The 57,671-nt window shown below is 66.7% G+C and carries 49 protein-coding genes (1 of these 49 running past the window's edge); 29 read left to right on the plus strand and 20 right to left on the minus strand.

Annotated elements, in window-relative coordinates:
• Positions 1-132 precede the first annotated feature (132 nt).
• Complete coding sequence (locus tag CA234_RS14020; protein WP_241213507.1) at positions 133-1,419, plus strand: alpha-L-fucosidase; 1,287 nt, start codon at positions 133-135, stop codon at positions 1,417-1,419.
• 120 nt (positions 1,420-1,539) lie between these two features.
• Here the strand turns inward: CA234_RS14020 and CA234_RS14025 are convergent, their stop codons facing one another.
• Positions 1,540-7,197: a putative Ig domain-containing protein gene (locus tag CA234_RS14025; RefSeq protein WP_164521812.1), complete on the minus strand. Its 5,658-nt coding sequence runs from the start codon at positions 7,195-7,197 to the stop codon at positions 1,540-1,542.
• A 531-nt stretch (positions 7,198-7,728) separates the two neighbouring features.
• On the opposite strand from CA234_RS14025, the gene CA234_RS14030 reads away from it, so the two are divergent.
• Complete coding sequence (locus CA234_RS14030; RefSeq protein WP_125972439.1) at positions 7,729-8,340, plus strand: tail fiber protein; 612 nt, start codon at positions 7,729-7,731, stop codon at positions 8,338-8,340.
• 62 nt (positions 8,341-8,402) lie between these two features.
• On the opposite strand, the gene CA234_RS14035 is transcribed toward CA234_RS14030, so the two are convergent.
• Positions 8,403-8,690, minus strand: coding sequence for a hypothetical protein (locus CA234_RS14035; protein ID WP_125972437.1), 288 nt, complete (start codon positions 8,688-8,690; stop codon positions 8,403-8,405).
• A 119-nt stretch (positions 8,691-8,809) separates the two neighbouring features.
• Between CA234_RS14035 and CA234_RS14040 the strand changes: the two genes are divergently transcribed.
• Entirely contained in the window at positions 8,810-9,370 is a 561-nt protein-coding gene (locus CA234_RS14040; protein WP_241213514.1) for a GNAT family N-acetyltransferase, read from the plus strand.
• On the opposite strand, the gene CA234_RS14045 is transcribed toward CA234_RS14040, so the two are convergent.
• Positions 9,353-9,943: an aspartyl/asparaginyl beta-hydroxylase domain-containing protein gene (locus CA234_RS14045; RefSeq protein ID WP_126001982.1), complete on the minus strand. Its 591-nt coding sequence runs from the start codon at positions 9,941-9,943 to the stop codon at positions 9,353-9,355. The two genes, CA234_RS14040 and CA234_RS14045, sit on opposite strands and share 18 nt — an antisense overlap.
• 78 nt (positions 9,944-10,021) lie before the next feature.
• Between CA234_RS14045 and CA234_RS14050 the strand changes: the two genes are divergently transcribed.
• From CA234_RS14050 to CA234_RS14065, 4 genes are all read left to right on the plus strand, one after another.
• Positions 10,022-11,164, plus strand: coding sequence for an aspartyl beta-hydroxylase (locus tag CA234_RS14050; RefSeq protein WP_125972431.1), 1,143 nt, complete (start codon positions 10,022-10,024; stop codon positions 11,162-11,164).
• Between the two features lie 280 nt (positions 11,165-11,444).
• Positions 11,445-11,741, plus strand: coding sequence for a hypothetical protein (locus CA234_RS14055; protein ID WP_125972429.1), 297 nt, complete (start codon positions 11,445-11,447; stop codon positions 11,739-11,741).
• Between the two features lie 27 nt (positions 11,742-11,768).
• Complete coding sequence (locus CA234_RS14060) at positions 11,769-12,314, plus strand: hypothetical protein (RefSeq protein ID WP_125972427.1); 546 nt, start codon at positions 11,769-11,771, stop codon at positions 12,312-12,314.
• Positions 12,242-13,108 (plus strand): hypothetical protein, encoded by an 867-nt coding sequence (locus tag CA234_RS14065; protein WP_125972425.1) that lies wholly within the window; start codon positions 12,242-12,244, stop codon positions 13,106-13,108. Before CA234_RS14060 ends, CA234_RS14065 begins: the two co-directional genes overlap by 73 nt.
• A 5-nt stretch (positions 13,109-13,113) precedes the next feature.
• On the opposite strand, the gene CA234_RS14070 is transcribed toward CA234_RS14065, so the two are convergent.
• From CA234_RS14070 to CA234_RS14080, 3 genes are all read right to left on the minus strand, one after another.
• A complete protein-coding gene (locus CA234_RS14070) occupies positions 13,114-14,100 on the minus strand; it encodes a hypothetical protein (protein WP_125972423.1) in 987 nt (328 codons plus the stop codon).
• A 332-nt stretch (positions 14,101-14,432) separates the two neighbouring features.
• Positions 14,433-16,529 (minus strand): class I SAM-dependent methyltransferase, encoded by a 2,097-nt coding sequence (locus CA234_RS14075; protein ID WP_164521813.1) that lies wholly within the window; start codon positions 16,527-16,529, stop codon positions 14,433-14,435.
• Between the two features lie 172 nt (positions 16,530-16,701).
• Positions 16,702-16,992, minus strand: a complete 291-nt coding sequence (locus tag CA234_RS14080; RefSeq protein ID WP_125972419.1) for a hypothetical protein — start codon at positions 16,990-16,992, stop codon at positions 16,702-16,704.
• 367 nt (positions 16,993-17,359) lie between these two features.
• Between CA234_RS14080 and CA234_RS14085 the strand changes: the two genes are divergently transcribed.
• Positions 17,360-18,382, plus strand: a complete 1,023-nt coding sequence (locus CA234_RS14085; RefSeq protein ID WP_125972417.1) for a phytanoyl-CoA dioxygenase family protein — start codon at positions 17,360-17,362, stop codon at positions 18,380-18,382.
• 11 nt (positions 18,383-18,393) lie between these two features.
• Here the strand turns inward: CA234_RS14085 and CA234_RS14090 are convergent, their stop codons facing one another.
• Entirely contained in the window at positions 18,394-19,218 is an 825-nt protein-coding gene (locus CA234_RS14090; protein WP_125972415.1) for a class I SAM-dependent methyltransferase, read from the minus strand.
• A 134-nt stretch (positions 19,219-19,352) separates the two neighbouring features.
• On the opposite strand from CA234_RS14090, the gene CA234_RS14095 reads away from it, so the two are divergent.
• Both CA234_RS14095 and CA234_RS14100 read left to right on the plus strand, forming a co-directional pair.
• Positions 19,353-21,350, plus strand: coding sequence for a RiPP maturation radical SAM C-methyltransferase (locus CA234_RS14095; RefSeq protein WP_126001984.1), 1,998 nt, complete (start codon positions 19,353-19,355; stop codon positions 21,348-21,350).
• A gap of 93 nt (positions 21,351-21,443) precedes the next feature.
• Positions 21,444-21,824, plus strand: a complete 381-nt coding sequence (locus CA234_RS14100) for a DCC1-like thiol-disulfide oxidoreductase family protein (protein ID WP_126001985.1) — start codon at positions 21,444-21,446, stop codon at positions 21,822-21,824.
• Positions 21,825-21,996: 172 nt separating this feature from the next.
• On the opposite strand, the gene CA234_RS14105 is transcribed toward CA234_RS14100, so the two are convergent.
• The 4 genes from CA234_RS14105 to CA234_RS14120 are packed head-to-tail and all read right to left on the minus strand — an operon-like array spanning position 21,997 to position 26,871.
• On the minus strand, positions 21,997-22,317 hold the full coding sequence (locus CA234_RS14105) for a metalloregulator ArsR/SmtB family transcription factor (protein WP_125972409.1): 321 nt from the start codon (positions 22,315-22,317) through the stop codon (positions 21,997-21,999).
• The gene (locus tag CA234_RS14110; RefSeq protein WP_125972407.1) at positions 22,314-25,541 is read right to left on the minus strand and encodes an efflux RND transporter permease subunit; all 3,228 of its coding nucleotides are present in this window, start codon (positions 25,539-25,541) and stop codon (positions 22,314-22,316) included. Before CA234_RS14110 ends, CA234_RS14105 begins: the two co-directional genes overlap by 4 nt.
• Entirely contained in the window at positions 25,538-26,554 is a 1,017-nt protein-coding gene (locus CA234_RS14115) for an efflux RND transporter periplasmic adaptor subunit (RefSeq protein ID WP_346962892.1), read from the minus strand. Before CA234_RS14115 ends, CA234_RS14110 begins: the two co-directional genes overlap by 4 nt.
• Before the next feature lie 2 nt (positions 26,555-26,556).
• The gene (locus tag CA234_RS14120; RefSeq protein WP_346962893.1) at positions 26,557-26,871 is read right to left on the minus strand and encodes a rhodanese-like domain-containing protein; all 315 of its coding nucleotides are present in this window, start codon (positions 26,869-26,871) and stop codon (positions 26,557-26,559) included.
• A gap of 100 nt (positions 26,872-26,971) precedes the next feature.
• Between CA234_RS14120 and CA234_RS14125 the strand changes: the two genes are divergently transcribed.
• The 3 genes from CA234_RS14125 to CA234_RS14135 are packed head-to-tail and all read left to right on the plus strand — an operon-like array spanning position 26,972 to position 29,717.
• The gene (locus tag CA234_RS14125) at positions 26,972-28,267 is read left to right on the plus strand and encodes an FAD/NAD(P)-binding oxidoreductase (protein WP_125972403.1); all 1,296 of its coding nucleotides are present in this window, start codon (positions 26,972-26,974) and stop codon (positions 28,265-28,267) included.
• Complete coding sequence (locus CA234_RS14130) at positions 28,264-28,467, plus strand: DUF2892 domain-containing protein (RefSeq protein WP_125972401.1); 204 nt, start codon at positions 28,264-28,266, stop codon at positions 28,465-28,467. Before CA234_RS14125 ends, CA234_RS14130 begins: the two co-directional genes overlap by 4 nt.
• A complete protein-coding gene (locus CA234_RS14135; protein ID WP_126001987.1) occupies positions 28,464-29,717 on the plus strand; it encodes a TolC family protein in 1,254 nt (417 codons plus the stop codon). Before CA234_RS14130 ends, CA234_RS14135 begins: the two co-directional genes overlap by 4 nt.
• A gap of 262 nt (positions 29,718-29,979) precedes the next feature.
• Here the strand turns inward: CA234_RS14135 and CA234_RS14140 are convergent, their stop codons facing one another.
• The 3 genes from CA234_RS14140 to CA234_RS14150 form a co-directional block, all read right to left on the minus strand.
• Positions 29,980-30,372 carry an HdeA/HdeB family chaperone gene (locus CA234_RS14140; protein ID WP_126001988.1) on the minus strand — a complete coding sequence of 131 codons (393 nt, stop codon included), beginning with the start codon at positions 30,370-30,372 and terminating at the stop codon, positions 29,980-29,982.
• Positions 30,372-30,674, minus strand: coding sequence for a hypothetical protein (locus CA234_RS14145; RefSeq protein ID WP_126001989.1), 303 nt, complete (start codon positions 30,672-30,674; stop codon positions 30,372-30,374). Before CA234_RS14145 ends, CA234_RS14140 begins: the two co-directional genes overlap by 1 nt.
• A gap of 91 nt (positions 30,675-30,765) precedes the next feature.
• On the minus strand, positions 30,766-31,248 hold the full coding sequence (locus CA234_RS14150) for a porin family protein (RefSeq protein WP_164521815.1): 483 nt from the start codon (positions 31,246-31,248) through the stop codon (positions 30,766-30,768).
• A 176-nt stretch (positions 31,249-31,424) separates the two neighbouring features.
• Between CA234_RS14150 and CA234_RS14155 the strand changes: the two genes are divergently transcribed.
• From CA234_RS14155 to cydB, 3 genes are all read left to right on the plus strand, one after another.
• Entirely contained in the window at positions 31,425-31,997 is a 573-nt protein-coding gene (locus CA234_RS14155; RefSeq protein ID WP_126001991.1) for a DUF308 domain-containing protein, read from the plus strand.
• A 293-nt stretch (positions 31,998-32,290) separates the two neighbouring features.
• Positions 32,291-33,709: a cytochrome ubiquinol oxidase subunit I gene (locus CA234_RS14160; protein WP_126001992.1), complete on the plus strand. Its 1,419-nt coding sequence runs from the start codon at positions 32,291-32,293 to the stop codon at positions 33,707-33,709.
• Entirely contained in the window at positions 33,709-34,710 is a 1,002-nt protein-coding gene (gene cydB / locus CA234_RS14165; RefSeq protein WP_126001993.1) for a cytochrome d ubiquinol oxidase subunit II, read from the plus strand. Before CA234_RS14160 ends, cydB begins: the two co-directional genes overlap by 1 nt.
• Before the next feature lie 457 nt (positions 34,711-35,167).
• Here cydB and CA234_RS24620 read toward each other — a convergent pair whose 3' ends face one another.
• Positions 35,168-35,521: a hypothetical protein gene (locus tag CA234_RS24620; protein ID WP_206431201.1), complete on the minus strand. Its 354-nt coding sequence runs from the start codon at positions 35,519-35,521 to the stop codon at positions 35,168-35,170.
• 21 nt (positions 35,522-35,542) lie between these two features.
• Between CA234_RS24620 and CA234_RS14175 the strand changes: the two genes are divergently transcribed.
• A complete protein-coding gene (locus CA234_RS14175) occupies positions 35,543-36,385 on the plus strand; it encodes an alpha/beta hydrolase (RefSeq protein ID WP_126002020.1) in 843 nt (280 codons plus the stop codon).
• Positions 36,386-36,449: 64 nt separating this feature from the next.
• On the opposite strand, the gene CA234_RS14180 is transcribed toward CA234_RS14175, so the two are convergent.
• Positions 36,450-37,073, minus strand: a complete 624-nt coding sequence (locus CA234_RS14180; RefSeq protein WP_241213508.1) for a response regulator — start codon at positions 37,071-37,073, stop codon at positions 36,450-36,452.
• Positions 37,074-37,427: 354 nt separating this feature from the next.
• On the opposite strand from CA234_RS14180, the gene CA234_RS14185 reads away from it, so the two are divergent.
• On the plus strand, positions 37,428-38,117 hold the full coding sequence (locus CA234_RS14185) for a response regulator (RefSeq protein WP_241213509.1): 690 nt from the start codon (positions 37,428-37,430) through the stop codon (positions 38,115-38,117).
• Positions 38,118-38,180: 63 nt separating this feature from the next.
• A complete protein-coding gene (locus tag CA234_RS14190; protein ID WP_125972381.1) occupies positions 38,181-38,546 on the plus strand; it encodes a response regulator in 366 nt (121 codons plus the stop codon).
• A 21-nt stretch (positions 38,547-38,567) separates the two neighbouring features.
• Here CA234_RS14190 and CA234_RS14195 read toward each other — a convergent pair whose 3' ends face one another.
• On the minus strand, positions 38,568-42,650 hold the full coding sequence (locus tag CA234_RS14195) for an ATP-binding protein (protein ID WP_126001995.1): 4,083 nt from the start codon (positions 42,648-42,650) through the stop codon (positions 38,568-38,570).
• A 104-nt stretch (positions 42,651-42,754) separates the two neighbouring features.
• On the opposite strand from CA234_RS14195, the gene CA234_RS14200 reads away from it, so the two are divergent.
• Together CA234_RS14200 and CA234_RS14205 are read left to right on the plus strand one after the other, a co-directional pair.
• Entirely contained in the window at positions 42,755-43,795 is a 1,041-nt protein-coding gene (locus CA234_RS14200; protein WP_241213510.1) for an AraC family transcriptional regulator, read from the plus strand.
• A gap of 74 nt (positions 43,796-43,869) precedes the next feature.
• Positions 43,870-44,772 carry an AraC family transcriptional regulator gene (locus CA234_RS14205; RefSeq protein ID WP_126001997.1) on the plus strand — a complete coding sequence of 301 codons (903 nt, stop codon included), beginning with the start codon at positions 43,870-43,872 and terminating at the stop codon, positions 44,770-44,772.
• A 23-nt stretch (positions 44,773-44,795) separates the two neighbouring features.
• Here CA234_RS14205 and CA234_RS14210 read toward each other — a convergent pair whose 3' ends face one another.
• A complete protein-coding gene (locus CA234_RS14210; protein WP_126001998.1) occupies positions 44,796-45,080 on the minus strand; it encodes a hypothetical protein in 285 nt (94 codons plus the stop codon).
• A gap of 232 nt (positions 45,081-45,312) precedes the next feature.
• Between CA234_RS14210 and poxB the strand changes: the two genes are divergently transcribed.
• The 6 genes from poxB to CA234_RS14240 all read left to right on the plus strand — a co-directional run bounded on the left by poxB (position 45,313) and on the right by CA234_RS14240 (position 53,138).
• A complete protein-coding gene (poxB, locus tag CA234_RS14215; protein ID WP_126001999.1) occupies positions 45,313-47,037 on the plus strand; it encodes a ubiquinone-dependent pyruvate dehydrogenase in 1,725 nt (574 codons plus the stop codon).
• Between the two features lie 142 nt (positions 47,038-47,179).
• The gene (locus CA234_RS14220) at positions 47,180-48,484 is read left to right on the plus strand and encodes a cytochrome c (protein WP_126002000.1); all 1,305 of its coding nucleotides are present in this window, start codon (positions 47,180-47,182) and stop codon (positions 48,482-48,484) included.
• Positions 48,481-48,957 (plus strand): (2Fe-2S)-binding protein, encoded by a 477-nt coding sequence (locus CA234_RS14225; protein WP_126002001.1) that lies wholly within the window; start codon positions 48,481-48,483, stop codon positions 48,955-48,957. The genes CA234_RS14220 and CA234_RS14225 overlap by 4 nt, the downstream gene beginning before the upstream one ends.
• Positions 48,954-51,191: a molybdopterin cofactor-binding domain-containing protein gene (locus CA234_RS14230; RefSeq protein WP_126002002.1), complete on the plus strand. Its 2,238-nt coding sequence runs from the start codon at positions 48,954-48,956 to the stop codon at positions 51,189-51,191. The genes CA234_RS14225 and CA234_RS14230 overlap by 4 nt, the downstream gene beginning before the upstream one ends.
• 115 nt (positions 51,192-51,306) lie before the next feature.
• A complete protein-coding gene (locus CA234_RS14235; protein ID WP_126002003.1) occupies positions 51,307-51,987 on the plus strand; it encodes a DsbA family oxidoreductase in 681 nt (226 codons plus the stop codon).
• Complete coding sequence (locus CA234_RS14240; protein ID WP_126002004.1) at positions 51,984-53,138, plus strand: FAD-dependent monooxygenase; 1,155 nt, start codon at positions 51,984-51,986, stop codon at positions 53,136-53,138. Before CA234_RS14235 ends, CA234_RS14240 begins: the two co-directional genes overlap by 4 nt.
• A 66-nt stretch (positions 53,139-53,204) precedes the next feature.
• Here the strand turns inward: CA234_RS14240 and CA234_RS14245 are convergent, their stop codons facing one another.
• On the minus strand, positions 53,205-53,891 hold the full coding sequence (locus CA234_RS14245) for a heme-binding beta-barrel domain-containing protein (protein WP_241213511.1): 687 nt from the start codon (positions 53,889-53,891) through the stop codon (positions 53,205-53,207).
• 207 nt (positions 53,892-54,098) lie between these two features.
• Here CA234_RS14245 and CA234_RS14250 point away from each other — a divergent pair, with 207 nt between their 5' ends.
• Positions 54,099-54,755 (plus strand): sensor histidine kinase, encoded by a 657-nt coding sequence (locus tag CA234_RS14250; RefSeq protein ID WP_126002005.1) that lies wholly within the window; start codon positions 54,099-54,101, stop codon positions 54,753-54,755.
• Between the two features lie 649 nt (positions 54,756-55,404).
• Here the strand turns inward: CA234_RS14250 and CA234_RS14255 are convergent.
• A complete protein-coding gene (locus CA234_RS14255; RefSeq protein WP_125972357.1) occupies positions 55,405-55,761 on the minus strand; it encodes a hypothetical protein in 357 nt (118 codons plus the stop codon).
• Positions 55,762-55,958: 197 nt separating this feature from the next.
• On the opposite strand from CA234_RS14255, the gene CA234_RS14260 reads away from it, so the two are divergent.
• On the plus strand, positions 55,959-57,671 hold the 5' portion of the coding sequence (locus tag CA234_RS14260; RefSeq protein ID WP_164521819.1) for a sensor histidine kinase. The gene runs 1,317 nt beyond the window's last position; 1,713 of the gene's 3,030 nt are visible here — the first part of the coding sequence; it begins with the start codon at positions 55,959-55,961; the stop codon falls past the right edge of the window.

Below are 57,671 nucleotides of genomic sequence, written 5' to 3' on the forward strand. Positions count from 1 at the left end.
GCATGATCAATCGTCGTCGATCGGCTCGCGGCACACCCATCAGGTGCATCATCAGTTTCAATTACACCGGACCTCAGTTTTGGTGTAGGTTCTGTGCGGCTCCGCTTCCAAAATGACGGTCATGAGATGTACGTGCCCGGCCACCCCCATTACGAACACCACCTCAAAACCTACGGCCATCCTTCGGAAAAAGGCTACAAGGACCTCCTTCCCCTCTGGACCGCGGACAAGTTCGATCCGGAGGCGCTGGTGACGCGATACGAAGCTGCGGGCGCAAAGTATATAGTATCCATGGGCGTCCACCACGACAATTTCGACTTGTGGAACTCGCGCCATCACCGCTGGAATGCGGTGCAGATGGGCCCCAAGCGCGACATCGTCGGGAGCCTGCGCGCCGCCGCCAGGCGCCGCGGCCTGCGCTTCGGCGTGTCCGAACATCTCGGCGCCAGCTATAACTGGTGGTACCCGAACCAGCTCTACGACCAGTTCTGGCCCAAGATGGGCGTGCCCTATGACGGCGCCGACCCGCGCTTCGTCGACCTCTATCACGGCAACCGTGACGAGCCGTTCCTCAACCGGCCCGAGACCTGGTACACCAAGAACCCCGAATACCAGCGCCACTGGTTCGCGCGCATCCGCGACCTGGTCGACAACTACCAGCCCGACCTGCTCTACACCGATGGCGGGGTGCCGTTCGGGGAGATCGGCCGGTCGATGGTCGCGCATCTCTACAACAGCAGCATCGCGCGCAGCGGCAAGCTGGAGGCGGTGTACAACCACAAGTCGCTCGGCTCGGGCGAGTTCAACAAGGCCTGGGGCGTGCAGGATGTCGAGCGCGGCGTGCTCGACGGCATCGATCCGCTCCCCTGGCAGACCGACACCTCGAACGGCGACTGGTTCTACAACGAGGGCGATCGCTACAAGTCGACCGACGAGGTGCTCACCATGTTCGCCGACATCGTGAGCAAGAACGGCAACATGCTGCTCAACGTGGTGCTCCGCGCCGACGGCAGCCTGCCACCGCAATCGGACCAGTTGCTGACCGAGCTTGCCGCCTGGATGGCGGTGAACGCCCCCGCGATCCACGGCACCCGCCCCTGGCATATCTACGGCGAGGGGCCCACCAAGCCCAAGCAGGGCGCCTTCCAGGAGCGCGCCGCCTATACCCCGCAGGACATCCGCTTCACGACGAAGGGCGAGACGCTCCACGCGATCACGCTCGGCGAGCCCAAGGGGCCGGTGGCGATCACGTCGCTCGCCCGCGGCAACCCGCACGAGCGGCGCAAGGTGCGCACGGTCAAACTGCTCGGCCATCGCGGCAGGATCAACTTCCAGCAGACCGATCAGGCGCTGGTGATCACGCCCCCGGCCAGCCTGCCGACACGCCACGCCAGCGTGTTCGAGATCCACTTCGCCTGAAGTGCCGACATCGCATGGGCCGGCACGCCCAGACCGACGGCGCGAAACGTTCGTCGATCGTCGCCGTCATGGGCGTGCCCTGGTCTCCCACGCGCAGTCCGGTGCGGCCGACGCGCCGCGTTAGAATTCCTTCCCGACCAGAATGCGTAACGTCCCCGCCGTTTCCTGCCCGCCGCCGCGGAAGCCGCCTTCCAAATCGACCGTCCAGTTGCGCGGCAGCACCATGCGCGTGCCAAGGCTGAGCTGATATTGATTGCGCGACCAGCCGAAGGTGCTGATGCTGTAGAGCGCCTGGCCGGGGATGTCGGCATAATCGAGCCGCTGCGCGGCCGCATCCTGGAGTTCGTGGTTCCACTCGAAGCGCAGCCGCGGCGTCATTGTCACCCCGCCATAGCGCCGCTCCGTTTCGAGCCGCGCGCCGAGCGTGCCCGTCAGCGAACGGACGTTGCGACTGTCGAACCGCAGGTCCATGCGGCCGGCGCCGCTCTCCGTATAACCGTCGAGAGTAGCCCGGAGGAATTCCCCGCGCGCATAGAGCGACCAACGCAGCGGCCCGCCCTCCCGATCTATGCCGAGCGCCAGTGCGCCAAGGGTGAAGTTGCCGTCGCGATTGCCGAGCGCGATGGCGCTCGTCGTACTTTCCAGCCGGCGGGTGGTGAAGCGCAGATCGCCAAAGCCCACCATGCCGTCGACGAAGGCGCCCTCCACAGGCATCAAGCTGGCATAGGCAACAGCCAATGTGCTTTCGCTGCGGACTCGTGCCTTGCTGCCGCCAATAAGGCTGACATCGTTGCTGTAGCCGCCGCCGATGCCCACCAGAATGCCTTCGGCCAACTTTAGGTCAGCGCCGGTGCTGAGGCCGGACGTGGTGGCGGTAATCTTCGCACGATCGCTGGTTGCATCCTGGGTGCCGATGTCGATGGCGCCGCCGCTCCACAGGGCCACGGAGCCCTTGCGGCGTGTGCCGTCACCACCATCGCCATCGTCGTTCCCCTGGGCCGTCGAGGGCGCGGCAGGCGCGGTGTAGGTCGCCGAACCGGCCATGGTCGCCCGCCGCGGGTTCCCAGGAACCGTATCGAGCGGACCACCGCGATTCAGGGCGGATGGTCTGCCCCGGACGAAGGCGCCCAGCGCAGGATCCTCCCCCGAGATGCGCATGCGCTCGGTGATCGTCGCGGCGTACGCATCGAACGCGGGGTTGTCGCGCATCACCGGACGCTGGTCCCGCGACGCCAGGCTGACTCCCATTTGCGGCTTGCTCGAGCCACCGCCGTTATGCAGTTGCTCGGTACGGCGCATGAAGTTCGCCACTTGCGCCCGCCCGAAGCGGCGCGCCGCTTCGGCCTGTGCGTCGCTGAGGCCGCGCACGTTGGGATCGAGGGTCGGATCGGGCCGCGCCGTCACTGTCACGGTGATCGTCGCCGGTGCCGACGTGCCGAACGCGTTGCTCAACGTATATTGGATGACGATCTTGCCGCCGAAGCGCGCCGCAGGGACGATGTCGAGCCGATAGGCCTGGGTTGCGCCGGAGCCGACGGCGACAACCTGGGTCACCGCCGCGTCCGCGGGCGTCATGCCGACCACCGCGGCGCCGGTGAATGGGCCATTGATGGCACCAGCGGTCAGGTCGACCGACACGCGCTGGCCGTCGCCGGTGTCCGCGGTCTTCGGCAGTGCCTGCGGCACGCTGCCGACGACCTGGATGGTCACGGCGGCAGGTGCCGACCGACCGCCGGGCCCGACCGCGACGAAGCTGAAGCTGTCCGGGCCGACATAGTTCAGCGCGGGCGTGTAGACCGCCATGACGGTCGTCACCGCAAGCGGGCGCACCCCGCCGCCGGCGGGAGAGGCGGTGATGGTTCGCAGCACGAGCGTGCCGTGCGACGGCGGTGTCTGGATCTCGATCGAGGTGAAATTGCCGTTCACCAGCGCGGACAGATCGATCTCGGACGCGCTGCCCGGTTGCGCCGTCGTGGCCGCAGGAACCGCGCTGTTGCCGGGCTCGGCCGCCGGCGGGGGCGGCGTCGCCACGGTGAGGTTCACGGCGGCGGGCGCCGAGGTTCCGCCCGGCCCGGTGGCGGCGTACGTGAAGCTGTCCGGCCCGAAGAAGCCGCTGTTCGGGATGTAGGTGACCACATTGCCGGAGACGCTGGTGCTGCCATGGGCCGGCGCGGTCGCCACGGCGATGCTGCCGTAGACGCCGGAGATCGACGCGGTGAGATCGATCGGCGTGCCCGGGCTGTTATAGTCCACCGTCACGCCACTGCGGTCCGCCACGGTCGGTGCCGCCGGGGTCGTCACGTTGACGGTCACCGTTCCCGGCGCCGAGGTACCGCCCGGGCCAGTCGCCGTATAGGTGAAGCTGTCCGTGCCCGAGTAGCCGGCCGCCGGGGTGTAGGTGACCACGTCGCCCGCCACGCTCGTCGTTCCGTGTGCCGGCGCGGTCACCACCGCGATGCTGGTGTGCACGCCGGTGATCGCGCTGCTGAGATCGATCGCCGTGCCGGTGCCGTCGATCGGTACCGCAATGCCGCTTCGATCGGCGACCGTGGGCGCGGCAGGCACTGCCACGATGAGGTCTACCGTTCCCGGCGCCGACGTGCCGCCCGGACCTGTCGCCGTGTAGGTGAAGCTGTCCGCGCCCGTGTAGCCAGCGGTCGGCGTATAGGTGACCACGTCGCCCGCGACGCTGGTCGTGCCATGCGCCGGCGCGGCTGCCACGGCGATGCTCGTGTGGACGCCGGAGATCGACGCGGCGAGATCGATCGCGGTCCCGCCGCTGTTATAGGGGATCGCCACGCCGCTGCGGTTCGCGGCCGTCGGCGCTGTCGGCGGGCTCACCGTGATGGTCACCGTCGCCGCGCCCGAGGTTCCCGCCGAATTGGTCGCGGTATAGGTGAAGCTGTCCGCGCCGTGATAGCCTGCCGTCGGCGTATAGCTGATGGTGGTGCCGCTGGCCGCTGCCGTGCCGTGCGCCGGCGGCGATGCCACGCTCACGCTGGTCGCTGGCGATCCCGAAAGGGCAAGCGGGATCGCGTTCGCCGACGAGTTGTAGGCGACGGTGGCGTTGACCGCCCCCACCGTCGGCGCAGAGGCCGGGCTGACGGTGAAGTCGAAATTGTCCACGATGCCATAGGGCGAGCCTGTACCCGCGGTGGTGTCCCGGGCAACGACCGAGAAGTTGAACGTGCCCGTCGATGTCAGCGTGCCCGACAAGGTGCCGTCGGTGCCGAGGCTCAATCCTGGCGGCAGCGTGCCGCCATACACGGTGTAGGTATAGGGTGCCGTGCCGCCGCCCGCGACGAAGTTCCCGGTATAGGCCTGACCCACCAGGCCCGACAGGGTCGGCGAGGTGAGCGTGAAGGACGGAATCGTGACGGTCGCCGAATAGGCGCGGCTACCGCTATAGGGGGCGCCCGTGCCGGTCGACTGGTCGGTCGCGGTGACCGTGAAGTTGTAGATGTTGCTCGCCGTGGCCGTGCCGGAAAGCACGCCGCTGGACGACAGGCTCCAGCCCGGCGGCAATGTGCCGGCGGTGACGGCGAAGGTGTAGGTGCCGTTGCCGCCCGAAGCGGTCAGCGTCTGGCTGTACGGCGTTCCCGCAGGCCAGTTCGAAAGACTGGCGGGCGTGATCGTGATCGTCGCCGCGGCGACCGTGAGGGAATAGGCGCGACTGCCGGTGAAGGGCGCCCCCGTTCCGGTCGTGCTGTCGGTGGCGGTGACCGTGAAGGTGAAGGTGCCCCCCGCGCTCGGCGTACCGGACAGTGTTCCGCTGCTGGAGAGCGTGAGGCCCGCAGGCAATGCCCCGGCGGTGATCGAATAGTTATAGGGCGTGACACCGCCGCTCGCGGTGATCGCCTGGCTGTACGCGACTCCGGCGGTCGCGCCGGTCAGCGTCGTGGGGGTCAAGGCGATGGTCGGCGCGCCGACGCTGATCGAGTAGCTCGTCGACACCGAATAGGGGCCACCGCTGCCCGCCGAGGCGCTGTCGGTCGCGGTGATCGTGAAGTTGAACGTACCCGTCTGGCTCGGCGTGCCGGAAACCGTGCTTCCCGAAAGCACCAGCCCTGCAGGCAGGGTACCGGCAGTGACGGCGTAGCTGTAGGGCACGGTGCCGCCACCGGCAGTGAAGCTTTGCGAATAGCTCGTGCCGGCAGTCGCGGCCGGAAGCGACCCGCCCGACGGCGACAGCGTCAGCGTTGGCGAGGCGATGGCCAGCGACAGGCTGCCGGTCGTCTGGGTGAAGCCCGAGGGCAGCGAGCTGTCCGTCACGTTCGCGGTGAAGCTGAACGTGCCGCTCGCCGTCGGCGTGCCGGTGATCGTGCAATTGGCGTTGAGCTGGGTGCCGGCGGGAAGCGCGCCGGAGGCGAGCGTGGTGCTGCAGCTATAGGGCGCGGTGCCGCCGGTAGTGACGACCTGCACGCCGCTCAGCGGCGCGCCGAGCGTGCCGCTGCCGGTCAGGCTGGCGGAAAGCGTGGGATTGCTGACCGGCACCGTCACCGTAGCCGGCGCCGAAGTGCCGGCGCCGTTGGTGGCGGTGTAGGTGAAGCTGTCGTTCCCGCGATATCCGGCCGGCGCCGAATAGGTGACGAGGCCCGCATTGTTGATCGAGACGCTGCCGCCATTGGCGGTGGTCGCCGATCCGACCGCGAAGCTGGTGGGGCTGTTCGATACCTGCCCGGCAAGACTGAAGGTCGCGCCCGTCGCGCCATAGGCTACCGCCGGGGCGGTGTAGGCAGATGCGACGGGTGCCGAGACATAGGTGAATTGGTCGGCTGCGCTGGTCGCGCTCGTACCGGCGGCGGTGGTGACGCGAACGTCCACCGTGCCGGTGCCCGCCGGCGACGTGGCGGTGATCTGCGTGGCGCTGTTGACGGTATAGCCGGCCGCGGCGGTCGCCCCGAACACGACGCTGGTCGCACCGGTGAGATTGGTGCCGGTGATCACGACGCTGGTGCCGCCCGCCGTCGATCCCGACGTCGGTGCGATCGAGGTTACCGTCGGGGTGGCCACCACCACAGTGGAATCGGATGCGCTCGCGGTGTTCGATGCGCCGCCCCCCGAAAGCTGGACCGAGGGGGTGAGCGGACTCGACGCATTGCTGGCGAAATTGACGGCCAACGTGATCGACGGCCCGGAGCCCGCGCTGAAGGCGGTCGTCCGCGAGCACGATCCCGACTGGCCCGACCCGCTGCAGCTCCAGCCCGAGCCGGACGCGCTGGAATAGGTCATGCCGCTCGGCAGCGTGAAGCTGGCGGTAAGCGGTGCGGTGGTGGTCGCGCCACCCGAGACGCTGGGCGTGATCGTATAGGCAAGCGACCCGCCCTGCACGGCGTTGCCGCTGTGGCTCATCGAGACGCCGAGCGTGGTGCCCGACGAGCAGCTTACCGTGATCTGGACGCTCCGGTCACTTCCGAAGGGCACGGGATTGGTATCGTTCCCCGTGATGTCGTAGCTCGATAGCCCCAGCTGAAAATTATCAACGGCGCTGGTCCCGGTGAAGGTGAAAGACCCGCTCCCGCTCGATGCGGTAGAGTCTTTTAGCGAGTCCGTCGCATAGGTGGTGTTGTTATTCTGCGTATAGGTTACGAAGACATGCGCACCCTGCGTGTTGCCGGACCAGGAATAGGTAACCGTCTCCCCGTTCGTGAGCGGCTGCGTCGTGAAGTTATAGTCGGGATCGCCATTGGTGTTGACCGTGTAGGTACGGCTGAAAGTGTTGATCTCATTGCAGCCACCCGATGCGGCAAATGCCTGAGCCGGCGCGAAAAGGAACATGCCGCCTGCGACTGCTGCGCGAAGTTGCCGATGCGCCAGCCAGGAAGGCCACGCGGTCGTGCGCTGCAATTTCACTGCGCCACTGTGGCGGGTCTCGCCAAAAACAGCATCGACAACCCGACCACAGGCGGACTGCACCCTCCCCATACCCCAAACCATGTACAATGCCCCCAGCTGCCCCGTAGGGCGCCCACACTCTCACAGAAGATTCGCTTTATCAGAGAATGGATACGCAGAAAATGTGAATTCTATATTATCATGATTCCACACAACCTTCTATAATCGTGCATCCTCCGCCCCTATTTCGCACTGCAGCGAACTGCCTGCACTCGACGCTGACGGGGCGTTGCCTCCGGACCCGTACACCAAGCCAATACTTCTCTACCGCGCAACGGACTTTCTAGAATGCGCTTGCGAATCGCCGTGATCGCGTATCTAACTCGCAAATCGACGAGATCATATTTTGATACGGCGTCGTTATGATAAAGATTGGGGGATGATGCCTTGTCGGATCCATTTATTGGCCAAATCATGCACACCGGCTTCAGTTTTGCACCGGCGGGCTGGGCTTCGTGTAACGGCCAGATCATTGCCATTAGCCAGAACAACGCCTTGTTCGCGCTGCTGGGTACCACCTTCGGCGGCAACGGCGTGAGCACCTTCGCCCTGCCTAATGCAGCAGGTCGATCGTTTCTGGGGCTCGGACTGAGCACGGCCAGCGGCCAGACCTATGATCCAGGCGAAGTCGGCGGCGCCGAAACCGAGACGCTGACGACCGCCAACATGCCCCAGCACAACCATAGCGCGACCTTCGTCGGCACAGCGGGGCAGACAACGGCTAGCGGTTCGCTTCAGGCGTTCACCGGTCAAACCACCACGCAAGTCAATACGCCTGCGGATGGCTCCTTCCTGTCGAACTGTGCGAATGCCGGTCCTGCCCAGGTAAAAATCTACGTTCCGGCGGGCACTGCCGGCACGCCGGTGAACCTGGGCGGCGTTAACATCACGGGTGGCAGCTTCACGCCGCAAGGGTCGGTTCAGGTCGGGGTCGCGGGGAGCAGCATTCCCTTTTCGATCATGAGCCCGTTTCTGGCCATGCAAACCAATATCGCGCTGAGGGGGATCTATCCCGCACGCAATTGATCCGATGGATCAATTGCCCGCTACGCAGTGTATGCGCATGGCGCAATTCGTGCCCTCCGCCGTCAGGAAAAAACGGCCTCGTAAAAGCGACGATCGGAGGGTTGCAACTGCGTCAGCAGGATAGCGTGCGGGCCGCCCTTCCCGCAGTCGAGCTCATAGGTGCCGTCGATCAGAAAGACTTGGAGCGGCGATTCGAAGAACAGCGAAAAGGGCTCGCGAACATCGAAGCCGCGCAGCGGGCTGCGCCGATCAATGCGCTCCAAGGTGATTTCCACGGGATCGGGGAGCGTGGCCACCCGCACCTTGCGGCCGATCCAGGGCTCGAAGTCTTCGGGTTTAAGCAAATGCATCTGTCATCCCCCTCCACATCATGCACGATGTTGTTCGCGACGTATCCTGCCGTGAACTGTGCAACGTGTGAAGCGCGCGAATACCGGAATTTTGCATCAGAGAACTATAATTGAACTCGATGGCACCCGGGCTTCGACCTTTTCCTCGCAGTCGGCGCCCGGCGATCGACACCAGCGCGCTGCAAGCCTTTGGGATCACGCTGCGCGCTGCTTCCCTGGAAGATCTTCCGGACCTGGTTGCCTTGTATGCGCAACTTCGCATGCCCGAGCTGTTGTTCCACCCGTGGTCACAGGCGGAGAAGCGGGCCTTTGCCGAGGAGCAATTCCGGCTCCAGCACCATCATTTCGTTCGGCACTGTCCTCGTGCGGACTTCTGGCTCGTGCTGCGGGACGATGCGCCGGTAGGCCGCCTGTATCTCGATCGAAGCACGTCCGAATGGCGCATCGTCGACATCCTGCTCGCGACCGCTTGGCGCGCGCAGGGACTTGGGTCGCGGCTGATCGTCTGGATCCAGCAGAGCGCAGCCGCCGCCGGCGCTAGCGGCGTTGCGCTGACGGTCGCGGTTGATAATCGACGCGCGCACGCGCTCTATGCACGGCTTGGCTTCAACGACGTGGGTGCGGGCGACGGCCTCCACCAGCCCATGCGGTGGCCCGCGCCCTCAGGCTCCTTCACGTAGTTGCGCGTCCAGCCAGGGACTCATGGCCGCGTCGATCACCAGATGGACCCGCGCGTCCGCGCCGGCATTGTCGACCCGGTGCGGATCGCTCAGCCGGAGATACCAGACTTCGCCGGGCGCCATCACCACGGGGCGGCGATTGACCTCGAACCGCACCCGGGAATTGGTGAGGATGGGTAGGTGCAGCCGCACCAAGCCCTCCTCCGCGGACAGCCCCGGGTCGCAATGCTCGCGGATGCACGATCTCGGCCCCAGCCGCATCAGCCGTACGGAGCGCAAGGTGCAGTCGAAGTGGCTGAGCACCTCGCGCAGATAGGGCGCACGCCGCAAGGCTGGCGCATCGACGAAGTCGCGCGCGTCCGGATGCGCCGCGATCATTAGAATGGGATGGTCGGCGCCGGCGGGCGCGCGGAGCGGCATCACGCCCCAGTCTCCGCTGTAATTTTGCGGCACGAAATGCGGCGTCCAACTGCTCGCGGCAAGCGCCGCGAGATCGGCGCGGAGGCGCGCGGCATCGAAGATCAGCCGCAAGCGAACCCGATCAGGATAGACGTAGCGCTTTTCCGCTTCCACGCGAGAATTCCCTCCGGGTACTGGACTGCACTGCTTGCAAATGCGCCGGCGCGTGCGATCATGCGATCGAGGAGAAGAATGCGCAACGCATTGCACGCCTTTCAGACGGCAGTGATGGCGGCTCCCGAACTGCAGCGACAGCTCGCGGCATGTGAGCGCCACGAAATCTTCTCGGCAATGGCGATGGCCGCGGCCGATCGGTTGGGACTGAAGCTGAGCCCGGAGGAATTGGCCCCCCGCGCCCGCGCCGCGACCGTCGAACCGACCCCGGCATGGCCTCCGCTCGAATGGCTCCCGGTGCGGATCGTCGACTCCGATGACGGACCCTTGGTGGACTGGGCCTATTTCGGCGACGACCCGCTCAAGGACAGCTTTTTCGGAGATTCGGTGCAGCGCGCGCTGTCGCTGCCGTTCAATCGCGTCTTTCGCCAGACCACCAGACTCGACGACTTCATCGACAATGCGCAAGCCGGCCAAGCTGCCCCGGTGCGCGGGCTCGTCTATCACATGTCACGCTGCGGCTCGACGCTCGTCGCGCAGATGCTGGGCGCGCTGCCCGCGACGCTGTCCCTGTCGGAGCCAGGACCCTTCGACGCAGCAATCCGTCTTGTCCTGCGCAGAGCCGACCTCGCCGGGGCCCGCGGTGGCGCGCTGCTGCGCGCGATGGTCGCGGCGCTCGGCCGGGCGCGAAGCAGCGAACGACAATGTTTCGTCAAACTGGACAGCTGGCACATCCTGGCCTTCCCGTTCATCCAAGCCGCCTTGCCGCACGTACCATGGGTTTATCTGTTTCGAGACCCGGTGGAGGTGCTCGTCTCGCAGATGCGGCTGCGCGGGTACCAGACGATTCCCGAACTCGTGCCCAGCCGGCTATACGGCATCGAAGGCGACATGCCTGAGCCTGCGGAGCTGTGCGCCCGCATTCTTGCGAAGCATCACGAGGCGGCGATTTGGGCGCTTGCCAGGCCGCTGGGCTTGGCAATCGATTATGCCGGCTTGCCGGACGCCCTTACGGAGCGGATTGCGCCGCATTTCGGTCTTTCGTTGACCCGCGAAGAACGGGCGGCGGTGGGACGTACCAGCCGCAGGGATGCGAAGGCACCAGCAAAGCTTTTTTCCCCCGATGGCGAACGAAAGCATGTTGATGCCAGCCCGACGATTCTGGAAGCCGCCCGGCGCCATGTTGGCGAGCTCCACGGCAAACTGAGAAGCGCAGCGTAATACTCGGGCCAACCCTAAGAATACTCGCCCCTGATCCCGTGGCCACCCTCTCACCGCGCCGGTCCATGCGGCGGAGAAAAATACCGCCCCCCGTGAACCGCGGTTACGTCCGTTCGGGCAGAAGCCTGCCGTTTGCCTATGTCTGAGAAGCAGTGTTCAACGGCAGCGGCAGTTAATCTGCCCGGTCGGGACGATCAGGATGAGAAGACGTCGGATTAGACCAACGTCAACATCACCGCGTGCTTGTTCGATAGGGCGGCTGGTTGTAGTATCTGCAGCCATGCTCTTGTCGCCTAGCGAACTGGCCCGGATCGAGGCGATGGTGGAAGAGGGCAGAATCTGCGACGAGCCCGGCGCCCTTTCCTGCACCGAGGCCGCACTGCGCAAACTCGGCTATGCAGACGGCGAGGGTACATCTGCCGGAACGCGGGTGCGTCGCCCGAAGTCGAGCCAGTCGCCAGGACGCGACCTTTCGCGCGCGGGACAGTCCAGCGAGGTCAACTGGCTCGACCTTCCGGATCTGGACAGTCTGATCGCATTGCGCCGCAGGATCGTGCTGGGCGCAGATGGCAGCTGAATCCTGCATCGCGCAAGCCGTCGGCCAATGAGCCTCGCTGGAGCGACCGCCTGCGTTCTGGTTGGGCTCTGGCTGCTGCTGACGCTGCTGTATCAGTATATCCCCTTTCAGACGGTCGTCGCGCAGGCCGACAAATGGCAGCTGCTGCCGAGTTGGGCCTTCTTCGCGCCGAGACCGGCCTATCGCGATGTCTACCTGCTCGTGCGTCAGCTTCGCGAGGACGGTTCGGCTAGCGCCTTCAGCCTCGTTGGCGGCCCGGCCGAGCGGGCATGGCTCCATGCCCTATGGAATCCGGCGAAGCGTCCGCAACGCGTCGTCCAGGATGCCGCGCAGGCGATCCGGCGGCTGCGCCGCTGGGCCGGCAACGAAACGGTGGTACTGACCTCGCTGCCCTATCTGATGCTGCTGCATCATGTAACGATGCACGGTCCGTACGGCGAAGGCCCGCGCGCCTTGCAGTTCATTCTCGTCGAAACCTCCGGTAGAGAGGAAAAGCGGCTATGGATTTCCTTCATATCGGGGTTCCACCGGCGATCGCAGCAGTTGGGCAAGAGCGATTTCAGCTCGCCCTGAATGCCACCTCCCTGCTTCTGGCGCTGTGGTGCCTTCTCAGCACCCTTGAATGGCTAGCCTTGCGGCGGCTGTTTGCCGACGAGGGTCTGCTGTGCTGGCGCGTGCTCCGCTTGCGCCATCGCAGCGCTGCCCGCAGCACCCTCTTGGAGGCCGTCTGCGGTCAGCGCGGCGTTACCGCCATGCTGATGCTGCGCCTGTTCGCCGCCGCGATGCTCGTGCTGCCGATAGGCAATGGCATGCGGCTGGCTGCACTGGTCGTTATCGTGCTGACCGGATCGATGTTCAAATATCGCCGATGGTTGAGCGATGACGGGTCCGACCAAATGGGGCAAACGGTGGCGATCGGCTCGGCGCTGACCAGCCTTGGCTTGATCGTGAGCGATCCCGTCCTTGCTTTTGCCGGAACGCTGCTGATCGCCGGCCAACTCTGCATCGCATATTTCATCGGCGGCGCGGCAAAACTCGCATCGCCCGAATGGCGCAGCGGCCGCGCGCTGATCGGCGTCATGGGTACCTGCGCGTTCGGGCACAAGACCGGCGCGCGGCTGGCAAGTTGGAGCACGGCGTCGTCGCTGATCTTCTGCTGGGCCCTGATGATCCTGGAGGTCGGCTTCCCGCTTGCGCTCCTTGCCGGTGGCAACTTCCTTATCGCGGTGCTGCTGGTGTTTGCGCTGTTTCACCTGGCGACCGCCGTATTCATGGGCCTGAACACCTATGTTTGGGCTTTTGCCGCGGCCTTCCCCTGCATCCTCATCATGGACACCGTCATCGCTTCCGCCCTGGGGAAGAGCTGAGGCGCCTAGTCGCCGCGTCGCGCCTCCAGCAGCGCGGAAAGGACCTGGGCGACGTCTTCCGGATAAGGATCCGCGGCAATGGCCCCATGCATCTCGAGCCGCCTTGCGGCAATTGCATCGAGAGCTTCGCCATAGTCGGGATCGGCGTCGGCCTTGCCGCAAGCTGGTGCGCGCGAAGGATCGTACCTGCAGAAGAGCAGACGATCCGACACGATCGCCCAAGCCTTCCAGAATGCGTCGAAGACGCTGCTTTTGGCGGGATCCGCACCCTCGCCGGCCAGATGCGCCGACATGGCCACGCATGGCGCGACATAATGATAGCCGCTCCGTTCGGCGGCGCGGCGCGCGGCGTGCAGAAGGGCTTCGAGCGGTGTCGCTGTGGTCAACCCGCCCGCTTCGTCCAGCCGCAATCTCGCGGGATCGAGCGAGCGGACGCCGCGCGTTTCCCCGGACGCTGCCGCGCGGCTGAGATAGCAGCGCAGGAGCACCTGCATCACCGTATTCCCAAACGCCAATTGTCTGACGAACGGCAGAGACGCGGCAAGGATGGCCCCCCAGCGATCGCGCGGGATCGCCGCACGATGAGCGAGCGCCGGAACCACGCTGACGATCTCCGCCATCGCGACTAGGCCGGGCGCGTGCCTTGCCGCAGGCAGCAAGATGGAGCGCACCACGGGATCTTGCATGCCATAGGGAACACGATATCGCTCGAACGCCTCTCGCCAGGCCAGTTGCGGATTGACGTCATCGGCGACGCGCACCGTCTCCATCAGCATCCACGCGGCCAGCGAGAACGCGGCCAATTCGACCTCTCCGTCCTCCACGAATGGCACGATCGCCGTATCGGGGATCAGCGACGGATCCGACAGCCATGGAAGCCGGGCGGCGGCGCGTTCAAGCTGTTCACGCAGCAGCGCTCTCCGCGCCTGAATGGCGCGCCATGCCTCCGAATCCGTCGCGATTGCGTGGGACGGCTCGGGCAGCATCGACATTCACCGCGCGAACCAGCGTTCGCATGCCGGATCCGGGCTGGCCCGAACCGCGCGGGACGAAGGAGAAACCAGGATCCCCTGCGCTAGCCTCAGAGACCGTTTGGAAATTCGCGAAAGAGCGAATTTCGAGGCGGCTGGGCGCATTTTCAAACAGGCTCTCAGCCCATACAGCTTCGGGCGCCGCGTAGACTGGACCGCATCAAACGCGGCCATTTCCGTCTCGCTCCCGGCTAGATGCGCAAGCATGTCGGGCTCATTTGTTCCTCGAACGAGCGTTTTTCGGCCGCCCGCCACCGTCATGTGCCGATCCGGCCTGTCCGTGGCAGCCTTGCTCAAAGCGCCGCATCGGCAAGGACCTTCGCCGGAGCGGCCCTCTCCTCGATCGCTGCCGCCTTGCCCGGGTGGATCTTCGTGGCCATCACCACGCGAGTCGACCAGTCGAGGTCGACGGCCTGCAACGCTGGGTGATACATGAGCTCGGTGCGCAGCCGGTTGCGCTCCTCGACGTCGACGCTGTCCGAACCGGGCGGCGTACACAGATCGTCCACCACCAGAATCCCGCCGGGCCGCAACGTGGCGAGGAGCGGCTCGATATCCCCATATTTGACGGGGGCAGCATCGACAAAGACCAGATCGAAATCGTGCAGCTTCGTCATCCATTCGCAGGCGTCGGCGATCTCGAAACGGACATTGGCCGGCCAGTCCAGTTCAGCGACCGATGCCGCCAACCGGCGGTCTCCCTCGATGCTGACGACGTCTACCGCGCATCGACCGTGCAGGCCGGTGACGATCCAGGCCAGCCCGACCCCCGCCCCCGTGCCGATTTCGAGGATGCGGCCGCCATCGCCCACTCCTGCCGCGAGGACCGAAAGCAGCCTGCCGACATCGTCCTGGCAGGAACTGGTAAACCGCAAGTCCACCGCCCGGCGTTTGGCGCCGGCGACCAGCCGCGGTACGTTGGTCTGCATCAGGTACAGGCTGTCGCTGCCGTGCTCGACCATCGACCGCACCATGCGATCGGCATCGACAGTGTCGGGCGCCCGCGTGTTCAGGGTGAAGCCATCGATCGAAGCGCTGCGCAAAGCCTGCGCGATCAGGCGGCGTACATGGGCGAAGCGGCCGGACAGGTCGTCCCCCACGCGATCTGCCACATCGCGTTCGAGCTGCCGCAAGGTCGGCTCGGCACCGATCGCGGAGAGAATGTTTCGGGCCGCAGCGAGTTCTTGCTTTGCGGCCGGTACCAGATTGCGCGCGAAGATCCGCGCTGCGTCTTTGTCGCTGTCCAGGACGGAACCGATGCGGTTGGCTTCCCGCTCGTACAGGTCGAGCATCAGGTGAACATAGGCTCCGTCGGGCGGCGGCTGGTCCCCCAGGCAACCGAGTACCTCCATAAGCCATTCGCGCATGCGCACTCCGGCAAGCCCGAGATGGGCGGAACAGCCGGCCAACAATTCCTTGCCCAGATACCATGCCCGGTCGAACGCCTTGCGGCTTTCCACCATGCCGCAGAAACGCCCGAAACGCGCTTCGAGTTCGGGCGCGCGCTGCTCCGCCAGCTTGGCGAGGAGAGCAAGTTGAACATAGACATGGAATGCGGCGAAGGCGCGGTGCGTGTCCCAATGGTTCGCGCGGCTGAACTCCTGTGCATTCCAGAGCGACACGACGCGCGGCGCATCTTCTTGCGGCGCATCGACGTCGAGCAGGGAATGGCCGTGCCGAAAGTCGTAAAGCTTCTGGTGCAACGCCTCGTGCAGCAGATGTTCGGCGGTGCACCATGGATTCTGCAACAGCGCCTGGTTGAGGAAGATCGTTCCACCCACGCGGATCTGAGAACTCGAAACCTTGCCTTTCCAGAAGCCGCGATCCGGAAAGCACCCGATCAGGTGCACGTGGCTGAGCGCACTGGCCGAGAGCCGCGGCAGCAACGCGCTCAGCAGCGCTTCGCCCTGCCGTAGCATTGCCAGCTGGGCGGCCGAGATGGAGCACAGGCCATCGCCATATTCGAGCGCCATGATCTTGCGAAAGGCGGCCCCCAGCGCGTTGTCCGGATAGTCCTCGTGCCACACCCAGCCGTGGCGGGGATCGTCGCTCAACCGCTCCAGCGGGAAGGCGCCGTTCTCGAACGGCGTACCGGTCTTGCCGCCGGCAAGATGCAGCGCCACAGAATCCAGCACCGCCCCGCATTCGGCCAGCGAAAGACCCACCGTGTTTCCGGTCTCGAGCTGGTTGTAGGCATGTTCCACGGCGCACCGAATCACGGTGTTTCCGGTGATGCGGTAGCGCGTTTCGGCATCCGCAGCCATGAAGGCCGGCAACAGGCCTGCCGCCGGCTGGACGTCTTCCGCCACACGTTCAAGACGCTTGGTGAAAACCGACTGCAATTGCCGAAGGATATAGGCGCTGTCGCCAAAAGCCGCGTGCGCGGCCAAGGCTTCCTCTATGACCGGCGCAGAACTCGTTATCGGTATTTCCATACCAAACCTATCGCTGCAATCCCGATGACTGCGCGGCAGCAAAACGGTTTCTCTGCAGCCCCCTCGTCCGAACGCGGGTTCGCGACCGTGGCGTCGACGGGCTGCAGAAGCCGTGGGGTGCTGCGTGCTACTTCTGGCCCTTGATCTGGCCAACGGCGTCCAACACCGATGGGCGTTCCAGGCGCCAGGACAGGTCGGCGAGCGACGAGTGATCGTGATGGCCTACCCCACCGGTGGAGTCGTGATGATGCTCACCAGCAAGCGCGGCGAGCTTTACGAGGGTATCGACCTTCAATTGCATCTGCAGGAGGTCGCCCACGTTCATCTCGCGCATCAATTGCTCGCGCATCGAGGAAATTCGATCGCTGTACTCGCTGTCGTGCACGGAAACGATCGTTTCCTTCACTCTGTCAGCCATAACATCCTCCGATTTTTGAGCCCAAACGCCCGCTCAGACGTTCAACAGACGTGCAAAAGAAAGCTGATCCGAGACAGCCCCAAGCAAACCGGACAAGTGCTTTTGAAGACTAGACGGCTTGCTTTTATTCAGCGCCCGCGGATGATTTACCATAGCAGCCGATAAAGGCCAATATCGAATCGGAAGGATCCAAGGAGAATCTCCTTGCAATGTCGGAGCGCGGACATTTTGCCCTGCATTTCAGATCTTGGCTATTGTTGTTGACGAAGAATAGCCGATCGGCCCGCCGTGATTTTGTACTTCATGGACATACGAGACCGGTCTATCCTCTCCGCCTGACGCAGAAATCCATCAAAAGGCAAAAGCGTTGCCTCGTTCCGGAACCGCAAGCACGGCGCACGATCGACATTGCGCCGACCGAGAGACCGAGTACGCGGCCCGAACCGAATTCATCGACCGGGCACTCGCGGATGCCGGCATCGCGGCGGATCCCGCCGCCGGGCCGATGCTGGCATGCGCGGCCGAAGTCGCCCGTGCCGTGCACCGCAGGGGCTATTGCGTCGTCCCGCACCTGTTCCCACAGGACCGCGTCGACCGGCTGCGCACCGGCCTCGCGCCGCTATTGTCGCGATCGCAGTCCGAATTTACCCGATTGGCCAGCGGGGGGCGGCGTTCGGCAGTCCATATCCACAATGTCATCGCCAAGTCGCGTGCGGCAGATGAAGCGGCGCTCGACCCGATGCTGCGCATGATCATGACAGCGTTGCTCGGGGCGGACTTCGTATTTCATGCCGGCGCGATTGTCACGGTCCACAGCCCTGGCTGCTCGGCGCAGCAAGCCCACCGGGACGATGCTTCCTTCTATTCCCTGCCTCGACCGCGAATGCCGCTCGTCATCACGGCCGCAGTCGCGCTCGACGCATTCACCGCCGAGAACGGCGCGACCCGGATCGCCCCGGAAAGCTGCTGGTGGGAGCGTTCGCGCGACGCGCGCGACGACGAGTATGTCGCCGCCACGATGCCGGCAGGATCGGTCTTGTTCTGGGACGGAGCGGTGTTCCACGGAGCCGGCGCCAATGTGACGCCGGACCAGACCCGCAGGACGTTGTTCCTCAATTACACGCGAGGCTGGCTGCGCCCGCAATTGAATCACTTTCTTGCCGTACCGCGCGCGCAGGTTTTGACCATGCCTGCGGCGTTGCAGAAGGATCTCGGCTATACCGCCAGCCTTCGTTCGCTTGGCGAATGCGACGGCCTCTCCCCGATCGAATATCTTCGGGAAATTGCGCGCTGCGGGGACGGGGTACAGGAGCAACTGGGGCAAGCGGAAGCGCGGGTCGGATCGGGAAGCGCGGACGGCAGAGCTGAGACGCCTCCCAGGCAGCGCTAGCTTTCGGCAGGTCAGTCCAGCGCCCATGGGCTGGTTATCGAGGAGAAAGTCAGCACGTCGTTCTTCGGGAGATAGTCTATCGGCTGGATCTTGATCCAGGCACGGCTGTTCTGCATGCGCGTCGGCTTGTTGTGCCGTGTCTCGGTCAGATTCACGAGCTGAAACTCGCAAGACTTTACGAGCCGTTCCATCGCCTGAACGTCAGCATCCGAGCACCCCGATACGAGGCTGTGCGGCAATTTCCCGACACGAAAGCAATCGACGACGAAACGCAGCACCATCCAGGCATGGTTGATGGTTCCGGCGCGGTCGATGAATATCGAGCTGTAGGGGCTCATCCGCGGAAGATAATATTTGAGGATCGCCAAACAGCCTTCCGCGTGCGAGGGCGTGGCATCGGCGAAGAGCATGTCGATCGGCTGGCCGGGATCGTAGAAATCGGTACCGTCGAGATCCATCTCGATCAGCGAAAAGCGCTCCGCCAGATCGAATTGTCCGATCATCGTCTCGATGAAGCCGGCATAGGTAAGATCCTTATCGCCGAGCCCCGCGGCACCGAGACAGGTCGCGCGAACGAATTCGTCGTTCCAGTCCGAGCCATTGTCGACGGTCCAGAGATGACCGTGCCCGTTCGCGCACAGTGCCCGCGCCGCCATGAATGCGCTCGCCGCGCCGCCGCAACCCAGCTCGAGGACCACGGTCGGACGGTCCATCCGGATCAGGGCATGAAGCAAATGGCAGAAATTTTCCGTCCCGTAGACCTCAGCCACGGTTCGAGTATCCGGCGTCTCGCGGCTAGCGAGATATTGATCGAGGCTCGTGGCGATGTCCGTCATGAACCGATGCGCTCCATCCCTTGCCGGGCCGGCGATGGCGCTCGGTCAAATCATCGCTCGACAGCCGATTGCCCAGTCAGATACTATACCGCCGAAAATAAATCCGGTCGCTTCGTGAAATAGTCAAGCTGGCAATGCCCGTTCGGGCGCGCCGCAAGAAGGACGACGCTGTGGCGGAAGCTTCCAGAAGTCGGACGGACGTACTTCTCGTCAGCATGCCTTTCGGCATGCTCCACAGTCCGTCGCTGGCGCTCGGCATCCTCCAGGCCCGGCTTGAGGATGCCGGGATCATGACGCAATGCCGCCATTTCACCGTCGATTACGCAGCTCGGATCGGCAAAGTGGCATATGAGCGCATTGCCGGCGGGTTCCCCAGCACGACATCCTTGCTCGGCGAGTGGATCTTCAGTCACGCGCTGAATCCCCGTTCCGCCGAGGAGCAGGCCGCCTACCTGCAGCAGGTCTTTGATTCGCCTGGCGGGGATACGCAAGAGGCCGGGCCTTCTGCATCGCGCGTCCTGGAGCGCGAGTTGCGGCTGAAGATGATCGAGCAGATCTTGCGGCTGGCCTCCGAGGCGGGCGAGTTCATCGAATTTGCGGCGCGCGACATTCTCGCAGCGAAGCCGCGCCTGGTGGGGCTGACCTCCATATTCGAGCAGAACCTGGCGTCGATCGCCCTGGCCCGGCGCCTGCGCGCCTTGGCGCCCGACCTCATCATTCTGCTGGGCGGCGCAAATTGCGAAGGCGAGATGGGCGCCGAACTTTCCCGCCAGTTTCCATTCATCGACCTGGTGGTATCGGGCGAAGCCGATCTGATCGTGACTCCGCTCGTGGCCGGCCTGCTCGAAGGGATTGCCTGGCCCGACAATCCCGCGCTCGTCGGGCTGGTCGAGCGGTCGGAGAGCGCCCCCAGGTTCATTCAGGCCCGGCTCGTTCGCGACATGAGCGGACAGCAGAGGCCTGATTTCAAGCCTTATTTCTCCGACCTTGCTCGGTACCCCGCGCTCGCGAAGCAACTGAAAGTAGAAATCCCGATGGAGGCCTCGCGCGGGTGTTGGTGGGGCGTGAAACACCATTGCACGTTTTGCGGCCTTAACGGTGCTTCGATGTCCTTCCGCAGCAAGTCGCCCGCGAACGTCTTGAACGACATTCGCTTTTACGTCGGAGCCTATCCCGATTGCGACATCTGCTTCGTCGACAACATCATGGATCGCGAATATTATCGCACGCTGTTGCCCGAACTGGCCCGGGCCGACAGCGGCACCAGCTTCTTTTTCGAGATCAAGAGCAATGTGAGCAAGGACGAGGTCCGAGCCCTGCGCGATGCAGGCGTCCGCCACATCCAGCCCGGTATCGAAAGCCTGAGCGATCCGGTGCTACGTCTGATGCGAAAGGGCGTCTCGGCCATCCAGAATCTGCAGTTGTTGAAGTGGTGCATGGAATTTGGCGTGCGGGTCGACTGGAATGTGCTGTGGGGCTTCCCCGGCGAGTCTCCCGAAGATTACGAAAAAATGGCGGAACTGATGCCTCTGTTGTGGCACCTCGAACCACCTGCGCGCGGGTCGCGCGTGCGCCTCGACCGGCACAGTCCCCACTTCACTGCCGCCGAGGCGTTCGGTTTTCGGCACCTTCGCCCATTTCCCAGCTATTTCCAGGTCTATGCGGGCTTGCCCAGACAGGCCGTGACGAACCTGGCCTTCTTCTTCGCGGCCGAGCACGACCTCGACCGGCACGTCGACACCTACACCAGCACGTTGCAACGGCAGATCGATCGATGGCGCAGCGCCCATCGGGAAAGCACGCTATTCTATCTCAAGGATGAAAGCAGCTTCGTGGTTCTCGATTCCCGCCGGGGGCGCTCGCATGCGCCAGGTCAAACGATCCGGGGGCTGGCTGCCAAAATCCTCGCGGAATGCGACAAGGGGCGCTCCCAGCACATGCTCGAGCGAGAATTGCCGGATTATTCGCCGGAGGAAATCGCACGCGAACTCACCGCGCTATGCGACCTCGGCCTGATGTGGTGCGACGGCAAGAGCTACCTGTCCTTGCCGGTCTGCCTGACCACGTATCTCGAGTCGCGCCCAAGCGAGCGCCTGCTCGACGGGATCGAGACATTGCTTGGAACGGTCTGAGGATTGGCGCGCGATTCCCCGCCGTTGCGCTTCGTGCAGGACGAGGAGCGTTTGCAATTTGAGGGCTTGCCCAGGCCTTGTGGATCACGGTCGATGAACGACGCTTCCCAATGTGAAACGCTCGTCCTGCTCTACGACGGGGAATGCCCGTTCTGCACCCATTATTGCGCGATGGCCGCGCTTGCGGCACGCGGGATCGCGGTAGAGTTGCACGATGCGCGCGAAGCAGCAAATCGAACACGATTTCCAGCGGCGTCGCGCTACGATCTCGATCGAGGTATGCTCGCCTTGTGGCGGGGCAAGGCATTTCACGGTGCGGACGCCATGAACCTGGTCGGGATACTGATCGAGGAATCACCCTGGAGCGGGTTGATGCAGCATCGCTGGCTCGCGTCGTTTTGCTATCCGGCGCTCAGGCTGGTACGCAACGCGGCCCTCGCTGTCCGGCGGGGTCCGCGCATTGGTGGACGATGACATTCCGCCGCAAGCGGCAGCTGCGCGAGCCGCGTTCGGCCGCCAGCGCTGCTCTCTTGCGCGTCCAGGGTATTCAAGCCGGGTTGCAGATGCCGATGATCGGGCCCGCTCTCGCCCTGCCTCCCGCAACATGACCGTCGAGCGAGGGACGCCTCCGCAATGCCCGAGCGCGCTACGCCTCGGACTTGGGCGTGGGCTGGCAGGCGCTGCACAGCGCGTCGAAGATTTGCCGGACCTGCGGGTCCGCGATCGAGTAGAGCCGGGATTGCTGGTCCGCCCGGACCGAGACCGCGCCGGCCTCGCGCAACAAGGCGAGGTGCTGCGAAACCGCGGACTGCGCTAGGCCGGTCACTTCGATCAGTTCGCCGACCGAGGCCTCGCCTTCGGACATCCGGCACAGCATCACCAGCCGCGCCGGGTTCGCCATCGTGCGCAGATTGCGCGCAAGCCCCTCGGCCTGATCGCGCATCTGCTCGATCGTCATATCCTTCATGCGTGCGACACCTTCGTTATGGGCCGACCATCCTCGCGCAGCACCACATAGATGGCGGGGATGACGAGGACGGTCAGCAGCGTCGACGATGCCAAGCCGAACAGCAGCGAAATCGCAAGCCCCTGGAAGATCGGGTCGGTCAGGATCACCGCCGCGCCGATCATCGCCGCCGCCGCGGTCAGCACGATCGGCTTGAAGCGGATCATCCCTGCCTCCAGCAGCGTATCGCGCAGCGACTTGTCCTCGGTCCGGGCATGGCGAATGAAATCGACCAACAGGATCGAGTTCCGCACGATGATGCCGGCCAGCGCGATAAAGCCGATCATCGACGTCGCGGTGAACGGCGCACCGAACAGCATGTGCCCGGCGACGATGCCCACCAGGGTCAGCGGGATCGGCGTGAGGATCACCAGCGGCAGCTTGAAGTTGCCGAACTGGGCGACGACCAGCACATAGATCGCCAGCAGCGCCACCATGAACGCCGCGCCCATGTCGCGGAAGGTGACCCAGGTGATCTCCCACTCGCCGTCCCACAGCAGCGACGGACGGCTTTCGTCCTCGGGCTGGCCGTTGAGGCGGATCTCGGGCTTCTGCAGTCCCTGCGCGGCCCAGTCGTGCCGGGCGATGGCGTCGTCCACCGCGAGCATGCCGTAGATCGGCGCTTCGTAGCGGCCCGCCAGCTCGGCGGTGACCATCGTCGCGCCGCGACCGTCGCGGCGATACAGATTGGGCTCGGCCTGCTCCATCCGCGCATCGACCAGTTCGCCGAGCGGCAGCAGCTGCGGGCGTCCGGCGGCTTGCGTCACCGCAACGGGCGTCGCGGCAAGCGCCTGGCTCCAGCTGCGCTGCGCCTGATCGAGCCCGATCTGGATCGGCAGCGGATCGCGGCCGTCGCCCTGCGGCGCGTAGCCGGCCACCATGTCGCCCATCAGCGCGCCGATCGAGTCGAACAGCTGACGCTCGGACAGGCCATAATGGTCGAGCCGGTCGCGCTGGGACACCAACCGCAACTCGGGCGCAGGCTGGCCGAAGCTGTTGTCGACATCGACGAGGAACGGCACCGAGTTGAACAGCTTTTCCACTTGCAAGGCCGTCGCGCGGCGGGTGGCTTCGTCCGGCCCGTAGATCTCGGCGAGCAGCGTCGCCATCACCGGCGGCCCCGGCGGGGTCTCGACCACCTTGATCGAGCTCCCCGCAGGCAGCGCCAGCGCCTTGAGCTTCTCGCGCAGCGCCACGGCAATGGCATGGCTGGCGCGGGCACGGTCCTCCTTGGGCGCGAGGGTGAGCATCACATCGCCCATCCAGGGCTTCGCGCGCAGGAAATAGTGGCGGACCAGCCCGTTGAAGTTGAACGGCGCCGAGGTGCCGGCATAGGCCTCCATCGCGGTCACCTCGGGCACGGTGCGGGCAATCGCCGCGGCCTGCTCCAGCACGCGCGAGGTCGCCTCCAGGCTGGTGCCCTCGGGCATGTCGACGACGAGCTGAACTTCGGACTTGTTGTCGAAGGGCAGCAGCTTCACCGTCACCGCCTTGAAGTAGAACATCGAGCAGGCAAGCAGGGTCGCCACGCCGACCGCGATCAGGAAATTGCGCGCGCTCGCCCGGCTGCGGATCACCCGCGCGGCGACGCGGCCGTAGAGCGCGCCGAGCTTGCCGCCCTGCGCGTCGTGGTGCCCGCCGCCCTCCGCCAGCGTCTTGCGCGCGAAGCGGATCATCAGCCACGGCGCGATGATCACCGCAACGAAGAAGGAAAACACCATCGCCGCCGAGGCGTTGATCGGAATGGGCGCCATGTACGGCCCCATCAGCCCCGAGACGAACAGCATCGGCAGCAGCGCCGCCACCACGGTCAGCGTCGCGACGATGGTGGGATTGCCCACCTCCGCCACCGCGTCCACCGCCGCATCCACCCGGCTGCGCCCGTCGCCCATTGCCCAGTGGCGCGCGATATTCTCGATCATCACGATCGCATCGTCGACCAGGATGCCGATCGAGAAGATCAGCGCGAACAGGCTCACCCGGTTGATCGTGAAGCCCATCAGGTTCGATGCGAACATCGTCAGCAGGATGGTGGTGGGAATGACGATCGCGGTCACCCCCGCCTCGCGCCAGCCGATCGCGAAGCCGATCAGCAGCACGATCGATCCGGTGGCGAGCGCCAGGTGGAACAGCAGTTCATTGGCCTTGCTGTTGGCGGTCTCGCCATAGTTGCGGGTGACGGCCACCTGCACGGTGTTCGGGATCAGGCTGCCTTCCAGCGCATGGACGCGCTGGACGATCGCGCTGGATACGGTGACGGCATTGGCACCGGCTCGCTTGGCGATGGCGAGGCTGACGGCGGGGGCATTCGCCCAGCCGTCGCCATTTCGCCACCAGCGCCAGGCGCGCGCCTGGTCCTCGGTCGGCGCCTGGGTGACGCTGGCCACGTCGCGCAGATAGACCGGCGCGCCGCTTACCGAGCGCACCACCAGCGCGCCGACCTGATCGGCGGTTGCCAGCGTCCGCCCAGCGATCAGCTGGGCCGACTGGCCGCCCTCCCGCACGCTGCCGGCGGGGAAGCTGCGGTTGGCCTGCGAGGCGGCCTCGATCACGCTCTGCAGCGGCACCTGCTGCGCCGCGAGCCGAGCGGGATCGGGGGCGATGCGGATGGCCTCGCGCTGGCCGCCGACCAGGAAGGTCAGGCCGACATTGTCGACCTTGGCGATCTCGGTCCGCAAGCGGCTGGCGAGTTCGTACAGGGTCTGGTCGTTCCACTGGCCCGGCGCGCCCGCCTTGGGCGTCAGCGTCAGCACCACGATCGGCACGTCGTTGATGCCGCGCACCGTCACCTGCGGCGCCGGAATGCCGACGGGGATTCGGTCGATGTTCGCCTTGATCTTCTCGTCGACCCGCGTCGCCGCATCCTCGGGCCGCGAGCCGACCAGGAAGCGCGCCGTCACCAGCACCCCGCCCGATTCCGCCTGGGTATAGACATGCTCGACGCCGTCGACCGACTTGACGATCGTCTCCAGCGGCTTGCCGACCAGCTCCACCGCGTCGCTCGCCGAAAGCCCCGGCGCGGCGACGCGAATGTCGACCATCGGCACGCTGATCTGCGGCTCTTCCTCGCGCGGGATCGTCATCGTTGCGATCAGGCCGACCAGGATCGCCGCGAGCAGCGCCAGCGGCGTCAGCGGCGAGCCGATAAAGGCACGGGCGAGCCGGCCGGAAATCCCGAGGCTCACTTGCCGCCCCCGATCGCCAGCCGGTCGCCCGGATGGACGCCCGACAGGATTTCCACCTGCGCCGGATCGGCCACCGGCGCGGTCTGCACGGGCACGGTAGCGGTGGTGCCGTCGGCAGCGACCAGCGTCACGCTGTCGACGCCGAACCGGGTCGTCACCGCCTTGCGCGGCACCACCAGCGCCTGCCGGCTGCCCGCTGCTACCTTGGCGGCGACACGGCGGCCGATCAGCCGGTCGTCGATGCCCGGCATCGCGACATCGGCGAGCACCTGCCCGCCCTGCACCGCCGGATAGATCTTCGTCACGCTGCCCCGCACGGGCGCTGCATCGAGCGTCGCCAGCACCGCTGCGCCCGGCCGCACCGTCGCCGCCAGGCTCTCGGGCAGCTCGAGCCGGAGCAGCGGTTGGCCGTCGGCGATCGTGGCGATCACCATACCCGGTGCCACCGCCGATCCGGCCGGGATCGGCGCGAGCAGCACCCGGCCGCTGGCGGGCGCGACGATCGCGCCCTGCCCCGCCACCGCGTTCACCGCCGCCTGCTGCGCCCGCGACGCGCGGATCTGCGCCTCGGCGGCGCGGGCGCCCGCCTGTGCCTGGTCGAGCCGCGCCTTGGCGTAGACGCCATTGTCATAGAGGAAGCGCGTGCGCGAAAGCTCTGCCTGGGCATTGGCCGCTTGCGCCTCGGCCGCTGCCGCCTGCGCCGCATAGGCCCCGCTCTGCGGGCCGAGCTGGCTGTCGACGATGCGGCCAAGCAGTTGCCCCTTGGTGACCCGGTCGCCCTCCTGCACGCGGAGCGTGGTGAGAATGCCAGGGATGCGCGCGAGCGCCTGCGCCTGCCGGATCGTGCCGATGCTGGCGCTCACCGAACGCCAGTCGGGCACCGCCCCGCGCGCCACCGTCACCATGGGTCCGGCATAGCGGGCGGACGCTGCCGGCGGTGCCGAAGCCTCGCCGCCACAGGCCGCCAGGGGCACCGCGACCGACAAGGCCCAGGGGAGCAGACGCGCGCGCACCGTCAGGCGCCCCGCACCAGCGGAAAGCCCGCGGCGGTCCAGGCATTCACCCCGCCGGCAAGGTGCGTATCCACTGCCGCCTGCGCCGCCGCGCACCGATCGAGTGCCATCGCCGAGCGCTTGCCGCCCAGGCAATGGAGCACCAGCGTCTTCTCGCCTGCCTGCGGCAGCGCCGCCGCATCGAATCGTGAAAGCGGCAGGTTGACCGCGCCGGCGATGTGCCCAGCCGCGAATTCATCTGGCTCGCGCACATCGACCACCAGTGCCGACTCGGCATCGAGCATCGCCTTCAGCTCCGCTGCCTTCACTTCCCGCATCACCCGCCTCCGTCCGAAACCAAACATCGCACCCTCCATTTGCACTTGCTAATATGATATATTGCGTATATTAGTCAAGAACAATGTAGGAGAGCAGGCCATGGGCGACTCACAAATCGTGGTGCTCGGCGCGGGACTGGGAGGCACGATCGCCGCCTATGAGATCCGCGCCGCACTCAAGGGCAAGGCGCAGGTGACGGTCCTCAACAAGGGCGACGATTACTGGTTCGTGCCCTCGAACCCATGGGTGGCCGTTGGGTGGCGCGAGCCCGAGGCGATCCGGGTGCATCTGCCGCCGGCGATGGCCCGGCACGGCATCGCCTATTCCGGCGTCGGCGCCGCCAAGGTCCATCCAGAGGAGAACCGCGTCGAACTGCTCGACGGCAGCTCGATCAGCTATGACTATCTGGTCATCGCCACCGGGCCCGAACTCGCCTTCGACGAGATCCCAGGCTTCGGTCCCGCCGGCCATACCCAGTCGGTCTGCCAGACCGATCACGCCAAGCGCGCGCACGATGCCTTCGAGGAACTCTGTGCCAATCCGCGGCCGATCGTGGTCGGCGCAGCGCAGGGCGCGTCCTGCTACGGCCCAGCCTATGAGATGGCGATGGTGCTCGATACCGAGCTCAAGCGCCGCAACATCCGCGACCGCGTGCCGATGACGTTCGTCACCCCCGAACCCTATATCGGCCATCTCGGCCTGGACGGCGTCGGCGACACCAAGTCGCTGCTCGAAAGCGAGATGCGCAACCGCCACATCAAGTGGCTCACCAACACGCGCGTGAAAGGCGTCGAGGACGGCGTGCTTCATGCCGAGGAAGTCAACGAGGACGGCTCGCTCAAGAAGGCGCATGATCTCGATTTCGGCTGGGCGATGCTGCTGCCGGCCTTTCGCGGCGTCGATGCGGTGCAGGGCATCGCCGGGCTCAGCAACCCGCGCGGCTTCATCCTGACCGACAAGCACCAGCGCAACCCGGCCTATCCCAATATCTTCGCGCTCGGCGTGTGCATCGCCATCCCGCCGACCGGGCCGACGCCGCTGCCCGTGGGCGTGCCCAAGACCGGCTTCATGATCGAAAGCATGGTGACGGCGATCGCCCAGAACCTGAAGCAGCTCCACGACGGCGAGGAGCCCAGCCACGAGGCGACGTGGAACGCGATCTGCCTCGCCGATTTCGGCGATGGCGGCGTCGCCTTCGTCGCCAAGCCGCAGATCCCGCCGCGCAACACCAACTGGTCCGCGCACGGCAAATGGGTGCACCTCGCCAAGATCGGCTTCGAGAAATACTTCCTCCGCAAGGTGCGCCGCGGGGAAAGCGAACCCTTTTACGAAAGCCTCGCCCTGCATGTGCTCGGCGTGAAGAAACTGCGCCTCGGAACAGGAGCTCGTCCATGACCCTCGATTCTGCCGTGCTCGCCTTTGCGGGCTGTGTCGTGCTGCTCAGCGCCACGCTGTCGCTGACCGTGCATCCCTGGTGGATCGCGCTGACGCTGTTCGCCGGTGCGAACATGCTCCAGGCCGCGTTCACCGGCTTCTGCCCGGCGGCGATGGTATTCAAGGGGCTCGGCGTGCGGCCGGGAACGGTGTTCCGGTGATCCGCCGTGGCGCCCTGCTGCTGGGGCTTGCGCTGGGTGCGGCGCTGCCCGCCCAGGCCCAGTCGCTCGACGCGGTGATCGCCGCCGCGCTCGACCATGCCCCGGAACTCGCCGCCGCGCGGGCGCGCGAGGCAAGCGCCGGCGCCCGGCTCGACCAGGCCCGTGCCGAGCGGATGCCGGTGGTGACGCTGCAGGGCCAGGTCGCCGCCGGGCGGATCGATCCCCAGGGCTTTTTCGGCCTCCGCGCGGACAATGTGAACCCGCGCTCGGCGCAGCTCGGCACCGAGCTGCCGCTGTTCACCGGCGGACGCACCGCCGCCGCCACCGCCCAGGCCCGCGCGGGCGTGGAGGCAGCCCAGGCGGGCAGCGAAGCCGTGGCGCTGGAGCTGCGCGTGGCGGTGGTCCGCGCCTATGCAGGTGCCGTTGCGGCGCGGGAGAATGCGAATAGCTATGGCCGGATGGTCGCCACGCTCGCCGAGATCCGCCGCCAGGCCGGGCTCCGCTTCCAGTCGGGCGCGGGCACCAGCACCGAGGTCGCCCAGGCCGAAGCCCGCATCGCCGAGGCCGAAGCGGCGCGTGCCGCGGCGCTCGGCCAGGAACAGGTTGCTCTCGCCACGCTGGCGTCGCTCACCGGCATGCCGGTCCAGCCGGATGCCACCCTCGCGCCACCGCCGCCCCCTGCCCTCGCGCGCGCCGCTGCCGTCGAGCAGGCGCTGGCCCATAACCCGGCGCTGGCCGCCGCCCGCCGGATGGCCGAGATGGCCGACGCCGGCGTCCGCGCCGCGCGGGCGGAACGCCTGCCGGTGGTGGGCGCCTATGCCGAGGCCGCGACCGTGCGCGACCAGTTTTTCCCAGGCTACAAGGCCGACACCGCCAGCATCGGCCTGCGCGCGCGCTGGACGCTGTTCGATGGCGGGCGGACGAGCGCCCGGCAACGGGGCGCGGAAGCCGATCGCGCCGAACGCGGGGCGCAGACACGCGCCACCGCCGCGATGGTCGAGCGCCAGACGATCGGTGCCTACGAAGCGCTGAGGAGCGCCCGCGCCACCTATGACGCCGCGACCAAGCGCGTCACGGCCGCCGCCGCCGCGCTGCGCGGGGTTCGCCTCGAGGCGCAGACGGGCGCGCAACCGATGCTCGCCGTGCTCGACGCCGAACGCGAATCCGCCGCCGCCGAAGCCGCCCGAACCGAAGCCGCCGCCGACATGCAGGTCCAGGCCCAGGTGCTGACGAGCATGCTGGGGGGCTGACGCGGCCGCTGGCCGAACGGCTACTACGCGGAAGCCCGCGTTCTGCCCCGCGTTGCAGACCGGGGCCCTGACGATGCTCCGCCTGTGCGGCGGGGCGATCACCGCCTCGCGTTGGAAATGGCGCGGCAAATTGCCACCTCGGACGGGGAGGTGCTGCATCGCGCAGTCGATCAAGCCTGGCGACGGCGCGGTGCCCCGAGCATCGATCCCGGAGCACCGACATTCCCGCCGTTCTTCGGCACGCTACCGAAAGCGTCAGGCTTCAGAGCCTGTGCCAAACGGCCCGAATGCGCTGCATCAGCGTCTCTTCCGGACGGGTCTTGCACGACCGCACGACGACGGGCGTCAGGCGATCGACGTCCTCGACATCGAAAATGATGTCCTCCGGCTTCTTCGCCTTGTTGTAGCCGACGGTGTAGGAAAGGACCTGCGGCTGCAGGCGGGTTTGCAGGCTGAGGAATTCGCGGCAGGTGATCTTGTCGATCTGCTTGCCCTTAACCTCGGTGCGGGTCGTCGTGATGACGCCTTGCTTGGCAGAGATGGACTGGGCAAGCGCCGGCACCGCGCCGACGGCGATCGCAGCAAGGCAAAGCGCTGCGCTGATCCTTTTCATCTTCGTTTCCTTCGCTTCGAAAGCATTGATCGGGGCCGGCATCACTTGCGTTGCTGGCACTCGTCCCGACGCTGTTTGCTGCACGGCGGATAGATCTTTCGGGGGGCCGGCGGCGGAAAGGCTTCGGACGGCGTCAAGGTCTGCGGCACGAAGTCGACCTTCGTGGCGGGCGTCACGGGACCGTCGATGGCGGGGGCTGCCGGCGCGTAGCCCTCCGGCGTCTCGACGGCGCGGAAGCCGCTCGCATCGGTGAAGCTGCGGTCCTGCTGGACCGTCTGCGCGCTCGCCTGGCCGGCGACGCCGAGGAGGGTGGCCGCAGCAGCGGCGAGGATCGTACGAATCATGGTTTACTCCGTCAGTTGCTCCACTGGAGCGATTTCCGATCAGCGGGGGAGCGTGGGGCGGCTGCGGCGCAGCCCGCCCCCCAGGTCGGCATCAGAAGCGCAAGCCCACGCCCGCGAGGATCTGGTTGCGGTGCACGTCGGCCGAATAGTGCGAGTAGCGATATCCTCCCGAAAGGTAGACGGCGCGGGTGATCGCATATTCGGCACCGACGCCCAGGCGATAGCCGTCGCCGTCGGTCGCACGGTCGACGTTGCCGGTGGACGCGCGCTCCAGCCGCGTGGAAAAGCGGGCGTTGCTGTAGCCGAACTTGCCATAGACCAGCAGCTTGGGGTTCAAGACATAGCCCAGGCGCCCGCCGACATAGAGGTCCCGGTCGGCTCGCTCGCACCGCCGGGCGCCGGCACCCGCCGTCGCATACGGGCGACATTCCGACTGCGTCGAGTCGGCGATCTCGACCTCCGGCCCCACGCGCAGATTGCCGCGCGCAAGGTCGTAGCCAAGCGAGGCACCATAGACGAAGCCGTCACCGGCGACCCGGCTGCCGCCGCCGACACGGCCCCAGCCGGCTTCCACGGGTTCTCGATCCGGGTGGCTCGCTCGAGGGCTGGCTGTATTTCCAGCACGTGCCGTCTTCGAAGAAGACCGTCGACTTCGATGCGGCGATCCATTCGGAACGTGGCGCAAGCATCGGCAAGCTGTCGATCCCCTACACCTTCGGGTCCTGAGTTGCGTCGCCGGGAGTCAGTCACATGGCAGAAGACAAGATAAAGCTCGTGCGCCGAAGTGCGCACTACTGGTACCTCACTTCCCTGCAAGGCGCATTGCTGATCCTCGTCGGCGTCACGACCCTGTTGTATCCGCTTGCGAGTACCTTTACGCTCGGCCTCTATTTCGGCTGCACGATGATCGCCTTCGGCGTGCTCTCCACGGTCAACAACCTCGGCGCAGCACGGCATAGGGGGCACGCGCTCGATCTCTTCATCGGCGGCATCTCGATCGCCGCCGGCTTGCTGGCCCTCCTGGATCCCTTCGCGGGCGCCTTCAGCCTTCTTTGGGCACTCGGGCTGTGGCTGGCGATCGGCGGCATCCTGAAGCTGACGACGGCGTTCCGCACCCCTGCCGAACGCTTCCCGCTCCTCCTCACCGGGACGGTCGACCTGGTGGTCGCCCTGATCATTGCGTGGGAATGGGAGACGCTCGGGGTTCCGCTCCTGAGCCTGCTGATCGCGGTAAGCCTCGTAGCCGGCGGATTGGCCTCCATCCGCATCTCCCTGCGGCTGCGCCGTCTGAGTCGCGGATTCGGCAGGCTAGGTCACGCATGAGGCACATGCGGCGGCTTCCTCGCCCGAAGCCGCCGCACCAAGACGGCGGAACGCGCGCCGACCAGATCCCCGGCCCTGGAAACACCAGACCGGCGCATTGAAGTTCTCGAACCAATGCACGGGCATATCATACGAACATATGATGGAACCCGCGGGGTCCATGGCCGAGTTTCGCCGTCGAGAACAAGCCAAGCCGATCCCGTCCAGCGCCTTCTGAACAATAGTCCGAAGCAGCCCAGACGCACCGGGCGCCCAGGTGCGCGATCCTAAGCACCCCCGAGGAAGGCTAACCCATGATGTGGACAGCATTATTCCTTTCGCGATTGCAATTTGCCGCGACGATTTCGTTTCATATCCTGTTCCCCGCGTTCACGGTCGGCCTCGCGGCCTGGCTGTGCGTGCTGGAGGGGATGTCGCTTGCAACCGGCCGCCCCGTCTATCAGCGGCTGTTCTGCTTCTGGCGCACGATCTTCGCCGTAGCCTTCGGGCTGGGCGTCGTCTCCGGCATCGTCATGGCCTTTCAGTTCGGCACCAACTGGAGCGAGCTGTCGCGCCAGACCGGCGCCATCCAGGGGCCGCTGCTCGTCTACGAGAGCTTCACCGCCTTCGCGCTGGAGAGCAGCTTCTTCGGCGTGCTGCTGTTCGGCCGCGGACGCGTGCCCGGATGGCTCTATTTCTTCTCCTGCCTGATGGTCGCGCTCGGTACCACCATGTCGTCCTTCTGGATCATGGTGAACAACAGCTGGATGCAAGCGCCGGTCGGCTTCGTCCGCGGGGCCGACGGGCTGTTCCTGCCGACCAGCTGGCGCGAAATCCTGTTCAGCCCGGTGGTGTGGGTGCGCTTCCCCCACATGCTGCTCGCCGCCTATATCACCACCGCCTTCTGCGTCGCCGCGACCGGGGCCTGGCATCTCCTGCAGGGCCGGTTCCTGCCGGAAGCGCGGGTGATGCTGCGGATGGGCCTCGGTCTTGCGGCGGTGCTGGTGCCGGTGCAGCTGGGCATCGGCCACCTCGTCGGCGACTATGTCCATGATCGCCAGCCCGCCAAGTTCGCCGCGATCGAGGCACGCTGGCACGACGAGCAGCCCGCGTCCGAAGTGGTGATCGCCTGGCCCGACGAAAAGGCCGAGCGCAACCGCTACGCGCTCAGCATTCCCTATGCCGGCAGCCTGATCGGGTCGATGAGTCTCACCTCGCGCGAAGTGGGCCTGACCGACTGGAAGCGGCAGGACCGCCCGCCGGTCGCCATCCCCTTCTTCGCCTTCCGGGTGATGGTCGGCTGCGGCGTGCTGATGCTGGGCATCGCTTGGGGCGGGTGCCTGCTGATGGCGCGGCGCCGGCTGGAGCGCAGCCGCTGGCTGCTCTGGGCGACGGCCGCGTCCTTTCCGCTCGGCTTCATCGCCACGGTGACCGGCTGGTTCGTCGCCGAGGTCGGGCGCCAGCCCTGGTCGGTCTATGGCCAGTTGCGCACGGCGGAGGCGGTGACGCCCTTCCTCTCCACCCCTATGGTCGCGGCGACGCTGGTGATGTTCGCGCTGGTCTACACGGCGATCTTCGGCTTCGGCGTGCTCGTCCTCGCCCGACTGATCGCGCGCGGCCCGGCGGGCGAAGCCGAGCCGCAGCTCGGCGAGACCAACCCCAAGCGGCCGCTCTCGGTGCCGGTCGGCACGGCGCCGGCCTCTCAGGATCATCGTGTCGAGGAGCTGATCTGATGCTTACCTTCTGGCTCGGCGTGCTGGCGCTGTCGATCTTCCTCTACGTTACCTTGGACGGCTTCGATCTGGGCGTCGGCATGTTGCTGCCGATGGCCGGCAGCGAGCGCGAGCGGCGGGCGATGCTCGCGGCGGTGGCGCCGATGTGGGACGGCAACGAGACCTGGCTGGTCGTCAACGGCACGGTGCTGTTCGGCGTGTTCCCGCTGGTCTACGCCACCTTGCTCTCGGCGCTGTACCTGCCGCTGTTCGCGATGCTCGCGGCGCTGATCCTGCGCGGCGTCTCGTTCGAATATCGCGACAAGAGCGTCCGGTTTCGCGGCGTCTGGACCCATGCCTTTTTCGGCGGCTCGCTGGTGGCGAGCTTCATCCAGGGCGCGGCGGTCGGCGCGTTGGTCGAGGGGCTGCCGATCGTGGACGGGCGCTATGTCGGCGGTGCGTTCGGCTGGCTCTCCCCCTTTGCCCTGCTGTGCGGGGCGGGGCTGTGCCTCGGCTACATGCTGATGGGCGCCGGCTGGCTCGCCTACAAGACCCGGCTGGGCGTGCGGCGCCGCGCCTTCCGCCTGTTGCCGCGGCTGCTGATCGGCGTGCTGGTCTTCCTCGCGGCGGCCTTTGTCGCGGCGATACGGCTGGACCTGCCGGTACTGGAGCGCTGGGCCGGGCATCCCGCGATGCTGATCGTGCCGGCGATCGGCGGCATTGCCGCGATCCTGCTGGCGGCGGGCGCGGCGCTGCGCCGCCCGTTGCTGCCCTTCCTGGCTGCAGTGCTGCTGTTCGCCTCGGCGTTCGGGACGCTGGCCCTCTCCTTCTACCCCTACATGATCCCCTACGCGATCACGGCTGCGCAGGCGGCGGCGCCGAGCAGCTCGCAGGCCTTCCTGTTCTGGGGTGCCGGCGTGGTGATCCTGCCGCTGACCCTGGCCTACACGCTGGCGGTCTACCTGCTGTTCAGGGGCCGGATCTCCCAGAGCGACCTGTATGGCGAACAGACCGAGCGCTAGCCCCACCATTTCAACATCGGCGGCGACCGCGTGCCCAAGGCGGTCTACCACGCCTGTGGCACTGTGAAGACGGCGCGTACACTGGTGAACGCCTCGGCGGGCCGCCTGCCCGGCCGGAAGCGCGATGCAACAGCGCGGGACGGCCCCGACCATCCGGCATGGCTGACGGTGATTGCCGTAGCGACGACCGCCGCGGCACTCGCGCGGCTGTTCGGCGCGGACAGCCCGGTGGGTGCCGCAGCGTTGCTGGCGGGCCTGATCAACACGGCCTTACGGCGAACGCTTCCGCGCTTGGGCGTCGCGCGACCGCGATCAACGCCGGCATCAGCGGGCGATCGCCATCCTGCCGCTCCACCTCCTGCAGCTAGAGCATTTTCAAGTTGACCGTGTACGATCAACGACTCGGAAAATGCGGCAAACAAACATCTAGAGCGTCTTCACCCATGGTGAAAACGCTCTAAATCCGGCCCTGGGACACCGCGCGCATAATCCAAAGCTCCGCGCGGCATGCGCTTCGGCAGGATGCCAGCGAGCAAGAGACCCTGAACGCTCTATGCGCGGCGCCGACAACACCACCCATTCGTATGATTATAAATCCCGGCAAGACTCCCATCTTCCGTTCGTCGGCGACCATTTCGCCGTCATCGTCGCTCCACGATGCAACATTGCGAACCAACGGGAAATCGTCATGAACCTTACCCTTCCCTCGAAGAAGCCGAACCGGCGTGAGGTCCTGAAGGCAAGCGGCATCGTCGCGGCGGCCGTTTGCGGCGGGCAGGCGACGCTCCTGCACGCCCAGACCCTTGTACACGCTTCCAACGGAGAACATGCTATGAGCAGCGGCTATGTGAAGACACGCGACGGCACCGAGATTTTCTACAAGGACTGGGGCCCGCGGGATGCGCAGCCGATCATGTTCCATCATGGCTGGCCGCTGACGGCGGACGACTGGGACACGCAGATGCTGTTCTTCCTCGCCAACGGCTACCGCGTCGTTGCGCACGATCGGCGCGGACACGGGCGCTCGTCGCAAGTGTCGACCGGCAACGACATGGACCATTATGCCGCGGACGCCTTTGCCGTTGCCGAACATCTTGATCTGCGCAACGCCGTGCATATCGGCCATTCCACCGGCGGCGGTGAAGTCGCCCGCTACGTCGCCAAGTTCGGCCAGCCGCAAGGACGGGTCGCCAAGGCCGTGCTCGTCAGTTCGGTACCGCCGCTGATGCTGAAGACCGCCAACAATCCCGACGGAACGCCCCTTTCGGTGTTCGACGGCTATCGCGCGGCGCTCGCCGTGAACCGGGCGGCGTTCTACACCGCCGTCGCGTCCGGACCGTTCTACGGCTTCAACCGGCCGGGCGCGAAGGTCTCGCAGGCGGTGATCGACAATTGGTGGCGCCAGGGCATGATGGGGGGTGCCTTCGCCCAGTATGAAGGCATCAAGGCTTTTTCGGAGACCGACCAGACGGCGGACCTGAAGGCGATCCGCGTGCCCACCCTGGTGCTACAGGGCGATGATGACCAGGTCGTGCCCTATACCGATGCGTCGGAGCTGCAGATCAAGCTCCTCCCGCATGGCGAGATCAAGATCTACAAGAGCTTCCCGCACGGCATGCTCACGACGCATGCCGACGTGATCAACCTCGATCTGCTCGCCTTCATCCGGAAGTAACCCGGTCGGCCGACACCGGCGGAGGAGGACGTGACGTGCCGTCCTCCGCCGCATCTTGCGGACCTTAGGTGCCGCTGTACCGCCCGATGTTGGGATCCCGGACGCCGAGTTGCTCGGCCATGCGGACCAGATCGGCAAAGGACGGCGCCGCCATCTTGCGCATGACCTGGCCACGGTGGATCTTGACCGTGACCTCGCTTATCCCGAGCCGCGCCGCGATCTGCTTGTTCATCAGCCCGGCAACGACCAGCGCCATCACCTCGCGCTCCCGCGTGCTGAGCTGGCCGTAGCGCACTGCGATTTCGGCTACTTCGGCCGCATCCGCCATCTGGCGGCGATCGACCTCCAGCGCACGCGCCACCGCCGCCAGCAATTGCTCGGCCTCGAACGGCTTGGGAAGAAAGTCGATGGCGCCGGCGCGCATGGCCCGGACGGTCATGGGAATGTCGCCATGGCCGGTCATGAGCACGACGGGCGTGTTGTCGCCGCGCGCGCAAAGCGCCTCCTGGAAATCCAGGCCATTCTCGCCGGACAGCTGGATGTCCAGCAGCAGGCAGGCGGGGGCCGCTGCTCGCGGATACGCGGCGTACTCGGCTGTACTGCCGTACAGGCGCACCACATGGCCCTCGGCGCGCAAAAGGCTGTCAAGCATGCGCCGCAGCTGGAGATCATCGTCGATGATGCTCACGATACCCTTCATGGCATTGGCGCTCGCAAACCGGAACGCAGGACATTGCCCGCTTTCCGGGCCGGGACGCATCTCTCGGTGACGGCCGCGCTGCCCCCCTCCGATCCGACCATTTCCCTGGCAAGCATGACTTCTCCCGAACGCAGCATCGCTTCGTCCGTGCTTCACCTGTCATCGGGGAGCAGCGCCATCATACAGATGTTTAGCGTCGGCGGCGCTGCTCGGATCGAGGCCGCCCGGCCACGCACCTGCGGGCGGAGATCGGGCGCTCGGCAGGCTTCGTAACACTCAAGTGTGATTGCGCGGATCCCGTGCGCCTGTTGAAATCCGGCGAGACATTGGGAAGGATTTGCGATGCAGGCGGTGCATGCCTCGAGCCAGATGAGCGCCGTGCGTGGCCCGAAGAGCCTCGCCGGAGCGCGAGAGGACCAGCCTGTCGTGATCGTCATCGATGACGATGATCTGGTCCGGACGATGCTGCACAGCCTGTTGCGATCGGTGGGCTTCGCGACGCGCTGCTATGGCAGCCCGCAGGAAGCGCTGCATGCGCCGGCACCGGACGTGCCCGGCTGCATCGTGCTCGATGTCCGCATGCCGCAGATGAGCGGCTTCGAACTGCGCGAGCGGCTGAAGGAGCGCGGCTGGCACATTCCGATCATCTTCATGACCGGACACGGCGACATACCCATGTCGGTGAAGGCGATGAAGCAGGGCGCGATCGATTTCCTGCCAAAGCCCTTTCGCGACCAAGACATGATCGACGCCGTTGCGACGGCGATCAGCCGCGCCAGGGAGCATTGGGACGATCGCGAGCAGCACGCCGTGCTCCAGCAGCGCTGGCAGAAGCTCACGCCGCGCGAACGCGAGGTTTTGCAGGGCGTGACCCGAGGCCTGCTCAACAAGCATATCGCCGCCGAGCTGGGGCTCGCCGAGATCACCGTCAAGCTCCACCGCGCCAGCATGCTGCGCAAGATGGGCGTGCGCACCGTGCCCGATCTGGTGCGCTCCTGGACCGCGCTGCAAAGCCGCACCCTTGCCTCGTAAGCCGCGTTGGCAAGCCCCGGCCGTGGGGCGTGACAGTTCTCGGCGCGCACTCGGGAGAACCCCTTGCAGAAGACTGTCATTGCCATCGTCGATGACGACCGGCTGGTCCTGGATGCGCTCGGCAGCCTGATTCGGTCGTGCGGATACGCCGCTGCGCTGTTCCCGTCCGCTACCGCATTCCTCGAGTCCGACCGGGAGGACGTCGCCTGCATCCTCTCCGATTATCAGATGCCCGTTGTCTCCGGCATCGCGCTCGCCCGCGAACTGCGCAAGACTGGCGATCGCACGCCCATCGTCCTGATGACGGCGTTCGCCCAGGACATCACCCGGGAGCAGGCGATGGCGGCAGGAATCGTCGAGGTGCTGGAAAAGCCATTGGAGGGCGAGCCCCTGCTGGCCGCAATCGAGCGCGCGTTGATCGCACTCTGACGCCCTCCCGCCAGCGCCGGTCTAGCGCACGGGGAGGGTGAGCCGAAAGACCGTCCCCTCGCCGCTCGTCGCGTCCAGCGTCAGGGTGCCGCCATGCACTTCGATGATCGACCGGCAGATCGCCAGCCCCATGCCCATGCCTTTGCCCTTGGTGGTATAGAGCGGCATGAAGATCTGATTGCGCACGGCCGGCGGAATGCCCGCGCCGGTATCGCGCACGATCACCTGCAGCGCGCCGTTCACGACGCCGGTACGAACCCAGACCCGCCTGTCTCCCTCCGGTTTCTCCGAAAGCGCGTCGAGTGCGTTGGTGATCAGGTTGAGCATCACCTGCTGCAGCTGCACGGGATCGCCGAGCACCTGCGCCTCGCCGCCATCGAGCTGGCAGGCCAGCGCGACGCCCTGCGCCTCGGCCTCCGTCTGCGTCATGCGGACCACCTCGCCGACCAACGGATCGAGCGCGAGCGGTGCGAGCGAGGCCTGGTCGCGCTTTGCCAGCGACCGCAGGGAGGCAATGATGTCCGCGGCACGCCGGGCGCCCGCACGAATACCCTGAAGACCGGCGACGGCCTCGTCGATGTCCGGCACGTCCCGGCGCAGCCAGCGAAGGCTGGCGTCGGCGCTGCCGATGATCGTGGCCAGAGGCTGGTTGACCTCGTGCGCGATCGAAGCGGCCAGCCCGCCCATCATCGCCAGCTGCGAGGTGCGTGCCAGTTCGATCCGCGCCAGTCGCAACGCCTCGCGGGAGCGCGTCTGGCGGTCGTTCTCCGCCGCTTGCCGCGCGCTGCGCAGCGCCACCTCCAGCCAGGCCGCTGCATGGTTTGCGACCGCGCCCAGCAACGCCAAGTTCAGCGGACCGCGCGCCTCGGCGGACGCGTCCGGGCGCAGATAGACCACGCCAATTCTCACGCCGTCGGCGAGCAAGGGACATCCCAGCGCCTCGCCCTCCTCCAGATACCGGGGGCGCGCCAGCCGCAGCAGCGTGAACAAGGTCGGCTCGGCGAGGACCTCCCGCGTCGGAAAGGCCCGCAGGCGTCGAACGTCGACGTCGCCGCCCAGGCGCTCGCCCATGACCTCGACCATCGGATTCCCGTCGTTGAGCAGGAGCAGCATGCCGCTCGACGCGGAGCATTGGCGCAGCATCGCGCGCAAAATCTCGGGCAGTATCGTGTCGGGGTCCTTCGCCCCCGCCAGCGCAAGCATTGCCGCCAGTACCTGCTCGGACGACGGGGCGCTGGTTGCCGGGTGCGGTTCGCCCGGCGATGCCCCGTCCCGGGCTGCGAGCGCATCGGCCTTTGCAGCTGCGCCCCAGCTTCGATAGTCCCGGCTCGCAGCCGCACGATGCATCCTGGCCAGAACCGAAAGGCCCTCGGCCGAGCAATGCAACGCCGCCCGCTCATGTGCCAGCGCACGCTCGTGGATGAACTCGCCCGAAGCCTCGATGGCGCCTTCGAAGCGCCGAAGCGCCTCCGCCCCCTCGCCGCGAAGGCGCGCCATCTCGGCCTCGACCAGCAGGCGCTTGTGCGCGAAGGTCTGCGGGTTCAGCGCCGCCCAGGCCTCCAGGCGGGCATGCGCAGGCGCCATTGCCGCGAGCGCCGTCCCGGGATCGTCGGCATCCGCCGCGGCCAGCGCCTGGAAGAAGGCGAGATAGCCGAGATCGATGTGCGCGGGCAGCGACCATGCGGTGTCCTGTGCCAGTGCCAGAAAACGGCATGCTGCGGCACTGTCGCCGGTCAGGAACGCCTCCATGCCGCGATACAGCGCGCGCCAGAAGGCGGTGGCTGCCGAAACCACGTCGCTGTCCGAAACGCGCGGGAGAGAATCGCCGCCGGACTGCAGCGCCTCGATCAGCCGCAGCTGCGAATCCAGCAAGATCTCGATGTCGCGAAAGCCATAGCGCCGTGTGAGCTTGATACCCTCCTCCGCTTCCGCACGCGCTTCGGAAAGCGGACGCCCCATCTGCAGCAGATCCGAGACGACGTGGTTGCGCGCATAGCAGGTCATCGCGGCATCGCCGGTCGAGCGACCGGCATGGACCGCAGCACGCGCATAGTCGAGCGCCGTCGAGAAAGGCTGCACCCAGGGTGCAAGCTGATCGAGGGCGAGGAGAGTCGCGGTACGCTGGTCGTCCAGGCCGTGGTGTTCGACCAGCGCCAGCGCGGCCTGGCAATAAGCGAACCCATCCGCATAGCGCCCATAGCGGCTTGCGATCATCACCCCGTACCAGGCGAGGCCATAGGCAGCGTGCGGCGTACTCCCCCGCGTGATCGTCAATTCCACGATCCTTGCCACATGGGTGAACAGCAGGCTGTCGCCCGAGAAGGTCGCAACGATCAACGTCGACAGCAGCGACGTGGTTGCGCGCAGCACAGGGTCACGCGTGAGCGGACGCTTCGCCAGCGCCCTGTCCGGCCGCGGCCCCATCAACGCACGGACGCGCTCGTGCGCCGCATCGCAGATAGCATCGGAAGGATGGCGCTGGAGGGGCTGGCCGAGCAGCGCCAACCCCTCCAGCGCGGCCGCGATCGCACCCTCATAGTCGGACTGCATCGTGCGGATCGTGGCCAGCAGGCGGTAGGCTTGCCCGCGCTGCGCCAGCGGCAGGTCCCGCCCCACCAGCGCACGCACGATGCCCTCGGACTCCCCCACCTCGCCGCGGAGCAGAAGGGTTTCGGCGCGGAGCAAGCGGATCGCGGCGGCCAGCCGGGGACGAAGCGACCACCATTCCGGCGAGACCAGCCTATCGGCACCGTCGATATAGGCGGCACTCTGGTCGATCAGGCCGGACGTCAGCCCGCGCCGGCTCGCCTGCAGCAACAGCCGCGCGAAGCGTCGCCGGTCGCGGGGTCGCAGCAGCGCAGCGCCGGCGCCGTCGATCGCGCCGAGCGCCTGCGACGCGACCACGTGCAACGGCTCTCTTCCCTGCCTCGAACGCCGGAGCATCAACCGCGCGAGCCGGGCATGCTGGCGGGGGCGACGTCGCTCGTCCCCCAGCAGACGCGCGGCCTCCAGCACCTGGTCGTGCGCGAACGCGATCCCGCCGGGAACGTCCTTGAGCAACCCGAATGCCATCAGCGTCGCGGCCGCGGCCGCGATGTCCTCCTCCGGCAGACGCAGCGCGGCCGCAACCAGATCGATGGTCCCCTGTCCGCCCAGCAGGTCGAGGACCCGCAACATCTGCTTTTCCTCGGGCTTGAGCCTGGCGAGCCGGTACCGCATGAACGCGAACACGCCGTCGCCGTCGCGCCCGGTGCCGCCCTTCGGCGCGCGCGGCACCGCGCCGGCATCTTCGCGCATCGACCGGAGCAGATGCTCGATGAACAGCGGGTTGCCTGCCGCGCGCGCATGCACGGCCGCCGCTACGGCGGCGAGGTCGGCCGCGTCGATCGGCAATAGGGCGCGGAGCAGTTCGGCCGTGGCGGCGGCGCTGATCGGCGCCAGCTCGATCTCGGTGACGGGCGCGGCGGCGGTGCGCAGCCGCTCCAGATTGAGAGTTGCCGGTGTCACCGCGTCGCGAAAGGCCGCGAGGATCAACAGGTTGCTGGCCGGCCTTTCGCACAGATCGGTCAAGACGCCTGCCGTAAGCGCGTCGGCCCATTGCACGTCGTCGAGGAACAGGATCAATGGCCGGTCGCCGTCGGCGATCGCGCGGACGAGCGTGCCGAGATCTCGCTGCAGGCGCTCCTTGACCAAGGTCGGCGGCAGATCTGCGGTGCGTCCGGAATGCTCCAGCAGCGCCTCCGCCTCCGGAATCACGCTGGAGAGGAACTGCCCGCCCGCCGGCAACCGCTCGCGCACGCGGTGGCGGACGGCAGCGAAGGTCTGGTGATCCGCGACGAGAAGCTCGTCGAGAGCGAGACGGATGGCCTGGACGATGGCACTCGCCTGGTCCGGCACAAGCTTGCACTTCCCCGCGGCGCGCAGGCAATCGGGGGCCTGCGGCACGGAAAGGGCACGATCCACCAGCGCAGACTTGCCGATGCCGGGAGGCCCGGAAAGCAGCAGCAGCTCCGACCGGCGGCTGGCACGGACCCGGTCCAACATGTTTGCGAGCAGCGCCGTTTCGTGCAATCGCCCTACGAAATGATCCTTGAAACCCGACATTTTTGCGAGAAGCCCTTGCACCGTGCGACGTAGCGATCCTTTCCGAAGGGAGGATCGCAGGACCGTTTTCCTGTCTTCACGGTAGAGCGTGCGCCGGCTTTGGCTTGACTGAAATTGCCGTGCTTTTGATCGATGGTGCGGTTCCGCCGCAGCCGAACGGCAATTTGGGGTTCCTCGCGCTCCCAGGAGTAGATGACGTGACGTCCTTGCAGACCTTCGGGGGCCAGAAATTCCCGGTCGCAGCGCTGCTCGCCAGTTCGGCCGGCAGAAGCTGGTCGGGCATCCAGGCCGAACTGCGGACGCATCCGCAGGGCGAGATATCGCCGGTCGAGCCCCGCCACATGGAAATCACCATCGCGCTCGACACGATGCCCGGCTACGTGCAGCGGCGCGCCGGCGCGCTGTGCCAGCGTACCCCGGTGCATAGGGGAACCATTTGGTTCTGCCCGATCGGGTTCAAGGAAGACGATATCCTCCTGTCGACCTCGCTTTCCAGGATCCTGCACCTGTTCATCGGCGCCGAAATGTTCATCGCGCTGGATGGCCTGCGCTCCGAAAACGGCGCCGCACGCGACATTCCGTACCTGGCCGACATCGACGACGAACTCGTTCGACAACTCGCCCTGCGAGTAGTGCAGGAGCTGGAGCACGAGACGGCAGCCGGCAAGTTGCTGGTCGAGCAGATCGCCACGGCCCTGCTCACGCACGTGCATTGCTCCTACGCCGGGCATCCGGTTGCGGCGCTGTCGCGGACGTCGGCACGCGGACGCCTCGACAGCAAACGGCTCGCCCGCGTCATGGACTTCATGGAGAGCCATCTCGAACAGGCGCTCAGCCTGACCGACCTGGCAGAGGTTGCGTGCCTCAGCCCCTTTCACTTCGCCCGCGCCTTCAAGGAAACCATCGGGGTGCCGCCGCACCGGTATCTCAGCGAGCGGCGGCTGGCACATGCGCGCACCCTGCTGGACGACCCCTCGCGGTCGATCGCCGACGTCGCGCTGGCCTGCTGCTTCAGTTCGCAGGCGAGCTTTACCCGGGCCTTCCAGCGCAGCACCGGCATGACACCCGGCGCGTACCGGGCCGCGACCGCATCGGCCAGCCTCCAGGTGCCGGCCCGCACCGCCGGAAACAGCAATATCCGTTAAAGCTTCGGCAAAAGCTGTAATGCAGGCCGCCGCCCCGCCTGCTATCCTGTCGGCTCGCAGCCAAGGACAAGACGGTGACCGATGCCTACCAGAACCGGTCGCAAAGCTTTTTGCGCGCGCCGGCGATCTCCACGCTCGATCTTGGCGTCGGCATTCACCGCATTTCAGCGACACGGGCGTGGTCCGGCACGGAAAACAACGGCTTCACCTTGCCGCATGCCCAGGAAGAAGCCTTCATGCTGTCGTTGCAGCTGGTGGACTATAGCGGCGACATCCTGCTGAAGGATCGCAAGCTGTCGTTCCGGCAGCAACGGGCGAACGAGCTCCAGCTCTACGACTATCGCCGACCCTGGTCGGCCAATCTCCGCTCGGCCTATGATTGCGTCAACTTTCACGTTCCCCTGGAAGCGCTCAACAGCGCGCTGCAGACGAGCGAAAAGCGCCGGGTGCAGACGCTGCGCTACCAGGCCGGCGAGCCGATGTCAGACCCTGTGTTCGCCGCGCTCGTGCGCGCGATCCTGCCGTCGCTTCTCCGGCCGGAGGAAGCGAACCTGCTCTTCCTGTCGCATGTGAGCCTGGCGCTCGCGACGCATGTTGCCGATCGCTACGCAGAGCTCGCGCTTCCGCGCGCCACCACCCGGAGCCGGCTCGCGCCGTGGCAGGAGCGCCGGGCAAAGGAAATGATCGACGCCAACATCGGTGGCGGCCTTTCCCAGCAGGCGCTGGCGGATGCCTGCGGGCTGTCCGCCGGCTATTTCGCGCGTGCGTTTCGCGAGACGGTGGGCATGCCCCCGCACAAATGGCTGCTCGTTCGCCGGGTGGAGCACGCCAAGCATCTGCTGCATCGGTCGGACATCGGCCTGGCGGAAATCGCCACTGCCTGCGGCTTTGCCGACCAGAGCCACTTCACCCGCGTGTTCTGCCGGCTGGAAGGCGCCACGCCCGGCGTCTGGCGCAGGCAGCATCGCTACGGTTGATCCCGGCGCGGGCAGAAGGCGCGTCAGCCGGGACGGTGCCGTCGCAACCGCTCGGTCAGACGGGCACAGCCCTGTTTCAGCGTGTCAAACGCAGCCCTCGCCTCTCGCAGCGCTTCGGGATCCTGTCTGCCGGACCAGTTCTCATAGGCCTGGAGGGCAACGTGAATGGCCGTCGCATCCTCGAGCAACCCGTGCCGGCCCGGCGCGTCTGCGGCGTCCTGGGGAGCGAGAAATGGCGCAACCTGCGCGGCTGCAACCGGCTGGTCGGGCGAGGCCTTCCGGTGGACAAGGGATGTGCGGCACTTCATTCAACAGCCCTCCTTTCTCTTGTCGACCTTCTGTTCCGTCCGAGAGCGCGTGTCCTGAAAGTTCCGGTCGTTTTCGAAAGATTCCGACGCATTCCCTGTACGAACACAGGTGGCTGCCGCCGCGCCTCCCCCATCCGGCTGGCTGACTGGATGGCGCCGCTCATACCTAAAGATGGCTTCTCCAGAAGCAGACTTTGCCAAAATTGACAGGCGGATTTCGGGAGCCCCTATCATGACCGGCAAAGTAGCAGATCTAGTAACGGACATTCTCGCCAGCGCAGGAGTAGAGCGAGTCTACGGCGTGGTCGGCGACAGCCTGAACGGCATCACCGATTCGATGCGGGCGCGGGGTGATCTCGAATGGGTGCATGTCCGGCATGAGGAAGTCGCGGCATTCGCCGCCGGCGCCGAAGCCGCACTGACCGGCAGGCTCGCGGTGTGTGCCGGCTCGTGCGGACCGGGCAATCTGCACCTGATCAACGGCCTATTCGACTGCCATCGCACGCGCGTGCCGGTGCTGGCGATCGCGGCCCAGATCCCCTCCCCGGAAGTCGGTCGCGGCTATTTCCAGGAAACCAAGCCGGAGGCGCTGTTCCGCGATTGCAGCCACTTCTGCGAGACCGTCGCGCATCCCTCGCAGCTGCCGGGCGTGATGGAAGCGGCGATCCGCGCGGCGCTGGGCCACCGCGGCGTCGCGGTGATCGTCATCCCCGGCGACGTCGCCCTGCAGCCCTATGAAGCCCCCATCTCGGCGCCGCGCGCGCTCGCCATCCGCCAGCCCCGGATCCTGCCCGACACGGACGAAATCGCCGCGCTCGCCGACATGCTCAACGCCAGCGAGAAGGTCACGCTGTTTTGCGGGCGAGGCTGCGCCGGCGCGCACGATGCGGTGATGGCGCTGGCCGAACGACTCAAGGCGCCGATCGTCCATGCGCTCGGCGGCAAGGAACATGTCGAATGGGACAATCCCTATGACGTGGGCATGACCGGCCTGATCGGCTTCGCGTCCGGCTATCATGCGATGGAATCCTGCGACACGCTGCTCATGCTGGGCACCGATTTCCCCTACCGCCAATTCTACCCGAAGGCGCAGATCGCGCAGATCGACGTGCGCCCGGAGAATCTGGGCCGTCGCGTCCCGCTCGACTGCGCGGTGGTAGGGGATGTCCGCCATTCGATTGCGGCGCTTCTGCCCAAGCTGCTCGACGATCGGGACGGCAGCCACCTCGAGGCGAGCGTGGCGCACTATCGAAAGGCGCGGGCCGACCTCGACAAGCTGGCCGACACGGATTCCGGCCGCCGGCCCATCCATCCGCAGCAACTCGCGGAACGGCTGAGTGCGCGGGCAAGCGAAGATGCGGTGTTCACCTTCGACGTCGGCACCTGCACCGTGTGGGCGGCACGCTATCTGAAGATGAACGGCAAGCGCCGCATGATCGGCTCGCTGGCGCACGGCTCGATGGCGAACGCGCTGCCGCAGGCGATCGGCGCACAGGCATCGCATCCCGGCCGCCAGGTGATCAGCATGTCCGGCGATGGCGGCCTGTCGATGCTGATGGGGGACCTGCTCACGCTCGTCCAGGAGCAACTACCGGTCAAGGTGGCCGTCTTCAACAACGGCACCCTCGGCTTCGTCGCACTCGAAATGAAGGCCTCCGGCTTCCTGGAGGCAGGCGTCGACCTGCAGAATCCCGATTTCGCGGCCGTTGCCCGGGCCATCGGAATGCACGCCATTCGTGTCGAGGATCCGGCAGATCTCGACGCGGCCGTCGCCGAAATCCTCGCGCATCCCGGACCGGCGCTGCTCGACGTGGTAACCAACACGCAGGAACTGGCGATGCCGCCGACGATCCAGGCCGCGCAGGCGAAGGGCTTCAGTCTCTGGGCGCTGAAGGCCGTGCTCAACGGCGACGTCAGCGAGGTCATCGACCTTGCCCGCACCAACCTGCTTCGGTGAGGCCGGGCCGCCGCCCTAGCGCAACGCTGCGTGTCGACCGCAGAACTTGGGGTTCCGATCGTTCAAATCGACACGCAATCGCGCAAGGCGGCACACGCCGCGTGCGGCATACCATCGGGGACGCTTTCCGGGGATCACGTTCATGATAACCCTTCGCCGTACCGCACGCAGCAAATGGTGGTGGGTGACGGCACTGCTGCTGCTCGGACTGGCCGGCGCGCTGATCGCGCTGGCGCTCAGCTGGCGGCCGGCGATCGCACCGATCGCGCCGCCCTCCCCTGGCAGCTTTGCGCCGGCGCAGGTGGTGCGCGGCGCGACGCTCGCCAAGCTCGGCGACTGCGCCGTCTGCCACACGCGCGACGGCGGCCGCCAGCTTGCCGGCGGCCGACCGCTGGCGACGCCGTTCGGCACGCTGTACTCCGACAACCTCACGCCCGATCCGGAAACCGGCATCGGCACCTGGTCGGCCGCGGCCTTCCGCCGGGCGATGAAGGCGGGTGTCAGCCGCTCCGGCGCGCATCTCTATCCCGCGCTGCCCTATGAGCATTTCACCCATGTCCGCGATGCGGACCTCGACGCGATCTACGCCTTCCTGATGACGCGCCGCCCGGTGCGCGAAGCGGCGCCGGCCAACCGGCTGATCTTCCCGCTCGGGTTCCGCCCACTGCTCGCCGGCTGGAAGCTGCTGTTCCTCCACCCCGGCGAAACGCCGGTGGACCCGAGCCGGTCGGCCGAGTGGAACCGCGGCGCCTATCTCGTCGAGGGGCTCGGCCATTGCGGCGGCTGCCACACGCCGCGCAACCTGGCCGGTGGCGAGATCCGTTCGCAGGCCTATGCCGGCGGCATCGCCGAGGGCTGGCGCGCGCCGGCGCTCAACGCCGCCAATCCCGCCGCGCGGAAATGGACTAAGGAGGCGCTGGTCACCTATCTGCGCACCGGCATCTCGCCCGATCACAGCGCGGCTGCAGGGCCGATGGGGCCGGTGGTCGACAGCCTTTCGCAGGTGCCCGAGGCCGAGGTGCGCGCGATCGCCGCCTATATCGTCTCGAAGATGGGCGGCAGCCCCTCTGCCCCGGTCGCGCCGCTGCCCGACCATGCCGACGCGGCCGCCCGCCGCTTCCCGGAAGGCGCGGTGCTGTTCGGCGGTGCCTGTGCCGGCTGCCACGGCCCGGGCGCGCCGATGATGGGCCAGGGACGGCCGCTGCTGTCGCTGGCGACCGTGCTCCGCGACTCCGATCCGACCAGCGCCGCCCAGGCGGTGCTGCAGGGGATCGCGCCGCCGATCGCCGGACGCGGCCCCAAGATGCCCGGTTTCGCCGACGCGCTGACCGACCAGCAGGTCGCCGCGGTGCTCGGCTATCTCCGCGCCCGCTACACCGACTGGCCCGACTGGAAGAAACTGCCCGCCACCGTCGCCAAGGCCCGCAAGGAAGGCGCCCAGCCATGACCCTCTCGATCACCGTGAACGGCAAGCGCCACCAGGTGGACGCCAGCCCCGAAACCCCGCTGCTCTACGTGCTGCGCGACGATCTCGGCCTCAACGGCGCCAAATATGGCTGCGGGCTCGGCCAGTGCGGCGCCTGCACCGTCCAGCTCGACGGCAAGGCGATCTTCTCCTGTATCACCCCGGTGTCCGCAGTCGGAGACCGCCCGGTGCGCACCGTCGAGGGTCTGGGCACCGTCGATCGGATGAGCCCGCTCCAGCAGGCGTTTCGCGACGAGCAGGCTGCACAGTGCGGCTATTGCATCGCCGGCATGATCATGCGCGCGCAGGCGCTGCTCGACGCCAATCCGCGCCCGGACGAAGCCAAGATCCGCGCGCACATGCAGACCAATCTCTGCCGCTGCGGCACCCATATGCGCATCCTGCGCGCGATCCGCCGCGTCGCCGGCCTGCCCAGCGACGGAGACGCGGCATGAACCTCGATCGGCGCCAGCTGCTGGCGGGCGGCGGCCTGCTCGTCGCATTCAGCATGGCGGGGCACGGCCTCGCCCAGCTCGCCGGCGGCGGCGAGGGCGGCGCCGCGCCCAGGCCGGTGCGGCCCGACCTCCCCGGCAGCCTGAAGAGCAACCCGGTGCTCGACAGCTGGGTGCACATCGCCCCCGACGGCAGGATCACCGTCTTCTCGGGCAAGGCCGAGCTCGGCCAGGGCATCCGCACCGCGTTGCTCCAGGTGGCGGCAGAGGAACTCGACGTGCCGCCCGGCGCGATCGACCTGGTCACCGCCGACACCGCCCGCACCCCCGACGAGGGACTTACCGCCGGCAGCCATTCGATGCAGGATGGCGGCACCGCGATCGCCAATGCCTGCGCCAATGTCCGGATGCTGCTCACCCGGACCGCAGCGAAGCGCTGGCGGGCCGCTGCCGACATGCTCACCACGAACGGCAAGGCGCAGGTGACCGCGCCCGATGGCCGCAGCCTGGGCTATGGCGCACTGGCAGCGGAGCTGTCGCTGCACGTCGAGGCGATCCCGAACGCGCCGCGCCGCGATCCGCGCCACTATCGCACGCTGGGACACGACCTGCCGCGCGTCGACATCCCCGCCAAGCTCACCGGCGGCGCGGCCTATGTGCAGGACCTGCGGCTGCCCGGCATGCTCCACGCGCGCGTCGTGCGCGGGCCGAGCTACGGCACCCGTCTCGCCAAGCCGCAGCTCGACCGGGCACGCAAGATGCCCGGCGTGGTGGCAGTGATCGAGAATGGCCGCTTCACCGCGGTCGTCGCCGAGAAGGAATGGCAGGCGATCCAGGCGATGCGCGTGGCGCAGGACAGCGACTATGTTCGCGACCTGCCGCTGCTCCCCGTGGCGGAGGGCCCGCACCGGCTGCAGAAGCTGCCCACCCGCGAGATCCAGGTGCTCGACACGCACGACGGCGCGAAGCCCGTGTGGAAGACGGTGCGCGGCAGCTACAGCCGCCCCTGGTACAGCCATGGCTCGATCGGCCCCTCCTGCGCGGTGGCGCTGGCCAAGGATGGCGGGCTGACGCTCTGGTCGCACAGCCAGGGCGTGTTCGACATGCACCGCGCCGTCGCCGAGCTGGTCGGCCTTCCGCCCGAGAAGGTCCGCTGCATCCACACCCCCTCGGCCGGCTGCTACGGCCAGAACGGCGCCGACGACGTCACCGCCGAGGCCGGGCTTATCGCGATGGCGCTGCCCGGCCGCCCGATCCGGCTGCAATGGATGCGCGAACAGGAATTCGGCTGGGAGCCGTGCGGCTGCGGCATGGTCACCCGCGTCGAGGCGGCGATCGGCCCGGACAAGCGGATCGCGCACTGGACCTACGAAGTGTGGAGCAATTCGCACAACAACCGCCCCGTCGGCGCCGGCGGCTATGCGGTGGCTCAGGAGATCAGCCCCGGCTTCCCCGCGCCGCCCCCCAAGCCGATCCCGATGCCCGAGGGTGACGGCGACCGGAACGCCAACCCGCTCTACGTCTTCCCCAACATGGACGTGCGCTATCATTTCGTGCCGGAGATGCCGCTGCGCGTCTCGGCGCTGCGCTCGCTCGGCGCGCATCTCAACGTCTTCACGATCGAGAGCGTGCTCGACGAACTGGCGCTGGCCGGCGGCGTCGACCCGCTCGCCTTCCGCCTCGCCCATATGCAGGATGCGCGCGCCCGCGCGGTGATGATCGAGGCGACCAATCGTTTCGGCTGGGCGAAGCGCCCACGCGGCGACGGCCGGCGCGGCTGCGGCATGGCCTTTGCCCGCTACAAGAATATCGGCGCCTATTGCGCGATCGCGATGGAGATCGAGGTCGAACGCGAGACCGGCGCGATCACCGTGCACCGGGTGCAGGCGGCGGTCGATGCCGGCCAGCCCGCCTCGCCCGACGGCATCCGCAACCAGGTGGAAGGCGGCATCCTCCAGTCGCTGAGCTGGGCGACGCGCGAGGCGGTGACCTATGACGCCACCCGCCGCACCAGCTTCGACTGGGGCAGCTATCCGATCCTGCGCTTCGAGGAGGTGCCGGGATCGGTCGCCGTGCACGTCATGGATCGTCCCGGCGATCCGTTCCTCGGCGCCGGCGAGACGGCACAGGGCCCCACCTCCGCCGCGCTGGCCAATGCGATCGCCGACGCGACCGGCGCGCGGCTGCGCGACATGCCGCTCACGCCGGAGGTGGTGAAGGCAGCGATCGGCGTTTGAGGGCATGCGCTTCGTTCCGGGGCGCGCCCCCGCATCGGCCGAAACCTAGGTATGATTCTTGGCCGGATACCGGCGCCCTACTTTCAGCACGGACTTTTCAGACGAGGAACGAGACATGGGCATCGAGGCGCACACCCGCACCATCACCGTGGTTTCCGACACGATCTGCCCCTGGTGCTTCATCGGCAAGCGGAAGCTGGAAGCGGCGCTGCACATCGTGGCCGAGCGGGGCCACGCCATCGACGTCGCGTGGCGCCCCTATCAACTCAACCCCGACACGCCGGACAAAGGCATGGACCGCAGGGAATATCGTGCCGCGAAGTTCGGCAGCACCGCCATCAGCGACGAGATGGATGCGCACGTGCAAGCAGCAGGTGCAGAATTCGGCATCGACTTCCGCTTCGACCGCATCACCCGCACGCCCAACACGCTGGCGTCCCATGTCTTGATCGCCGATGCCCGACGCGCCGGAGGAACGCGTCTGCAGTCGCAGGTCGTCGAGTTGCTGTTTCAGGCCTATTTCGTCGAGGGTCGGGACATCGGCCGCAGCGAGATACTGCAAGAGATCGCATGTGCCGCCGGCTTCGTGCATGGACCGTCGGTCGGCGCCGACCTGTGGGAGCTGGTGGAGCAGGAGGCGATCAACGCCCGGCGCTCCGGGGTGAGCGCCGTGCCGACCTTCCTGCTCGACGACCACCTCCTCTTCGCCGGCGCGCAGCCGGTTCAGACGATCGCGCTTGGTCTGCTGCGCGCAACGGAAAACCGTGATTCCTCCCAGATGGCTGCAGCACAATGATGGACGCCTCCCACGCTGCCGAGAGGCCGCTCCGGGTCGTCGTTTCGGGCGGCTCCATCGCGGGGCTTGGAACGGGCCTCGCGCTGCATCGCGCGGGCATCGACGTGCATGTCTTCGAGCAGGACGGTGGCGCCATGCGCTCGGCCGGCGCCGGGCTGGTGGTCCAGCCGGAGCTCGCCGCCTTGTTCCGCCCCGCCGACGGCGCGACCCTGCCGACGACGCGCTGTCGCGGCCGCCAGACCCTCGGCTTCGACGGCGAATTCGGCCCGTTGCAGCGCATGCCGCAGCAGTTCACCTCGTGGACCGCGGTGCATGCCACGTTGCTGCAGATCTTTCCGGGAGAGCGCTATCACCGAGGCGCGACCGTCGAGCGCTTCACGCGCAACGAACACGCATTGCAGGTCGATATCGTCGGGGTTGGCGCCGTTACCGCCGACCTCCTCGTCGCCGCAGACGGCGCGCAGTCCCCGCTGCGCCGCACGCTTCTGCCGGAGGTGCAGCCACACTATGCCGGCTATGTCGCGTGGCGGGGCACGGTGCCCGAGCGCGACATGCCGCAGGACATCCTCGACGCGTTCGACGATGTCTTCACCTTCGCCGACGCCCGATCCGGCGGGCATGCCCTCGCCTATTTCATCCCGGGCGAGAGTCTGGAGACCGCGCCGGGCGCGCGGCAGATGAACTGGGTATGGTATGTCGGTGCGAACGCGGCCGCGCGAGACGACCTGCTCGTCACCCGCGATGGCGTTCAGCGTCGCGCATCCTTGCGTCGCGGCATGGCGCGCCAGAGCGTCGTCGCGGACCTGAAAGCGCGCGCGGTTGCCGAATTGCATCCGATGTTCGCGCGGCTCATCGCGCAGACCGCCGAGCCGTTCCTGCAGACGATCGTCGATTTCGCTGCACCGCGGACCGTTTTCGGGCGGACCGTGCTGGTCGGCGATGCGGCCTTCATCGTACGCCCGCATACCGCAGGCGGTGCCGCCAAGGCGGCGCGAGACGCCCAACTGCTTGCCGAGGCGCTGCGAGCGCCCCGATCCGAGATCGACCGGAGCCTGGACCGTTTCCAACGCGAGCAACTGCACTACGGCCAAAGCCTGCTTGCGTATGGCGTGCAGCTCGGGCGGCGCTGGGCGAGGCTTGGGCCCGACTAGGGCATCGCGTCGCCCAGGATCTGCCACGCGCCAGCTGCCGGCGGTCGTCCACCGAGAAAGAACCGCTCACGCCGCCGGTTGGTTGCCGTCGCTGCGCTTCTGCAGAATGTCCAGCCATGGGTTCGGCCGCGCCGGGCCGATTCGGTGCAGCGTATTGCGATCCTGATGCTGGAACGGCAGTTGCTGGCCTTCGACCATGAGCTCCGTGTCCGTGATATAGCTCCACGAACCGTCCGCATGGAAGCGGATGGTGATACGGTAGCTGTCCGTCCGGAATGCCTGGTCGAGAAACATCGTCGAGCAGATTCCGTTTTCGGTCGCGCCGCGAACGGAAGCCACCACGATCTCGTCCGCGTCGGCCGCGGCCGAGCCGGATGCGAGCGCCACCTGCCCCCGCGGGATCGCCAGCGTCTGCAGCACCAGGCCCGTGGCCGGCTCCCACAGCCAATATCCCACCTGGTCGTGGAAGGTGATGTCCTCTTCCTCCGTGGTGATATGGACGTGGTAGCGGAGACCATAGAAGAGCTGCGGGCCGTTGACCTGGGGATCGATAGCCTGGAAATCGATGGTCTCGATGAACGCCCGGCGCTCTGGCCCGGCCGCCTTCGGCGCGACATCGGCGCCTTTCCGCGCACGCCACCGCCCGGCCAGCCGACGCAACGGGCCCAGGTTGGCTAGGGTGTCCGGATCGACATCCGCAGGCTCGGTGAAAACATCCCTCGGCGCTGGCGTCATGGCGGCGATCCTCAACATCAAGCGTGCACCTCATCGCGCACACCCCCTGTCATCCCTGAAGGTGCCGACGAGTGCACCTATACATTCGTATCGCCGTCGTTGCCGATCCACAGCGAAAGACGAGGATCACGGCCTCGGAATAGCCGATTTGCACTTCAGTATTATAGCGGCGCCCTCAAGAAAAAGGGCAATCAAGGCAACGGACATTAGTAACGGGAGCTTCAAATGGACGCAGGGATCAACGCCCAGGCCGAGGCCTCGCAGCGCGCAAGGATCTTACCCCCATTGCGAGTTCCAACGGCGGTGGACGAGGCGAACCACAGGATCGCGAACAATTTGCAGGTATTGTTGAACCTCGTTGCGGCCGAAGCGCGCGAGACGGAGGACGCCGCGGGCCGGGCCGCGCTGGAGCGGACGATGAACCGGCTCGGCGCGATCGCGGCCGTGCATCGCCACCTCCACGTCGCCGACACCGGCAATAGCATCGATCTCGGCACCTATCTGCACGAGCTTTGCGCGCATCTGCAGGAGAGCCTGCCGCATCATCGAACGCTCCTGGTCTCCTTGGACCGCGTGGAGGTATCCGCCGAAACCGCGGCGTCGCTTGGCATGCTCGCGGTCGAACTCGTCATCAATGCCTGCAAGCATGCCTATCCGGCCGATTGTCCCGGCGCGGTGGCGCTTTCGCTTTCCGCGGTTGCGGGCCAGGCCCGGCTGACCGTGGAAGACAAGGGCTGCGGTCGACCGCGCCTGGCGGGGCAACCCGGGCTTGGCTCGCTTCTGATCGACGCCACGGTGAAGCGGCTCAATGCGATCGCGGTCTGGGAGCAGGCAAGCCCCGGCACCCGATTCAACCTGTACCTGAACCTCCACCCGCACTGAGCGATCGGCCGGCCTTCGCCGGATCCCCGCCGTCTGGCAGCCAGCGCTTTGCGGCGGACACGACAATCCGTGCGGCGATCCTCGCGGCGCCGGACAGAAGATATCACGCGCCCGAGTACGCAGTGTTTCCGTCCGCCGATATCGACCAGCCGCCCCCCAGCGCCTTGTATAGATCCACGATGCTCGTCGCCTGTGTCAGCCTCGCCCGCGGCGACGCCCATGTCGCCATGGTGGACGCCCGCGCGGCGCTGGCGAGTGCGTCTTCGACATCGCCAAAGGCGTGATGGATCGCGCGCAGCTAGGTCGCGGCAAGTTCGTGGTAGCGGCCATTGGCATCCTGAAGCTGCCCCCGGCACCGACTATACGCGTCGTCGACCACGGCCCCTCCAGTGTCGAAAACTTCCCCATAAATTGGGAGGTCAGGGATTTTTACTTATGTATTCCGATATGATCGCGCTCAGCGCTGCAATAACGACATCCGCACTGCATGACGAGAACGTTATGGTCGGCGACAACCGATCTAAATCTGGCACCGACCGATTTCCTCGGCAGAGCCCGCGCCAGCCCCTCTCAGCGACGCCGATCTCGTTCATTTCGCCCGCCGAAGTTCGCCGGATGCCGGTGTCGCGTGCACCCTGCATGAAAGTCGTCAACGCGGGCCGCGCCCGAGCACGATCGTCCGCCGCCCGAAAATGATCGCATCGGAGGAGTAGGCACCCGATCCCATCAGCAGGATTGCCAGCATCGCAAACGAATGCGCGGCGGCCCCGATCGGAACTACGCTAGTGACCAGGCATGAGAGCAACAGTGCCAAGCAGCCGATTGCCATCATCCTGGTCCAGAGCCCGATGAGGAGACCGATCGCCAGCAGCATCACGCCCCAAGGGCGCGCAGCCGCGGGCGTCAGCATCGGCGTAGCGAGTATCGACATCGCAACCGAGAGGCGCAGCAGCAGGAGTCCGGTGCCAATCCGACCGTCCGGATAGGTTGGGAGAATGCTTGGCATGCCCCTAGCAATACTGTTGTCGAGGGCTGCCCGGCAGCGCGAAATGGGCTATCGTCCACTGGGTCTTTAGGGGAATGGCCGTGGGGCGCGATCGGGTTAGCCCGATCCTCGCAAGGCGAGATCGGGTGAGGCATGCGATGCGGCGTGGCGCGCGGCAATGTATGGAGACAGCATTTGGAGCGATGGTAGCCTCGCGCTTGTGCTTTCTGCTGGGCATCTTGGTTGCAGGCTTCGCGCATGGTCCGGCCTACGCCCTCGACCCGGCCCGCGACCTGAACCAATATAAGCACACGCGCTGGACGATCACCGAGGGGGCGCCGCAGGGCATTTATGGGCTCGTCCAGGGGCCTGACGGCTATCTGTGGATCGGTGGCTCGGAAGGAGTGTACCGCTTCGATGGCGTCACCTTCGAACCCATCCCGCTGGGCGTTCCGCGCGCCGAGAGCTGGCGCGTCACGGCGATGCTCGCGGCGCAGGACGGTACCATCTGGGTCGGATACGATAATGGTGCGCTGGCGACGTATCGCGGCGGCGCTTTGCAATTGGACAGATCGGTCCCAAAGACGGTGGCGTTCACGATGCGCCTTGCGCAGACGAGCGACGGCGCGATCTGGCTTGCCGCTGGCTTGCAGCGCCGAGGGCTTCTGCGCCGAGCAGGCGGGCGCTGGCAGGAAATCGGCACCGACTGGGGATTGCCCGACGACTGGATAAGCGACGTCACCGCGACGCGGGACGGATCGCTCTGGGTGACGACCAGCAAGGCGATCCTGCTTCTCAGAAAGGGCGCGCGCCGCTTCGAGAAGGTCGAAACGCCTGTCGGCTTGGCTGCGGTGAGCGACGATGCAGCGGGGCACATCTGGTTCTCGGACCGACGCGGAACCCGCAGGCGTTCGGCATCGCTCGCTCCCGGCGGCCCCGCTGTGGCGACGCCTGCGGCGCAAAACGCATTCGACACCCGCTTCGATCGCGACGGCAACCTATGGGGAATTACCGGCGCCGGTCTGTTCCGTATGCGCGCGCCGGGCGCTTGGCGCGACCGCCCGGTTTCGGAGCGGGTTGACACATTCACGGCGAAGGATGGGCTGACCTCGGACGTCGCCAATGTCTTTCTCGAGGACCGGGAAGGCAATATCTGGATCGGCACGAGTTTGGGGCTTGATCGGTTTCGTGCTGCGAATGTCGTGGTAACGCCGTCGATAGGAACCAAGGGCGTTTGGGGGTACGTCCTGCTGGGTGCGCGAAACGGCACCGTCTATGTCGGCGCCAACGATGGCGTGTTCCAGATTCCGCCCGGCGGGCGGCCGACACGCATTCCGGGCGCTGGCGGAGAAACGCACGATCTGTGCGAAGCGCACGACGGAAGCATCTGGGCGATCCAGACGGGAAAGGCGCTGCGCATCCGGCCGGGCAGCATTGCACGACGCGACGTCCCTTTGGGCCGCGACCGACAATATTGTGCCGTGGACAATGCCGATAACCTGCTGATCGGCAGCCCGGGTATCCCGGGGGAGTTGCACAGCCTTCGCTCGGGCCGATGGCACCGGCGCTCCTTCGCGACATTGGCCGCAACCCCGCAATACCTCATCATCAGGGCGCAGCAGCCATCCCTTGCGTTGCTTGGATCCGGCGCGCTCGTAGGGCTGGACCGCCTGGGAAGGAATCCGGCTCCCATCCTCGGCGATCGTCTGACCGACGTCAGCACGGTCTATGTGGGCGCGGGGGACGTCCTGTTCGGGCGGCAATCCGGAATCAGCAGACTGCGCGGAGGGCGCCTGCAGACTATCGGCACCACTCGTTTCCCCTGGCTGGTCGGTCCGTCCGGGTTCGTCGAGACGCCCACCGGCCAGACCTGGCTGATCGCCCGGGCCGGAATCATCCGATTGTCGTCCCGGGCGCTGGACCAGGCGTTC

It is taken from the genome of Sphingomonas sp. ABOLE (assembly GCF_003950455.1).
Taxonomy (GTDB): domain Bacteria; phylum Pseudomonadota; class Alphaproteobacteria; order Sphingomonadales; family Sphingomonadaceae; genus Sphingomonas; species Sphingomonas trueperi.

Coding starts and splice junctions, on each gene's coding strand:
- CA234_RS14025 (WP_164521812.1), bottom strand. CDS start 7,197: ATGTTCCTTTTCGCGCCGGCTCAGGCATTTGCCGCATCGGGTGGCTGC.
- CA234_RS14030 (WP_125972439.1), top strand. CDS start 7,729: ATGCACACCGGCTTCAGTTTTGCACCGGCGGGCTGGGCTTCGTGTAAC.
- CA234_RS14035 (WP_125972437.1), bottom strand. CDS start 8,690: ATGCATTTGCTTAAACCCGAAGACTTCGAGCCCTGGATCGGCCGCAAG.
- CA234_RS14040 (WP_241213514.1), top strand. CDS start 8,810: ATGGCACCCGGGCTTCGACCTTTTCCTCGCAGTCGGCGCCCGGCGATC.
- CA234_RS14050 (WP_125972431.1), top strand. CDS start 10,022: ATGCGCAACGCATTGCACGCCTTTCAGACGGCAGTGATGGCGGCTCCC.
- CA234_RS14055 (WP_125972429.1), top strand. CDS start 11,445: ATGCTCTTGTCGCCTAGCGAACTGGCCCGGATCGAGGCGATGGTGGAA.
- CA234_RS14060 (WP_125972427.1), top strand. CDS start 11,769: ATGAGCCTCGCTGGAGCGACCGCCTGCGTTCTGGTTGGGCTCTGGCTG.
- CA234_RS14065 (WP_125972425.1), top strand. CDS start 12,242: ATGGATTTCCTTCATATCGGGGTTCCACCGGCGATCGCAGCAGTTGGG.
- CA234_RS14070 (WP_125972423.1), bottom strand. CDS start 14,100: ATGTCGATGCTGCCCGAGCCGTCCCACGCAATCGCGACGGATTCGGAG.
- CA234_RS14080 (WP_125972419.1), bottom strand. CDS start 16,992: ATGGCTGACAGAGTGAAGGAAACGATCGTTTCCGTGCACGACAGCGAG.
- CA234_RS14090 (WP_125972415.1), bottom strand. CDS start 19,218: ATGACGGACATCGCCACGAGCCTCGATCAATATCTCGCTAGCCGCGAG.
- CA234_RS14095 (WP_126001984.1), top strand. CDS start 19,353: ATGCCCGTTCGGGCGCGCCGCAAGAAGGACGACGCTGTGGCGGAAGCT.
- CA234_RS14100 (WP_126001985.1), top strand. CDS start 21,444: ATGAACGACGCTTCCCAATGTGAAACGCTCGTCCTGCTCTACGACGGG.
- CA234_RS14105 (WP_125972409.1), bottom strand. CDS start 22,317: ATGAAGGATATGACGATCGAGCAGATGCGCGATCAGGCCGAGGGGCTT.
- CA234_RS14120 (WP_346962893.1), bottom strand. CDS start 26,871: ATGCGGGAAGTGAAGGCAGCGGAGCTGAAGGCGATGCTCGATGCCGAG.
- CA234_RS14125 (WP_125972403.1), top strand. CDS start 26,972: ATGGGCGACTCACAAATCGTGGTGCTCGGCGCGGGACTGGGAGGCACG.
- CA234_RS14130 (WP_125972401.1), top strand. CDS start 28,264: ATGACCCTCGATTCTGCCGTGCTCGCCTTTGCGGGCTGTGTCGTGCTG.
- CA234_RS14140 (WP_126001988.1), bottom strand. CDS start 30,372: ATGCCGGCCCCGATCAATGCTTTCGAAGCGAAGGAAACGAAGATGAAA.
- CA234_RS14145 (WP_126001989.1), bottom strand. CDS start 30,674: ATGATTCGTACGATCCTCGCCGCTGCTGCGGCCACCCTCCTCGGCGTC.
- CA234_RS14155 (WP_126001991.1), top strand. CDS start 31,425: ATGGCAGAAGACAAGATAAAGCTCGTGCGCCGAAGTGCGCACTACTGG.
- CA234_RS14160 (WP_126001992.1), top strand. CDS start 32,291: ATGATGTGGACAGCATTATTCCTTTCGCGATTGCAATTTGCCGCGACG.
- cydB (WP_126001993.1), top strand. CDS start 33,709: ATGCTTACCTTCTGGCTCGGCGTGCTGGCGCTGTCGATCTTCCTCTAC.
- CA234_RS14175 (WP_126002020.1), top strand. CDS start 35,543: ATGAGCAGCGGCTATGTGAAGACACGCGACGGCACCGAGATTTTCTAC.
- CA234_RS14185 (WP_241213509.1), top strand. CDS start 37,428: ATGCAGGCGGTGCATGCCTCGAGCCAGATGAGCGCCGTGCGTGGCCCG.
- CA234_RS14195 (WP_126001995.1), bottom strand. CDS start 42,650: ATGTCGGGTTTCAAGGATCATTTCGTAGGGCGATTGCACGAAACGGCG.
- CA234_RS14210 (WP_126001998.1), bottom strand. CDS start 45,080: ATGAAGTGCCGCACATCCCTTGTCCACCGGAAGGCCTCGCCCGACCAG.
- poxB (WP_126001999.1), top strand. CDS start 45,313: ATGACCGGCAAAGTAGCAGATCTAGTAACGGACATTCTCGCCAGCGCA.
- CA234_RS14220 (WP_126002000.1), top strand. CDS start 47,180: ATGATAACCCTTCGCCGTACCGCACGCAGCAAATGGTGGTGGGTGACG.
- CA234_RS14225 (WP_126002001.1), top strand. CDS start 48,481: ATGACCCTCTCGATCACCGTGAACGGCAAGCGCCACCAGGTGGACGCC.
- CA234_RS14230 (WP_126002002.1), top strand. CDS start 48,954: ATGAACCTCGATCGGCGCCAGCTGCTGGCGGGCGGCGGCCTGCTCGTC.
- CA234_RS14235 (WP_126002003.1), top strand. CDS start 51,307: ATGGGCATCGAGGCGCACACCCGCACCATCACCGTGGTTTCCGACACG.
- CA234_RS14240 (WP_126002004.1), top strand. CDS start 51,984: ATGATGGACGCCTCCCACGCTGCCGAGAGGCCGCTCCGGGTCGTCGTT.
- CA234_RS14245 (WP_241213511.1), bottom strand. CDS start 53,891: ATGTTGAGGATCGCCGCCATGACGCCAGCGCCGAGGGATGTTTTCACC.
- CA234_RS14250 (WP_126002005.1), top strand. CDS start 54,099: ATGGACGCAGGGATCAACGCCCAGGCCGAGGCCTCGCAGCGCGCAAGG.
- CA234_RS14255 (WP_125972357.1), bottom strand. CDS start 55,761: ATGCCAAGCATTCTCCCAACCTATCCGGACGGTCGGATTGGCACCGGA.